Below are 40664 nucleotides of genomic sequence, written 5' to 3'. Positions count from 1 at the left end.
TACCGTCGCCTGGCCGCCACCCACCAAGCACTTCACGACCGTCCCCCGGTACAAGCCCGGCACAGTGTCCCGGAAGTGACGACATTCATGTGTCCCAGAAGTGACGCGTCATGACACGCAGTTCCCTCGTGCACTTCCGGGTGTCTCGCGGCGAGGAGCGCCACGGTGTGCCCGACGTCACCGCCCGGCAACCCCTGCGTGGTCGGAAGTTCTCGCGTGAGCCGTTAGACTGGGGGCATCCATTTTCGCGATCTTGCGTTCATCTGTGTGAATTTTCTTGTGGGCGCCGAGATCTGAGGCACCCGGATCACCCCATCCACAGCGTGGCGAATACGCCTGAAACGCAGTCACTTTCGGCCGACAATCGGCCCTTGTAGGGGTTCTCTTGCGGTGCCCGTAACCCGACAAGAGGTACTGCACGATGACGCCCAAGAAGAACGACGGAACCAAGAAGGCCCGCTGGAGCCGCAGCCAGAAGGTCGAGGCGAAGCGCGGCGAAGTTCGTCGCACGTCCGCCGAGCGCGGCAAGCCCGCCCGCCGCGAGGACCGTCCGGAGCGTTCCGGCGCTCGCCGGTTCGACCGCGACGACCGCCGGTCCTTCGACCGCCGCGACGACCGAAACAATGACCGGAGCAACGACCGTGGTGGTTACCAGGGTCGCTCCGAAAACCGTGAGGGTCGCTCGTACGACCGGCGCGACGACCGTCCGCAGGGTAACCGTGGCGACTATCAGGGCCGCGATGAGCGTCGTTCGTTCGAGCGGCGCGACGACCGTCCGCAGGGTAACCGCGGCGGCTATCAGGGCCGCGATGACCGTCGTTCGTTCGAGCGGCGTGACGACCGCCCTCAGGGTAACCGCGGCGGCTATCAGGGCCGCGATGACCGTCGTTCGTTCGAGCGGCGTGACGACCGCCCTCAGGCTGACCGCAGCAACGACCGTGGTGGCTACCAGGGCGGACGTTCCTTCGACCGTCGCGACGACCGCAGCAGTGACCGCACGGGTGACCGGGGTGGCTACCAGCGTCGTGACGACCGTTCGCAGGGCGACCGCGGTGGCTATCAGGGCCGCGATGACCGTCGTTCGTTCAACCGTCGTGACGACCGCCCTCAGGCTGACCGCAGCAACGACCGTGGTGGCTACCAGGGCGGACGTTCCTTCGACCGCCGTGACGACCGTCCCCGCGGTGGCTCCGACAACCGCTCCGAGAACCGCTCCGAAAACCGTGGTCAACGTCGCTGGGACCGCGATGGCGGACGCGACTTCGGCCGCCGCGACGACCGCGGCTTCCGTCGTGACGACCGTCCGCAGGGCAACCGTGGTGGCTACCAGGGCCGCGATGACCGTCGTTCGTTCGACCGCCGGGATGACCGTCCCCGTTTCGAAGAGGCCGAGAAGCCTGCAGGTCACCTCGAGGAACTCGAGCCGACCAACGAGGCGTTCGGCTGGTCCGAGCGCAACGAGGTCGACGAGGTCACCACGACCGAGCCGATCGAGTTGGAGGGCAATGGCTTTGCCGATCTCGGTCTTCCCGAGTTGCTGGTCGCGCGCTTGGCCCGTGACGGCATCACCCAGCCGTTCCCCATCCAGACCGCGTCCATCCCGGACGCCCTCGCCGGGCGCGACGTCCTCGGCCGTGGCCGTACCGGCTCCGGCAAGACGCTCGCGTTCGGTCTGCCGACGCTGACCCGTCTGGCCAAGGGCGGCAAGGCGCGCGCACACCAGCCGCGTTCGGTCATCCTCGTCCCGACCCGTGAGCTCGCCATGCAGGTGAGTGATGCGTTGCAGCCGCTGGTGCACGTCATCGGCCTGCGCCACAAGCTGGTTGCCGGCGGGATGCCCTACGAGCCGCAGCTGTCGGCTCTCGAGCGCGGCGTCGACGTCCTCATCGCCACCCCGGGTCGTCTGAAGGACCTCATCGAGCGCGGCGCCGCCGACCTGTCGCGCGTCGAGATCACGATCCTCGACGAGGCCGACCACATGGCGGAGATGGGCTTCCTCGAAGCGATCGAGGAGATCCTCGACCTGGTGCCGGCCGACGGCCAGCGCCTGATGTTCTCAGCGACCCTCGACCGCGGCATCGACGGTGTGGTCGAGAAGTACCTCACCGATCCGGCGGAGCACTCGACGGACGACGGCACCGCCACCGTCACCACGATGGCGCACCACGCGCTGCTGATCGAGCCCAAGGACAAGAAGATCGTCACTGCCGAGGTCGTCAACCGGCCCGGACGCACGGTCGTCTTCGCCCGCACCAAGCTCGGTGCCGACCGCATCGCCTCCGAACTGCGCGAGTGCGGCGTCGTCGCAGCTGCTCTGCACGGCGGCCTCAACCAGAGCCAGCGCAATCGCGCACTTTCGGCCTTCCGTGACGGACGCCTGCCGGTTCTCGTCGCCACCGACGTCGCAGCTCGCGGCATCCACGTCGACGACGTGGGCGTCGTCCTGCAGGTCGACCCGCCGGCCGACCACAAGGACTACCTGCACCGTTCCGGGCGTACCGCTCGCGCCGGTGAGCAGGGTGTCGTGGTGTCCTTGGTGCTGCCGCACCAGCGCCGTACCGTCGAGCGTCTGCTCGACCAGGCGGGAGTCGACACCGAACTGAAGAAGACCCGTCCGGGCGACGAGGTCATCGCGGCCACCGGGGGCAGCACCCCGCAGGGTGCACCGGTGAGCGACGACGACCTGCAGCAGGTGTTGCAGCCAGGTCGCGGCGGACGAGGCCAGGGTCGTGGACGCGGTTACGCCGGTGGTGGCCACCGGGGTGGTCCGCGCCGTGGCGGCGGGGGCGGTGGCGGCTACCGCGGTGACCGCGAGGGTCGTGGCGGCCGTGACGGTGGACGTCGTCCGCGTTACTGAGTCATAGCGGGACTGTGCAAACCGCGGTTTGAAACGTCCTGGTGGTGCAAACCGCGGCCGGTCGGCCGCGGTTTGCGCATCTGGGGGGTTCTGATCCGCGGTTTGAGCAGTTCTGGCTCGGCGACATCGCATCCGCGCCGGGGCAGTCGTCCACGGGAGGATCGGCTCGCGTCAGAATGGGACGGTGGACAACCTCACCGGACGACTGCTGGTCGCAGTCCCGCGCGAAGAACAGGACGTCGCCGACGACGACCTGTTCGACCGCTCGGTGGTGTTGCTGCTCAACCACAGCAGCGAGGGTGCCCACGGCATTGTGCTGAACCGCCCGCTCGAAGCCGTCGTGGATGCCGTCCTGCCGGGTTGGCAGGAGCACGTCACCGACCCGGACCACCTCTTTCAGGGCGGTCCGCTCGGACTCGATTCCGCGCTCGGGCTCGTCTCGATGCCCGGTGACGGGGAGTCGCTCGGTCTGAAGAGACTGTTCCGTGGAGTCGGGTTGGTCGACCTGGACGCCCCGCCCTCGGTCGTGCTTCCCGAGATCGCGGCACTGCGTATCTATGCGGGTCATTCCGGTTGGGGTCCAGGCCAATTGGAGACCGAGATCCGCGAAGGTCACTGGTTCGTGGTGGACGCCGAAGCTGCCGACGCCTTCTCCGAATCGCCCCTGCATCTGTGGGAGGACGTGCTGCGTCGAGTCGGGGGAGTCGCCGCCTGGTCGATCACCTTCCCGGACGACCCGACGATGAACTGACCCGGTTCACGGGGTCAAGCGGTACATCGACCTCGCTCAGCACCTTGACACCGAACGCCCCGACCGCGAGGGCTATCACGGCCCGGTACGTTGCGGGGGACGACTCATTGCCGGTCATTCTGTCAGCGCCGACCTATGCTGGACGCATGAGCACCGAACCGCTGGAGAACGAACGCCTCTCGTCGCCGAGCACCTCGACGGGTGTCCTCGAGCGTGAAGAGGTCCAACCGCAGTTGCAGGAACCGGGCGATCACGAACGGTTCAGCCACTACGTGAAGAAGGAGAAGATCCTCGAGAGCGCGCTGTCCGGAGACCCCGTCACGGCGTTGTGCGGCAAGGTCTGGGTGCCCGGTCGTGACCCGCAGAAGTTCCCGGTCTGCCCGGCCTGCAAAGAGGTGTACGAGAAGTTCGGCGCCGGCGGCGACGACTCCGGCGACTGACCTCACGAGATCAGACCAAGGCCCGGTGTAAGCACCACGACGGGCCTCCGTCGCTCTCGCCGGTAGCGCCGCGTTCAGCCTCGCCCCCGGCGCGAACGCGAGCCTTTCGCTCGCCCAGGCCAAGATCGACTCCGCGTCGGCTTGTGTTCCCGACAGCCATGACCACGACGGTGCCGCAGCGACCGCCCGGGTGAAGCACGGTTCCGGCAAGCGCGACCCGAACGAGCTGACCCCGGCACAGGTGGCGGCCGCAGAGAAGAAGTTCCAGGCGGACGCCGCTCGCAAGGGGTTGGCGAAGAACGCCGACGGCAAGCTGACCAAGACCGGCGCAAAGGCAGCAAAGCCGGGCACCGGCACGTTCAGTGCCGCGGTCATCGACGTGTACTTCCACGTGATCACCGACGGCACCAAGGGTGCGCTGACCGACTCCGAGGTGTCGAGCCAGATCTCCGTGCTCAACCAGGCCTACAGCGGTTCGGGCTTCTCCTTCCGCCTGGTCTCGACCGACCGCACCAACAACGCCACCTGGTACAACGGCTTGGTGCACGGCTCGACCGCCGAGTCGCAGATGAAGTCCACGTTGCGCAAGGGCAACATGGGCGACCTCAACGTCTACACCGCCGACCTCGGCCAGGACCTGCTCGGCTGGGCGACCTTCCCGACCAGCAGCCTGAGCTCTCGTGACGGCGTCGTACTGCTCGACGAGAGCCTGCCCGGCGGCAGTGCCGCGCCGTACAACCAAGGCGACACCGGCACCCACGAGGTCGGTCACTGGCTGGGTCTGTACCACACCTTCCAGGGCGGCTGTAAGGGTCAGGGCGACCAGGTGAGCGACACCCCCGCGGAGGCCTCACCGGCATCCGGTTGCCCGACCGGCCGCGACTCCTGTCCGTCGTCTGCCGGACTCGACCCGATCACCAATTTCATGGACTACACGACCGACGTGTGCATGAACAAGTTCACCCCGGGTCAGGTCACCCGCATGCAGAACCAGTGGACGACCTACCGCGCCTGACACACCGTCCTTCTTTGTGAGGCGCATCTGAACCAGCGCGTCGCGGCGGCCGAATCCTCGAAAGTGGGGTCGGCCGCCGCGGTGCGTCCTGGCGGCCTGGCGGGCTCGTTTCGCCTCACGGCGCTGACCTGCGCATTCGATCGTTGTCACCGTGGGCGGTTAGGGTTTCCCATCGTGAGTACCTCGGCCGCTTCCCATCTGTCGCCGGCCTTCCCCGAACGCGCAGCGTGGGGCACCGCCGGCAAATTGCGTGCCTGGCAGGCCGGGGCGATGCACACCTATTTCGAACATGAGCCCCGCGATTTCCTGGCAGTCGCGACCCCCGGTGCCGGCAAGACGACGTACGCATTGCGGCTGGCGACCGAGCTCATCGACCGCGGTGTCATCGACCAGGTCACGATCGTCGCGCCGACCGAACACCTCAAGGTGCAGTGGGCAGACGCCGCCTCACGGGTCGGGATCAACATCGACCCGCGCTTCACCAACGCCCAGGAGGAGCACGCCGCCGACTACGACGGCGTCGCGGTGACCTACGCGGGCGTCGCCAGCCGTCCGGCACTGCACCGCGCTCGCACCCTCGCCCGCCGCACGCTGGTGATCCTCGACGAGATCCACCACGGCGGCGACAACAAGTCGTGGGGTGACGCGATCCGCGAGGCCTTCGAGCCCGCGACCCGCCGGCTGGCGCTGACCGGTACGCCTTTCCGTTCCGACACCAGCCCGATCCCGTTCGTGCGGTACGAGGAGGGCGCCGACGGCATCCGTCGTTCGGCCAGCGACTACAGCTACGGGTACTCCGAGGCGTTGCGCGACGGCGTCGTCCGGCCGGTGCTGTTCATGGCGTACGGCGGGGCGATGCGGTGGCGTACCCGGGTGGGCGACGAGATCGCGGCCCGCCTCGGCGAACCCATGACCAAGGACGTCACGGCTGCCGCCTGGCGCACCGCACTCGACCCCAAGGGCGAGTGGATCCCTGCCGTGCTACGCGCCGCCGACAAGCGACTGTCCGAGGTGCGTCGGCACGTCCCGGACGCCGCAGGCCTGGTCATCGCCTCCAACCAGACGGCCGCGCGGTCGTATGCGCGCACGCTGGAGGAGTTGACCGGTGTCAAGCCGACCGTCGTGCTGTCCGACGACGCCGGGGCCTCGGCCCGCATCGAGCAGTTCGCCGAGTCCGACGACCGGTGGATGGTCGCGGTGCGCATGGTGTCCGAGGGCGTCGACGTCCCGCGTCTGTGCGTCGGCGTCTACGCCACCTCCACCTCGACGCCACTGTTCTTCGCCCAGGCGGTCGGGCGCTTCGTCCGTGCCCGGCGACGCGGTGAGACGGCGTCGGTGTTCCTGCCCACCGTCCCGCTGATCCTCGAACACGCCGCCCGGCTGGAGGAGCAGCGCGACCATGCGCTCGACCGTCCCAAGCCCGAGGGGGAGGAGCCGCTGTGGGCCGAGGAGGACGGCTTGCTCCAGGAGGCGAACCAGCAGGAGAAAGCGCTGGCCGACGAGCAGATGTCGTTCGAGGCGCTGGAGTCCGAGGCGGAGTTCGACCATGTGCTGTTCGACAAGCAGCAGTGGGGTCTGGGCAGCGAGACCGGTGGTGAGGACGAGCAGGAGTACCTCGGACTACCCGGTCTGCTCGAACCCGACCAGATGACTCATCTGCTGCGTGAACGGCAAGCCAAGCAGCAGAGCAAGAGCAGCAAGAAGAAGCAGGAACAGGACGCCCCGCTCGCCGCTCACCGGGCGCTCGCGGCCCGGCGCAAGGAACTCAACTCACTCGTCGCCGCCTACGCCAAGAAGACGGGGCAGCCGCACGCGGTCATCCACAACGATCTGCGTGGGCAGTGCGGCGGACCGACACTGGACCGCGCCTCCAACGACGAGGTCGGCGCTCGGATCGATCTCATCCGACGCTGGTTCGTCGGCAAGCGCTGAACTCAACGGTCGAGCAGGCCGCGCTCGCGCAGGGTCTCGCGTAGCCCGTACGCCACATGGCCCGCACGACCCTGTGTGGTCTCGGCGTGCCAGAGCGAGGAGACGATCGCCTCCGCAGACGCCTCGAGCGTCGCGCTGAAGAACGGATCGAGATCCTTCTCGCGAACGCAGCCCGAGCGGACGTCGTCCACGCCGCGTGTGCTGAACGCGATTGCGTAGTCACCCGACCCGTGGCTGTACGCGGCACCGACCGTGCCCATCGCGTACACCGCGCGACGGGCGATGCGGCCGAGCTGGCGTGCATCGAGCGGGGCATCGGTCGCGACGACAATCACGCACGAATTTCCTTCCGGATCAGCCGTGTTGGCCGGTTCGACGGGCCGTCCGTCGAGTCGGAGGTGGCCCGTGAAATTGGTCAGAGCCAGCACGCCGAGTCGCTGGTCTCCGACCGCACGGGACGCGGTGCCGATGCCGCCCTTGAACCCAAGGGCGCGCATTCCGGTGCCCGCTCCGACGGCACCGAGCGCGAAATCGTCGCTCGCGTCGTCCAGGGCTGCGCGGACGTCCGCAGCGGTGACCGCCCGTTGCCGGATGTCGGACAGCCACGAGTCGTTGCACTCTGCGACCAGCGGGTTGAGAGTGACCACGTCGGCACAGTCGGGACGGTCGAGCATCCATCCGACGAGCGCGTCCGCAGCACCGAAAGCGCTGAGGGTGTTGGTGAGAACGATCGGGGTCTCCAACGTGCCCATCTCGGCCACCTGGGTCGAACCGATGAGCTTGCCGTGTCCGTTGCCGACGAACAACCCGCATGGCAGCGGTCGTTCCGGTGTCGGCACAGGCGTGGGGACGATGGCGGTCACGCCGGTGCGGACGTCGTCGCGCACGATCGTGCGGTGCCCGACGCGGACCCCCGGCACATCCTTGATGCTGCCGGTATCGGTGCGGACTGCGAGTCGATCGGTCATGGCCGAATGACCCTATCCTCCGCGTGCCGGCAGGTACGGTGCATCGCATGGTGAATGAGAACGACCTGGGCGGTGAGACCTCGCAGACGATGGATCGTGGCCTCGCGGTCATCGCCTTGCTCGCCGACCCGGCGCACGCAGGTGGGCTCACGGTCACCGAGATGGCCCAGAAGCTGAGTGTCGGGCGTCCGGTGATCTACCGTCTGGTCGCCTCATTGGCACGTCGCGACATTGTGATTCGCCGCATCGACGGACGAATCTCGTTGGGAGTGGGGCTCATTCACCTCGCCAACGCGGTTTGGCCGGGCCTGCGCGATGTCGCTTCACCGATCCTGCGGGAGCTCGCTGAGCACACCGGACTCACCGCGCACCTCACCGTGGCCGACCGCTCCGAGGCGCTCGCGATCGCTGTCGTCGAGCCGCGCTGGACGGGTCTGCACGTCTCCTACCGCGAGGGCACTCGCCACCCGCTGGAGGTGGGCGCCGCCGGCCGGGCGATCCTCGGCGGGCGCGACGGGAACGACTCGTGGGTGACCAGCGACGGCGAACTCCAGCCGGGTGCACACGGATTGGCCGCCCCGGTCATGGGCGCGCACGGGCTGGACGCCTCCATCGGCCTGGTCGCGATGGCGCCGTTCGACGGCGACCGCGTCGGTGCCGCGGTCCAATCAGCGGCATCCGATCTCGCCATCGCGCTCAACCACTGACCTCCACCAGCGGCTGAGTGCGATAGGGGACGAGCTCGGCGAGCGCGATCACCGTCGAACTGCGCACGACCACGTCCGTCGCGAGCACCTCGTCGATCACGCGTTGTAGATCGCCGTTGTCCCGACCGACGATCCGGATCCACAGGTCGCCGTCACCGGTGATCGTGTGTACCTCCAACACCTCCGGGACACCGGCCAAATGTGCGATGGCCGGGTCGTGTCCGTGCCGCTGGGCGATCGACAGGGTGCAGAACGCGGTGACCGGGAAGCCCATGGCGGCAGGGGAGAGGGAAGGGCTCTCCGAGGCGATCACGCCGCGCGAGCGCAGTTTGTCCAGGCGGGCTTGCACCGTGCCGCGGGCGACGCCGAGTTCACGGGCGGCGCCGAGCACTCCGATCTGCGGCTGAGCGTCCAGGAGGTGCAGCAGGCGGCGGTCGAGATGGTCCAACATGGTCGAACTGTACAGAGTTAACGCGCCCGCAGGTGTCAGTTTGTACATGATGATCAAGCTTGCAAGGCCCGGTTGAACAGTGACTGTGGCTTGGGTCACAGTGTGTCCATGACTGACACCCTTGACCTCACTGCGCAGGAGCGCGAAGCCAACCTCGACTTCGACCAGTTGAAGCAGTTGGTCGGCCTCGTCGAGTACGACGCGAAGAACGACCCCTTCCCTGTCACCGGTTGGGACGCCATCGTCTTCGTGTCCGGCAACGCCACCCAGTCGGCGCAGTACTACCAGAGCGTCTGGGGCATGGACCTCCTTGCATACTGCGGCCCGGAAAACGGCAACCGCGACCACAAGTCGTTCGTGCTGAAGTCCGGCTCCATCAAATTCGTCATCAAGGGCGCGGTCGACCCCAACAGCGAACTGGTCGAGCACCACCGCAAGCACGGCGACGGCGTCGTCGACATCGCGCTCGAGGTGCCTGACGTCGACAAGTGCATCGATCGGGCCCGCTCGGTCGGCGCGAAGATCGTGCGTGAGCCGGAGGACATCACCGACGAGCACGGCACCGTCCGCATCGCCGCGATCGCCACGTACGGCGACACCGTCCACACGCTGGTCGACCGCTCCAAGTACGAGGGTCCGTACCTGCCCGGCTACTCCGAGGCGTCCTCGACGTTTGTCAAGCGCGAGGGTCAGCCCAAGCGTCTGTTCCAGGCCCTGGACCACATCGTGGGCAACGTCGAGCTCGGCAAGATGGACGATTGGGTCACCTTCTACAACAAGGTCATGGGCTTTGTGAACATGGCCGAGTTCATCGGTGACGACATCGCCACCGACTACTCCGCGCTGATGAGCAAGGTTGTCGCGAACGGCAACCACCGGGTGAAGTTCCCGCTCAACGAGCCGGCCGTCGCCAAGAAGAAGTCGCAGATCGATGAGTACCTCGAGTTCTACTGCGGCCCCGGCGCACAGCACCTCGCCGTGGCCACCAACGACATCCTCAACTCGGTGGATGTGTTGCGCGCCAACGGAGTCGAGTTCCTCGACACCCCTGACTCCTACTACGAGGACCCGGAGCTGCGGGCCCGCATCGGCAACGTTCGCGTGCCGGTCGAAGAACTGCAGAAGCGCGGCATTCTGGTCGACCGCGACGAAGACGGCTACCTGCTGCAGATCTTCACCAAGCCGCTGGGTGACCGCCCGACGGTGTTCTTCGAACTGATCGAGCGGCACGGCTCGCTCGGGTTCGGCAAGGGCAACTTCAAGGCCCTGTTCAAGGCGATCGAGCGCGAGCAGGACCGCCGCGGCAACCTCTGACGCCGCTGAGTGCCGAAACCTCCGGCACTCCAAGAGCCCCGACGACGGCCCGTCGTCGGGGCTCTTCGTTCTTCGAAACCTGGTTCCTCGAAACCTGGGTATGGGTCGGGCGTTCGCTGGTTAGGCTCGCCGACATGTCGCAGATCTCTCCCGCGCTCGCCGCACTGCAGGCCGCTGTCCGGCGGCGCACGGTCGCCGGGTCGGACAAGGACCCAGCTCAGTTTAAGGGGTTGCACAGCGACCTTCGGGCACACTTCCCGCGGCTGTTCGAGGCGTGCGAAAGCGTCGAACTTCCCGACCATGCACTGCTGCTGCGCTGGCGCGGATCCGGTGATGAACGACCGGTGGTTCTCATGGCCCACCAGGACGTCGTGCCTGTCAACAGCCGCGACGACTGGACGCACCCGGCGTACGAGGCAGTGGTCGCCGACGAATTCCTCTGGGGGAGAGGCACCCTCGATTGCAAGGGGTCGTTGATCGCAATCTGCGCCGCGGTCGAACAGCTCATCGTCGAGGGGGTCACTCCCAGCCGGGACGTCTGGTTGTCCTTCTCGTCGGACGAGGAGATCGCCGGGCACACCGCGCCCGCGGCCGTCACAAGGTTGAAGCAGCGCGGGGTCGACCCGTGGTTCGTGCTGGACGAGGGCGGCATGGCGGTCACGGGCGTCTTCCCGGGCGTCGATGCTCCGCTCGCCGTGATCGGTCTCGCCGAGAAGGGGCTGGTCGTCGCCCGTCTGACTGCGCGCGCGGAAGGCGGGCATGCCTCGATGCCGCCTCGCAGGAGTGCGCCGGCGATCCTCGCGAAGGCGATCCTGTCGTTGGAGAAACACCCCGCACCGTCGAACCTGACCGAGCCGAGTCTGCGCATGCTGGAGACCATCGCGCCTCATGCGAAAACGCCGGTCCGTCAGCTGCTGTCCCGCGCGGGTTCGATGCGGAAACCGCTGACCCAACTGCTCGCTCGCACGGGACCGGCGACCGCGGCCATGGTGCGGACCACCTACGCGGTCACCCAGCTGGAAGGGTCCCCGGCGCAGAACGTCCTGGCGACGGACGCGTCCGCCACGGTCAACGTCCGGGTGTCGGTCGACGAGAGCGCCGAAGAGGCTGTTGCCCGGATCCGACGCATCCTGGGTGACGACATCGAGGTGGCCGTGCTGACCTCGTACGACCCGAGCCCGGTCGCAGCGACGGGTGACGCGTACGAACTCATCGCATCGGTCACCGAACAGGTCATGCCGGACGTCGTCCCGACGCCGTACGTGGTGATGGCAGCCACCGATGCTCGCCACTTCCAGCGGGAGTGGCCCGACTGCTACCGGTTCAATCCTTTCCGGATGACCGCGAGCCAGCGCGAGAGCCTGCACAACGTCGACGAGCGCCTGGAAGTGTCGTCCTTCGAGGAGGGAATCCGTTGGTACACAACACTTCTGACGCAGATCTGAGCAAGACCGGGCTCAAGGGCATCGGCGCTGTCGTCGGGTTCCTGGTCTGCGTCGAGATCGCCAGCGGTTTCCTGCAGGGTTTCTACACGCCGTTGTTCACCGACATCGCTCGTGAACTGCGCATCCGGGACGCCGACGTCAACTGGTTCGAGGCGGCACAGTTGACGGTCTCTGCGCTGGTCGTACCCATTCTCGCTCGACTGGGAGACGTGATCGGGCATCGCAAGGTGCTGCTGCTGTCGACGGTCGTCACCGCGGTCGCGACGTGGGCGGTTGCGTTCGCGCCGACCTTCTGGACCTTCCTCATCGCCTGGGCGTTCGCCGGTTTCTACGTGGTGTGGCTGCCGTTGGAGGTGGCGATCATCCACCGCCGCACGGAGGGCGACCCGAAACGCACCCGCCTTGCGGCCGCACTGCTGGTCTTCGGACTCGAGGTATCGGTCATCGCGGCTGCGGTGTTCGCCGGGGCGTTCGCACAAACCTGGTCGATGACCGCGTTGTTGTCGATCCCCGCCGTCGTGGTCACCCTCGCGATCCCGGCGATCTGGTTCGGGGTTCCGGAAGTGCCGGTGCTGCGCAGAGCGTCGCTCGACCTCGGCGGGTTCGCGCTGATCACCATCGCGTTGTCGCTGATGATGGGCGGTCTGATCCTGGTACGTCTGCGCGGCCCGCTCAGCGTCTGGCCGTTGATCCTGCTCGTCGCCGCGGTCGCGGCGTTCGTCGTGTTCGGGCGGTACGAGTTGGGCCACCACGAACCCCTGGTCGATCTGCGCGTACTCGGTGCCGGCCGGCAGTGGCCGATCCAGCTGACCGCGTTCCTGTTGGGAGTCTCCGTGCTCGGCGCCCAGATCCCGCTGTCGACCTTCGCGCGCACCGACCCGGACGTGACCGGCTACGGACTGGGGGCGACCGCGGCGAGCGTCTCGACGATCATCGGGCTCTACGTGATCACGCTTGCGATCGGCGCCCTGGCTCTGCCTTGGCTGGCGCGGCTGCTGACACCGAACGGCGCGCTCGTCCTGGGAGCGACGCTGGTCGGGGTCGGGTATCTGATGTTCCTGCCGCTCCATGACGGGCTGGCGCAGTTGATGATCAACATGGCTGTGGCCGGCCTCGGTTCCGGACTGCTGGTGGCGGCGCTCCCGGCGGCTGCGGCCGCGGAGGCACCGGACACCCATACCGGCTTCGTGACCGGGATGACCAACATGACCAAGACCATCGGCGGCGCGGTCGCCAGCAGTGTGTTCGCGATCGCGCTGGCGACCACCGGCAGCATCGACGCTGACGCCGCGGCGAACCACGCCTCGCTGGGCGGTTACCTGACGGTGTGGGCGATCTGTGGCGCCACGGCACTGCTCGCTGCGGTGATCCTCGCATTACGTGGACCCCGCACGCAGGGCTCGGGGAGTTGACTCGGCTCGATCAGAGCGCAGCGGTCGGCTGCCTCACCGGACCTTCGAGGACAGCCGGCGCTGCACCGGTGTCGATGGCAGTGTCGGTGTCGATATCGGTGTCGCTGGTGGCGTCCGGGTTGTCACTCGAGTGCGCGGCGTCGAACCGGCGGGCCACCAGCCACCTGCTGAGGTCGCGGCCGAGGAAGACGCCCCACAACAGGATGGTGCTGAACGCCACGAGTACCAGCGCCAGGATGAATGCGGCCCCCACCAGTCCGTAGTCGGCGACCTGTTCGGTGATCTCGTTCGGCGCGAGCAACTGCACGGCGAGGATCAGAACGGTCGTGCCGAGACCGATCAGGACCGCACCCGGCAACAGTTGCCCCCAACGTGCCTTACCGCGCAACAGGATTCGTTGCGTCCACCAGTAGTAGCCGAACGCCGCGAAACCCGTGGTGAGTGCTTCGACCCAGCCCTCGACAGTGGCCGAGACGTTCCAGTTGCGGGTTGCGGTGTTGACCCACAGCGCCGAGGCGAACAGCACGGAGGTCATCAGAGCCCACACCAGATGCCGCCAGGCACTGAGCAGGTCGGCGTGCGGCAGACGCCAGATGCGTTCGAAGGTGCGCTGCATCGTCAACGAGACTCCGGTCGCGAACACGAACGAGATCAGGAAACCGGTGATGAAGGCTCCGGCGCCGTCGTGCGTACGAACCCGGAACAACTGCATGATCTCGTGTTGTGCGTCGCCCCGCAGTCCCATCGTGTCGGACAACAGCAACGCCACGTCGCCCATGTGCAGGGTGCGCGTGATCGCAGACATCGCAACGAGGAACGGCGCAGCGCACAGGACGTGTTGTGCGGCGAGCGCCAGGGAGTGCATGCCGAGTTCGAGTTCGTTCGACTCGCAATGAATCGGGCCGATCCGCGCGGCGGGCCAGCGATCGGAGAGGGCCTGTAGCCCGAGCGCGTTCACCGGCTCAGTGTGGCACCAGGCGCCGACGATGCGGGGTGTCTCAGCCGCACAACACAATGGATCCACAGGTCGCGGAAACCTGGACGCGGGTTCCGGCGTCCCAGGCGACGGCCCGCTTCGCGTACGGTGCTGTGGGCACAAAACCAGGGGAACCCCGGGGGAGGAGGAGCGATGGCGTACGACTACGACGAGCAACTCATCGAGGCGATGGGCGCTCGCCGGCAGCGACTCGCGCAAGCGTTGATGTATGGCCCCGACCGTTTGTTGCGTCGATGGACCAACCGGATCGGCACCCACCTGGCCTCTGCGTTCACCGCCGTCCTGGTCTGCGCGGTGTGTATCGCGGTGAGTTTCGTCAGCAATCTGTTGGCCAACGACCCGGCCCTCAAACGTAACCAGGCGCCCACCGGTTCGCAGACGACATCGCCCACGTTGAAGGACGTACCGCCGGGACGTGCGCTGTTGTCGACGGGTTTTTTCGCGCAGATCGCATTGCCGCGCATTGCCGCGCGTCGACGGTGAAGCCGACCGACTGACCGCTGCGGAGGGGCTCGCCGATCTCGTCGCTCGGGTGCGCTCGAGCGCGGTCGACACGGCTCCGCGCATCCGAGTGTTGCCGCCTGTGGTGCCGCACGATCAGTTGGCGGGATCACCGGCACCGGGGCTGGTTCCGCTCGGCCTGAACGAGATGACGTTGGCGACCGAGATGCTCGATCTGAACGGGGCGGACCGACACGTGGTTGCGATCGGTGAGTCACAGACCGGACGAACTTCGTTGCTGCGTCAGGTGATTCACTCGCTGGTCGACCAGTACACGCCGGAGCAGATCGTCTTCGCGGTGATGGATCCGCACCGCACCTTGAAGGACGAGGTGCCCGAGGAGTACCTCGGCGCGTACGCCGGTTCGGTGGGCCTGGCGCAGCGCCTCGTCGGCGCCGTCCTGCCGGAGCTGGCGAAGCGAGCGGAGAGTGCAGGAGACATCGATTCGACCGGCGGGAAACTGCCCGAACCGCGGATCGTCGTCATCGCGGACGACTACGAGATCCTCACTACCGGAGGAGGATCACCGCTGCACGCTCTGGTTCCGTACATCGCGATGGCGTCCGAGGTGAACCTCAACGTGTTGATCGCCCGCCGGACAGGCGGCGCGGCGGGTTTTCGGGACGCTGCTGACGAAGCTCTCGACGACCACGGATTCGCTCGCTGACTACGCGGTCCCCACCGTCGACCGCGGTGACCCTGATATCAGCGCGTTGAGCCCCCGTGTGATCCTGACCCGCGCTGACATGTGCGACTGCCATCGCCTCACTGGTGAAGCCTCGCACCCAGAACGCGTAACCGTCCCAATCGCCCTGCCGCGCCAGCCCTTCGGTCGACCTCATCTGCGAGACCAGTTCCGCTTGTTCGGCCTGGTCCTTCGGCCACGGCGTGCATTCGGTCCCCAGGGTCCACACCGAGATACCGGTACGTTCTCGCATTCCGTGCACGAACAGGTCGACCTGGTGCGCGATCTCCTCGGGAGTTTCCTGCGGCCGCGCCCAGACGACGCGGACGCTGACCTCTGCGACCGGCGCGGTGGTGGTCGTGTTCATCTGCTCAGACCTTCAGTGTTGAACGACACCGACTTCGGGACGACTTCGTCACCTACGCGTCATCGGGATGGTGAGGCTCTCGACCGGCAGGGGGTTCTGCCCCGCATCGAGGGAAGAGATCTCCTCGTCGGTGTAGGTCCGGCCTGAGTGCATGACTTCCGGCTCACGCCATGCGGTGTAGCTGAGTTGCTCGGGGGTCGAGGTTCCGTACACATCGCGCAACGCGACGACACAGCTGTGCGCGAGCTGGTCGAACCGTGCTGTGATCGCCGGAAGGTCGAGGCGAAACGTCCAGTTCGGCTGGGCATCGGAGTACAGCGTCCAACCTGATTCTGCGAGCAGCTGCTCACCGTTGTCGTCGGCAGGGTCAGTGAGTTGTTGATTGCTGTTACTGGTGCACTCCGCTGCGACTGCGTCGTGGTCGGCGGCGAACTGCACATAGGCGTGAGTCGCTCCGTCCTGGACGACGAGGAATCCTCGATCCGGAAGTTCACGAATGGCACGCGCCAGTTGTGTCGTGAACTCCTCCCAGCCCAGTCCCGCCTGCTGCACGCTCACGCGGGCCACTCCTTGTTCGCCTTCCGCAGGTCGACCTCGGGTTGAGTGAGGTACAGCGCTTCCACAACTTTCGAGCGGACGATCATGACACCGCCCCGTGGTTCCAGATCGAAGTAGGCGCGATCGACCTCGCCGCGACGCAATGCGCCTTTACCCCAACGCTTTTCGGCACCGGCGACGTAATCGGCGAAGCGGTCGGCGATGAATCGAGCAAAGTCGTCGGTGATGTTCTTCTCGTGATCGGTGAGGGTCAGCATGATCCTCTTCACGGGGTCATCTGCCGGTCCGATGCCCTCGACGTCGGGAAAGCTCAGTCCGAAGCGGTCGTTGGAAACCCATCCGTCCTCGTCCTGGGTCCAGCCGATATCGCTGGACAACTCCGCGGCCTCCCGCTCGGTCATCGGCCAGTTCGCGTCCACCCAGAACTGCAGCATGTCGAGTGCTTCATCGACCGGAATCGACTTCCAGATGGACCGCACCGTTAATGGTAGCTCGTCGAGCCCGTTCAGCTCGAGCGTTTTCTGAGTGGCATCGACAACCTGTTGGGCGGACCAGTCGTCGGGCAGGGTCAGCAGAGTGCCGGTCTCTACTCGCTCTGCCTGAACCCCGTCGGCGACGTGATCGATTCTGCCGACGGCGTCAGCGAGCCAGAGCCGATACCCGGGAGTGATCTTCCAGTTTCCGCGGCGCGCCAGACGCTGCATCTCGATCGTTCCGAGCCGAACCATCAGGGGATCCCACCCCTCGACCGCTGAACTGACGACAGCATCGGTGAAGGCCCGCGGGATATGTTCACCGTCGACCGCGGTGACCTCGATGTCAGCGCGTTGAGCCGGGATGCGTCCCCCCGTGTGATCCTGACCCGCGCTGACATGTGCGACTGCCATCGCCTCACTGGTGAAGCCTCGCACCCAGAACGCGTAACCGTCCCAATCGCCCTGCCGCGCCAGCCCTTCGGTCGACTTCATCTGCGAGACCAGTTCCGCTTGTTCTGCCTGGTCCTTGGGCCACGGCGTGCGTTCGGTGCCCAGGGTCCACACCGAGATACCGGTACGTTCTCGCATTCCGTGCATGAACAGATCGACCTGGTGCGCGATCTCCTCGGGGGTTTCCTGCGGCCGCGCCCATACAACGCGGGCGCTGACCTCTCCAACCGGCGCGGTGGTGGTCGTGTTCATCTGTTCAGACCTTCGGTGTATGAATGACGTCGATCTCGAAGATACCTCGGGAATCCAGCAGATCCTTGATGGCGGCAGCACCGGCAGGGTCGGACGCGTGCCACTCCAGACGCGCGCCGTCCGGCAACGCACGCACCTGACGTTCTGCCTCGCTGACCAGTCGATCACTGGTGCCGGTCGACCAGTCGCTTTGAGGCTGGTGAGCGAGCTGGGCGTAGCCGTGCTTTGCATCGAGGAAGGTTTCGACAGGTGGGTCCCCGCGGAACGTCCGTCCGTCGAAGGCAACCGGCCGGCCCGAGGTCGGGTCATGGCGCGCGTACTCTGACAGATCCCCGTTGGCGGTTCGCTGCGCGCCGATGATCTGCTCCTGGTATCCCATCCAAGGTTGATCAGGCCCTCGGTTGAAGTGTGACCAACCGTCCACTCTGTTCGCCAGACGCAGGAGGAGAAGCCGTCCGGGTGGCATGAACCACGCGACTGCGCCTGGATGTTCTCGCTCGACGCCGAGGTGCTGCACCCCTATGACCGGGTCACGCCCGGAACGCTGACGGAGCCGATGGACGCGAACGGTCTGTTAGCGGTCGGGCAGCGAGTGGCCGACACGGGCGTCCAGTTCGCGATGATCGGGTACCGCTGGGCGACCGAACGACATGTCATCACTCCCGCGTCGGTGAATCCCGCACTCCCGGCGGCGCTCGTGGCCGACCCCGCCCGCTTTCCGGGGCTGACCAGCCGGACGCTGCGGGCACACGTCGGCGACCACCTGCGCGAACACGGCCGTCACTGGGTGATGGCGTTCGAATCGCCGCACGACACCACTCGCGAGCAGTCGCGCCAACTGATGCAACGTTGGGGAAGCGCGCTGGAACTGCTGCGTACCCACGACGAGATCGCCCTGACCGTAGCGCGTCAGCAGGACAACTGAGCACGGCTGTTCGCCGCTTCCCAGGGGGAGGTACGCGGTCGGTGGTCGCCGCCGCCCGAGGCGGTTGACACAATGCGGACATGAGCGAACGTGCGTCCGGCTGGTATCCGGATCCGAACGACCCGGACACCCTGCGCTACTGGGACGGAATCCTGTGGACCGACCGGACGATGCCCCGCGTCAAGCCGGGCCTGGAGAAGTCCCACATCAGCGCGGCGCCGCAGGTGCCCCAGCACCACCAGCACCCGCACCTCCCGCATCCGGGCCAGCACCGGCCCGGTCAGCAGCAGAGCAGTCCGAACGGTCCGTATCGTGGTCAGTTCCAGCCGGCGTCCGCCACGGCACGCACACCGGACGGCGCCGAACTCGCACCGTTCTGGCGTCGAGCACTGGCATTCATTGTCGACAACATCCTGACCTCCGCGATCGCCGCGCCGCTGGCTTGGCCCTGGTTGTCGGACTGGGTGCACGTGGTCCGCACCTACTTCAACGAGAGTCTGGACGCTGCCCGCGAAGGCCGGGGTACACCCGACGCCCCGGACGCGCTCTACAACTTCCCCTGGCAGGTCGGACTCGTCGCCGTCGCGGTCTACTTCGTGTACGAGGTGGCCCTGACAGTATGGCGTGGGCAGACCGTCGGCAAGATGCTGCTGGGCGTCAAGGTGCGCCGGGAGGAGAACGACAAACCGCCCACCTTCGGTGCCGCCGTCTACCGGTTCGCGGTCAAGCAACTCACCTCGATCGTCGGCCCTGTTCCGTTGCTGAGCTTCCTGGTGACGATCTTCCAGATCGTCGACTACCTGCGCCCGCTGAGCGACCGCATGAACCAGGCCTTCCACGACTCGTGGCCCGGCACCTATGTGGTGCGCAAGCAGCGCGGTGGTGCGAGTAAGGAGCAGACACCACCCGGCGACCGCATGTACTGAAAATCACTGAACAGCAACAGAATCGGCGCACCCACTCCGGGTGCGCCGACTCTGTTCCTGCCGCCGATCAGGCGGACTTCGTCATACCGTGCGGGTCGATGACGTACTTCTTCGCGGCTCGTTGGTCGAAATCGGAGTAGCCCTGCGGGGCGTCGTCCAGGGAGATGACCGTCGCGTTGACGGCCTTCGCGACATCGGCCTTGCCCGCGAGGATCATCTTCATCAGACCGCGGTTGTACTTCGCACCGGGCACTGGCCGGTGTAGAAGGAGTGCGACTTCGCCCAACCCAGGTCGAGCCGGACGCCGAGCGTGCCTTCCTTGGCATTGTCGTCGACAGCACCGGGGTCGCCGGTCACGTAGAGTCCGGGGATCCCGATGCCGCCCCCGCCCGCGCGACCGTCATGCAGGGTTACCGGTTTGTCGGACACATGATCTCGGCTCTCGGCTCGCGGGCACGACGCCCGCCGGTCGGGAGGTCAGGTGCGCGCCGGGAGGATCCTGCCGGTGACCTCGCCCAGGCCGATACGTGCGCCGTCGGTGCCCGGGGCGGTCGCGCGCAAAGTGACGATGTCGCCGTCCTCGAGGAATGATCGGGTCGATCCGTCGGCGAGCGCGAACGGCTCCTTGCCGCTCCAGGAAAGTTCGAGGAAGCTGCCGCGCTCGTCCTTCTCACCGCCCGACACCGTGCCCGAGGCGAACAAGTCGCCGGTGCGCAGGCCGGCGCCGTTGACCGTCATGTGCGCGAGCATCTGGGTCGGTGACCAGTACATCGTGGAGTACGGAGGACGGCTCACGACCTGACCGTTGACCTCGACCTCGATCGCGATGTCGAGTCCGAAGAGGTCGTCGCCCCGCAGGTACGGCAGCGGTTGCGGATCCTGTTTCGGCAGAGCCGTTTTCGCCGCCCTGAGCGCCGCCATCGGGGTGATCCACGCAGCGAGCGAGGACGCGAACGACTTGCCGAGAAACGGGCCGAGCGGCACGTACTCCCAGGCCTGGATGTCGCGTGCCGACCAGTCGTTGAACAAGCCGACTCCGAACAGGTGGTCGCTCGCTTCGTCGATGGACACCGGGCTGCCGACCGCGGTGTCGCCGCCGACGACGAACCCGAGCTCGGCTTCGATGTCGAGCCTGATGCTCGGGCCGAACGTCGGCTCGGTGTCGGTGGGGGCTTTGAGCTGACCGCACGGCCGGACGATGTCGGTGCCGCTGACCACGACGGTTCCGGAGCGGCCGTGATATCCGATCGGCAGGTGCTTCCAGTTGGGCGTCAATGCGTCACCGTCGGGTCGGAAGATGCGTCCGACATTCGTGGCGTGGTTCTCGCTGGCGTAGAAGTCGACGTAGTCGGCGACCGCGATCGGCAACTGCATGGTCAGGTCGTCGAGGGGGTGGAGCCGAGCCAGCGCGGCATCACGCCGGCTCTGGTCACGCAACGTTTCCTGCAACCAGGTTCGTGCCGCCGCCCAGGAGGAAGGTCCTTGTGCAACATAGGCATTGAGGTTCGGCTGCGACCACGCATCTATCCAGGCGGCTCCATCGGCGTCGGCCGCAAGGCCTGCCAGGTCGACGGCGTGATCTCCCAGCCGGGCGACCACGTGGGGTGCGTGGCCCGCCTTGGTGGCGACACCGTAGGGGAGGTTGTCCAGGCCGAAGAGTTCGGTGGTGGGCAGGTCGGTCACAGGTTCTCCTCGATGAGTCCGAGCGTGCGCAGGTCACGGATGGGGTCGTCGACGTCGCAGCAGCCGTACGACTGGAACAGGTTGCGGACGTCATGGGCGCGGCCATCGTCGATCCGGCCAACGTGTTCGAGCACGCGGGCGGCCTCGCGTTCGTCGAGGATCGCTTCGAGGTCGACGGCGGTGACGCCGTCGAGCACGGCGTTCACGGCGGCGAGCACGTTGAGGAAACCGAACTCGCGTTCGTCGCCGGCGCCGTGGCTGATCGCGTGATGCAGCCCGCCAGTCAGCTTGAACGAGACCTCCCGCGCATGGCAGGCGACGATGAACGCCGCCAGTTGGGCGGAGGAGGGGACGTCGTTGTTCGGCGTCGCGCCGGTGCGCAGTTTGGCCAGTACTTGAAAGCGGTGCGGCACAAGCGAATCCAGGCCGCGCTCATAGTCGCCGGCGGGTAGTTCGACGGCGACCGGGACGCCCAGTCCGATGATCTTCTCCCAGCCGCCCTGTCGGGCCAGCTGCACGCCGGCGAGGGCGTGCGTCGAGTCCTCCGCGACGGCGTCCGCCGACCCAAGGACCTCATCGAGGTCGGCGCCCGGACGTCCGATGACCACGACGGTGACCGGGTGCACCTCCTGCAGGATGCGGTCGATCAGCGCCGGTGGTGCAAGCAACGAGCCGACGTATCGCGCGTCGACCGTCGCGGCGCGCTCGAACCGGCGCTGCAGAGCGACGTCGACGGGGTAGCTACCGGGCGGGAAGACGGCGGCGTCGTCGAAGAGGCCGGCGAACAACGCGAGGGGCGACGCAGACTGCGACCGGCGGGACGGCGTTGACATGAGTCACACCGTACTGAATGCTCGTAACGAAAAGTGGAACAGTTGCGTCCGATTATCGGTCGTACGGTCGGGCCTCGCTCCGGTGTTGTGGGCTCGCGAGAAGTGAAGGGGAGAAGCAACGTGGCTTTCTACCGGTCCCAGGGCTCGGTGCCCCCGAAGCGGCACACCCAGCACCGCAACGCCGACGGCGACCTCTACTACGAGGAGTTGATGGGTGAGGAGGGGTTCTCCTCCGATTCCTCGTTGCTGTATCACCGCTACATCCCGTCGGCGATCAGCGATGCCCGCGACTGGCCACTGACCGACGCGCTGCGCACCACACCGAACCATCCGCTGTTGCCGAGGCATCTCAAGCTGCACGACCTGTTCGGTCCCGACCAGGAGGGCGTCGACGTCGTCACCGGTCGCCGGCTCGTGCTCGGCAACGCCGACGTGCGCATCTCCTACGTCGTCGCCGATGCACCGAGCCCCTGGTACCGCAACGGCATCGGTGACGAATGCGTGTACATCGAGCGCGGTGGCGCCCGCGTCGAGACCGTGTTCGGTGCTTTCACGGTCGGCCAGGGCGACTACATGCTGATCCCGCGGGCGACCACACACCGCTGGATCCCGCTGGCCGAGGGCGACGAAGGTTTCGTCGAACCGCTGCGCGCCTACCCGATCGAAGCCAACTCCCACATCGCGCCGCCCAAGCGCTACCTGTCCAAGTTCGGTCAGCTGCTGGAGCACGCGCCGTTCTGTGAGCGGGACCTGCGTGGGCCGCAGGGGCCGCTGCTCGCCGAGGACATCGGCGCCGAACCGTCCGAGTCCACCGAGGTCTACATCAAGCACCGCGGCTCGACCGGCATCGTCGGCACCGTCTACACCTATCCCTTCCACCCGCTCGACGTCGTCGGCTGGGACGGCTGCCTCTACCCGTACGCGTTCAATGTCGACGACTTCGAACCGATCACCGGACGCGTCCACCAGCCGCCGCCCGTCCACCAGGTGTTCGAGGGCTACAACTTCGTCATCTGCAACTTCTTGCCGCGCAAGGTCGACTACCACCCTTTGGCGATCCCGGTGCCGTACTACCACTCGAACGTCGACAGCGACGAGGTCATGTTCTACGTCGACGGCGACTACGAAGCGCGCAAGGGATCGGGGATCGGCAGGGGTTCGATCTCGCTGCACCCGGGCGGTCACGCGCACGGCCCGCAGCCGGGTGCGACCGAGAAGTCGATCGGGGTCGAGGCGTTCGACGAACTCGCTGTCATGGTCGACACGTTCCGTCCGCTCGAACTCGGAGAAGCCGGCCAGGCGGTCGACGACGGCAAATATGCCTGGAGTTGGATCGGCGGACGGATCAATACGCCGGTCGAGTAGGTGCGAGCCCCCTGGGGCGCGTGCCGTGATCGAGACCCCGTGATCGAGACCCCGTGAGGTGCGACGGCCGACCGGTCAACTCTTGTCCGAACGGCAGGTAAACAGTTCGTCATGCTTTGCCGACCGGTCTTCTCCCGGCGGTGAGGCGCGGCTAGCGTCGATGGGTACCCCTGCCCGCACAGCTTGGAGCACCATGTCCGACAAGTTGCAGACCACCCGTCGTCAGATGCTCGGAATGGCGGTGGTCGGCGGTGCCGGCTTGTTCGCCGCGTCCGCGCCGTCCGCTCAGGCCAAGCCGAACGGCGCCCGCCTCACCGTGCTCGGCACCACCGACCTGCACGGCAACATCTTCAACTGGGACTACTTCAAGAACGCCGAGTACGACGACCGCACCCACAACGACATCGGCGCCGCCAAGTGCTCGACGTTGATCAAGGCGATGCGGCAGGAGCGGGGCGCCGACTCCTGCATCACGCTCGACGCGGGTGACACGATCCAGGGAACGCCGCTCGCGTATTACTACGCGAAGATCGACCCGATCACCAAGGGGTCGACCCACCCGATGGCGTTGGCGATGAACGAGATCGGGTACGACGCCGCGGCGATGGGTAACCACGAGTTCAACTACGGACTCGACACGTTGGACGAGTTCCGTCGCCAGGTAAACTTCCCGATGCTCTGCGCGAACGCCCTCGACTGGAACACCCGTCGTCCGGTGTACCCGAGTTACGTCATCAAGACGGTGAAGCTGAAGGGGCACAAGCCGATTCGTGTCGGCATCGTCGGTCTGGTGACGCCCGGTGTGTCTATCTGGGACAAGGCGATCGTCGACGGCAAACTGCGGTTCAACGGGATCGTCGAGCAGGCCGAAGTCGTCATTCCGCAGGTGAAGCGGGCGGGTGCGGATGTCGTCATCGTGTCGGCCCACTCCGGTGCCGACACCTCGTCCTCCTGGGGTGACGCGTTGCCGTACCTGGAGAACGCGTCCTCGGTGCTGGCCGAGGAAGTGCCGGACATCGACGCGATCCTCGTCGGGCACGCACACAAGGAGATCCCGCAGCGTTACGTCACCAACAAGGCGACCGGCAAGCAGGTCCTGCTCTCCGAGCCGCTGTACTGGGGCATGCGGGTGACGGTCATGGACCTTGACCTGGTGAAGGTGCGCGGCCAGTGGCAGGTGCAGTCGTCGTCGGCAACTCTGTTGAATGCCGACACTGTTCCCGAAGACCCAAAGGTCGCTGCCCTTGTCCACCCGGCCCACCAGAAGGTGCTCGCCTACGTCAACGGTGTGATCGGCACCAGCAAGGTCGCGATGTCCGCGGCAACCTCGCGCTACGAGGACACACCGGCGATCGACTTCATCAACTACGTGCAGGCGAAGGCGGTGCAGGACGCGCTCGTCGGTACGCCGTACATGAACCTGCCGGTGCTGTCGATCGCCGCCCCGTTCAACAAGGCTGCGGCCATTCCGGCCGGTGAGGTCACCGTCCGCGACGTCGCGGGCCTGTACATCTTCGACAACACCGTGATGGCGATCACGTTGACCGGCAGGCAGATTCGGGCCTACCTCGAGACGTCGGCTCAGTACTTCAAGCAGGTCTCGGGCACCGGTCCGTTCACCGCCGACCAGGTCACGAACGCGTCCACGCCGCAGGCTCCGAGCGGCACGCCCGACTACAACTACGACATCATGGCCGGCCTGGACGAGCGCCTCACCTACGACATCGACATCGCGTCCGCTCCCGGCAACCGCATCCGCAACCTCGAGTACGGCGCAGAACCGTTGGTCGACGAAGCGACCTTCGTCATCGCGATCAACAACTACCGCGCCTCCGGCGGCGGCAGCTTCCCGGGAGTCACCACGGCGCCGGTGATCTACAACCAGCAGGTCGAGATCCGACAGTTGCTCATCGACTGGGTCACCGCGAACAAGGTCATCGACCCGGCGCTGTTCGCCTCGGACGACTGGCGCCTGGTCTCGGGCTCGACTGCGATCACCGTCACCGAACAGCAGCGATTCTCGGTGAGCCGACGGGGACCCATCGGGCGCTAGTCCTCGGTTGTGTTCTCGTTCGAACGCGCGCTGGTTGAGCCGGACAACCGAGGGACGAGGTTGCCCGCGCCGAAACCACGGTGACGAACACGAGGACGGGATCACGTGGTGTCGGGTTGTCCGAACCAGCGGCCGGGGCGGGTTCAGCTTCGGACGACGGGGGTACCGGTCAGGCCGACTTCGTTGTCGCGCAACGCTCTCAAGGCGTCCGCAGTAGTGCTGGATGAAACGCCGGCGGTGAGGTCGAGCAGCACGGTGGTGTCGAAGCCGGCGGCCTTGGCATCCAGTGCGGTTGCCTTGACGCAGAAGTCGGTGGCAATGCCGCATACGTCCACGGATGAGACCTCGCGCGAACGCAGCCAGTCGACAAGTGCCCCGTCGTCCTCGCTCTTGCCCTCGAACCCGCTGTAGGCCGCTTCGTACTCGCCCTTGCGGAACGTGCGGTCGGTGCGCTCGATCGCGGGCAGCACCTCCGGCCTGAAGTCGGCTCCTGCCGTGCCCACCTCGCAGTGCACCGGCCAACTGTCGACGAAGTCGGGGGAGTCGGACCAGTGGGTGCCAGGGTCGATGTGCCAGTCGGCCGTCGCCACGATCGTCGTGTAGTCGTCGCCCTGCGCTCTGACGTACTCGGCGATCTCGGACGCGACCTGGGTGCCGCCCGCCACGGCGAGCGAACCACCCTCACAGAAGTCGTTCTGGACGTCGACGATGATCAGCGCGCGAGTCATGACAACGAGGGTATTGCGTCATCGCCGCGTGCGCGGGAACACCTCGGCGGACGCGAGCGCCGCGGCGCACCGAAGCTCGGTTGGTGCTGGGCGAACAACCGGCACTCCTGACTGGGATTCGCCTCTGCTGCCGAACGCATCTGACGTCGGTGCGGCCGATCTCAGGAGCGTGCGGACTCGTCCTGATAGATCGTCGGGATGACGGCCTCGCCGCGCGACATCTGCAGCGCTTTGGCGGGCAGCTCGGCCCGTGACTGCTCGTGCCGCTTGCGAGCCTCCTCGATCCCGGAGTGGTCGACGCGCCTACCGTCCTTGAACAACTCCACCATCAGGTGCCGGTCGTTGGAGTCGCCGTCGGGGATCTCACCGATGCCGATGATCTCGGCCTCCGCGATCCCGGACGTGTTCAGCCGGCGCATCGCGTACTTGCGACCCGCGACCGACTTCTTGTCCTTGCTGGCCTTGGCGACGCCGACCATCTGGCCGTTGTCGTCCTCACGCTGCACCAACTTGTAGACCATGCTCGCCGTCGGTGCGCCCGATCCGGTGACCAGCGAGGTGCCGACGCCGTACGCGTCCACGGGCCCCGCCTGCAACGCGGAGATCGCGTACTCGTCCAGGTCGGAGGTGACCACGATCTTGGTGTCGGTCGCGCCGAGGTCGTCGAGCTGCTTGCGTACCTCGCGGGCCTGCACGAGCAGGTCGCCGGAGTCGAGACGGACACCGCCGAGCTCGGTGCCGGCCACCTGCACGGCGATGTTCACCGCGTTGGTGACGTCGTAGGTGTCGACCAATAGCGTGGTGTCCTTGCCGAGGGAGTCGACCTGCGCCTGGAAGGCCTCACGTTCGTTGTCGTGTACGAGGGTGAACGCGTGTGCGGCGGTGCCCTTGGTGGGAACGCCGTAACTGCGTCCGGCCTCGAGGTTGGAGGTGGTGCCGAACCCTGCGATGTACGCCGCGCGGGCAGCAGCGACGGCAGACCATTCGTGGGTGCGGCGAGAGCCCATCTCGATGCAAGGGCGTCCGTCGGCCGCAGCGGTCATGCGGGAGGCTGCAGCGGCAATTGCACTGTCGTGATTCATGATCGACAACACGAGTGTCTCGAGGATGACGCCCTCGGCGAAGGTCGATTCCACGACGAAGACAGGAGAGCCGGGGAAGAAGGTCTCGCCCTCGGCATACCCCCAGATGTTGCCCTTGAACTGGTAGTTCGCCAACCACTCCAACGTCGGCTCGTCGACGACCTTCGTGCGGCGCAGGTGCTCGAGTTCGGCATCCCCGAACCGGAACTGCTCGATGACGTCCAGGACGCGACCGGTGCCGCCGACGACGCCGTAACGGCGACCGTCCGGCAGGCGTCGGGCGAACACCTCGAAGATGCTCCGACGGTGTGCGGCACCGCTCTTCAGGGTGGCCTGAAGCATCGTGAGCTCGTAGTGGTCGGTCAGCAGGGCCGTGCTCGCAGCAGCGGCGACATCCTTTTCCGTGGTCACGCGGTTCACCCTATGGTGGGAGGCGTGTCCGTGGCTCCTCCCGAGGTCGAAGAGGTCGTCGAGATCGACTTCGGCACAGAAATCGACAAACCCTGGGTGACCATCGTCTGGAACGACCCGGTCAACCTGATGTCCTACGTGACCTGGGTGTTCCAGACCTACTTCGGCTACTCCAAGGAGAAGTCCGAGCAACTGATGATGGCCGTGCACCACGAGGGCCGCGCCGTCGTCTCGCACGGCACGCGTGAGCGGATGGAGACCGATACCGCTGCGATGCACGGGTATTCGCTGTGGGCGACCTTCCAGAAGGACGAGTGATGGCACAGGCGTTCGTCCGCAAGGGGAAGAAGTTCGTCGGCGTCCTGGACCGCATCGAGCGCAGCGTCGTCATCGACCTGCTCGACCAGACCCGCGAACTGGTCGCCCCCGAGGAGACAGAGAAGACGGGCGACCCGTTCACCGACCTGGTGGCCGGTCTCGGTGACGAGTACGACCCTCGAGAGGTGGCCGGACGGGACCCCGTCGTCCGCCGCATCCTGCCCGACGGGCACCGGGACGACCCCGAGGCCAGCGCCGAGTTCCGTGCCGCGACCGAACGCAACCTGCGCGAGCAGAAGACCCGAAAGCTGACCGCCGCCATCGACCTGCTCTCCGGTGTCTGCGAGCGCGAGTCACGCATCGAACTCACCGAGGGCGACGCGGTCACGTTGATGATGGCGCTCGCGGACGTCCGCCTTGCGCTGGGGGAGCGGCTCGGTCTGCGCACCGACGAGGACAGCCTCAAACTGCACGCCGACCTCAATTCCGAGCAGGCGTTGGAAGAACCGAGGCTGACCCTTATGTACTACTACGAGTTCCTCACCTGGTTGCAGGAGACCATCTCGCTCGCGCTCGTCGACTGACCCAAGGAGCACCATGTCCGAGCGGACCGACACCGATGGGGGTCGAGCTCGAACTGCGTGGCACTCCGACGCAGGTGAAGGAGCGCAAGGTGGTCGTCGACATCACCCTCGCCGCGGACGGCGCAATGTGCACGACCGGCACCGTCATCGCCGTGCTCGCGCCCGACTCGATGTTCGAAGCAGCGCGCACCGGCGGCTGAGGTCGAAGGGGCGGGTAGCCGCCTAGAATGGCGCTCACCATGACGAAGCATTCCGAAACCGGTCCTGTCCGCCTGCGTGTGGCCCCGTCGCCCACAGGTGACCCGCACGTCGGCACCGCCTACATGGCGATGTTCGACCTCGCGTTCGCGCGCCAGCAGGGTGGCCAGTTCATCCTGCGGATCGAGGACACCGACCGCGCCCGCTTCCGTGAGGACAGCGAGCAGCAGTTGTACGACACGCTGCACTGGCTCGACCTCGCCTGGGACGAAGGCCCCGACAAGGGCGGCCCCTACGGCCCCTACCGCCAGTCCGAGCGCCTGGATACCTACAAGCCGTACGTCGAGCAGCTGCTCGACGACGGCAAGGCGTACTACTGCTGGTGCTCCTCCGAGCGGCTCGCCGAGATGCGCGAGCGTCAGCAGAAGCTGAAGCAGCCCACCGGCTACGACCGCCTCTGCTACGGCAAGACCGAGGAAGAGCGCGCCGAACTGCCGGGCTTCAACTCGACGCCGGTCGTCCGGATGTTCGTGCCCGATGATGTCGAGCTCACCTTCGATGACCTCATCCTGGGCCGCACCAGTGCGCCCAAGCCCGACGACCAGGTGATCCTCAAGGCCGACGGATTCCCCACGTACCACTTGGCCGTCGTCGTCGACGACCACCTGATGAAGATCACGCACGTGGTGCGCGGCCAGGAATGGATCTCCAGCACCCCCAAGCACCTGCTGCTGTTCAAGTGGCTGGGATGGGAGGCACCGAAGTTTGCGCACATGCCGCTGCTGCGGGACGAGAAGAAGGCCAAGATCTCCAAGCGGAAGAACCCGTGGGCTCGCCTCACCTGGTTCAAGGAGCAGGGTTACCTGCCCGACGCGCTCGTCAATTTCCTTGCGTTGCAGGGTCACCCGCCGGTCATCGAGGCAGACGGCACGGAGCGCGAGATCTTCACCTTCGAGGAATTCGTCGAGCGCTTCGACTGGAGCAAGATCAACCCGGCCGGCGCGATCTTCAACCTGGAGAAGTTGAACTGGTTGAACGGTCACTACATCCGCGAACTCGAGGTGGGCGACTTCGCGTCGCGTCTGCTGCCGTTCCTGCACGCCGACGGGGTGCTCGACGCGCACCCGTCGCTGCCCGAACTCGGACGCCTGCAGCGGGTCGCCGAACTCGTCCAGACCCGCATCGTCCTGCTCTCGGAGGCGACGCCTCTGGTGAAGCCGTTCTACGTGCCGGACGACGACCTTGAGATCTCCGAGGACGCGCGCAAGGAACTCAAGGACAACGCCAAGGAGGTGCTGTCCGCCGCGATCGATGCACTGGAGCCGATCAGTGGTTCGCTCGGCGACGCGCTCGGCGACGGCGTCGAGTGGACCGCTGAGCGCATCGAGAAGGAACTGCGTGAGGCAATCGTCGAGGGGCTCGGCGTGAAGCCGCGCCTGGCCTTCGGGCCGCTGCGTACCGCTGTCTCGGGCCAGAAGATCTCGCCGCCGCTGTTCGAGTCGATGGAGATCCTCGGCAAGGCCTCGACGATGAACCGGTTGAAGCTGCTGCGCGACGAGCTCTGAGTCACTTTCCCTGCGTGCGTTGGAGTGGACACCCTGCCCAGTCCCACGTCCGAGCGAATGTGTGGGGGTGACGACGGCGGTCGCTCAGTGTGGTGCCACGTCCCTACCCCGGACGCCGCACCGGTCACCAGGGCCACCTTGCCGGCCGGGGGGCGCGAGGACACGTCGGTTTCCATGCTCAAACGCCAGGAATGGCGGTGTCGGCGAGCCCTGTGCAGATTGCTACGAACAGCCGGTGGTTATGTGGTCGTGCGACACCGTCGGGCGCGCTTCGCACGAGCTGATGGTCGCGGTGCGGCCGGCGGGAAGTGGTGTGGCGATCCGAAGGCACGCGGGACGTCCCGGATTTGGGCAAGGCGCGCTGCTCCGGTACTGTTGCTCCTCGGTTCGCCCCACTCGAAGGTTCGTGCTGAATACCCGGACGCGCGAGTAGGTCGATACCCCCTTGGGGTATGGTGTAATTGGCAGCACGACTGATTCTGGTTCAGTTAGTCTAGGTTCGAGTCCTGGTACCCCAGCTTTCGAGAAGCAGTTCTCGATTCGGAGAAACGGCGCCGTTCCGGTACAGTTCCTCCACGTGCCAAGTGGCGCGAAGTGCGGCCCCGTTGTGTAGCGGCCTAGCACGCCGCCCTCTCAAGGCGGTAGCGCGGGTTCGAATCCCGTCGGGGCTACAAGTAGCCGAAACCCCCTGCATCGCAGGGGGTTTCGCCATTTCAGCGGACATGTCTCGGTAACCTCGTCGGTCGTGAACGATGAACTCGTCTGGTACGCGGCGTACGGTTCCAACCTGTCCGCCGAGCGTTTCTCGCACTATCTCGAAGGCGGGCGGCCACGTGGTGCGCAGCGCGTACACGAAGGCTCCCGCGATTCCGCGCCGCCGCACGATGTCCGTCCGATCGAGCTACCGGGATCGGTGTTCTTCGCCTGGGAGTCGCCGACCTGGGGCGGGGGAGTGGCGTTCTACGACCCGGAGGTCGTCGGACGTGCTCTGGCCACCGCCTATCTGATCACGCACGCCCAGTTCTCCGACCTCGTGGCACAGGAGATGCACCGGACCGTCGGCGACGATCTCGATCTCGAACCGCTGTGGCAGCACCGGGTGCACGAACTCGGTATGGATCGCTACGAGCGGCTCCTGGTCGTCGACGAACTCGACGATCTCCCGGTCGTCACCTTCACCTGCCCGGTCGACCACCGGCCGCCGCTGAACCCGCCGAGCCAGGGTTACCTCGACACCATCGCCCGTGGTCTGCGCGAGACGCATCACCTGGACGACGCTGCGATCGCTGCGTACCTGGCGTGTCTTGCGCCGAAGAACCCGCAGCGCGCACCCGGCGAGGACTGATCGCCGGGCGATGCGAATCAGCCCACGTCGGACGACGGACGCGGACGCTGCTGTGCGGCGTGTGCCCGGGCGAGGATCTCGGTCAGCTTGTTCGCGCCGGCCACGACGGTCGCCGCGTGCAGGCGTCCTGGCTGGCGGGACACGCGCTCGATCGGGCCCGAGATGGACACGGCCGCGATGACGCGTCCGGACGGGCTGCGCACCGGGGCCGACACGGACGCGACCCCCGGCTCGCGTTCGCCGACGCTCTGGGCCCAGCCGCGCCGGCGGACCCCGGAGAGCATCGTCGCCGAGAACTTCGCGCCCTGCAGGCCTCGGTGCAACCTGTCCGGCTCCTCCCAGGCGAGCAGTACCTGGGCGGCCGATCCGGCGGACATCGACAAGGTGGCTCCGACCGGGATCGAGTCGCGCAGACCCATCGGGCGGTCGGCGGCCGCGACGCAGATGCGCTGGTCGCCCTGGCGGCGAAACAGCTGCGCGCTCTCGTGGGTGTGGTCGCGCAGGGCGCCGAGCACGGGTCCGGCTGCGGCGAGCAGGCGGTCCTCACCTGCGGCAGAGGCAAGTTCACCCAGGCGCGGTCCGAGGATGAAGCGTCCCTGCAGGTCGCGGGCGACGAGACGGTGATGCTCGAGCGCGACGGCGAGTCGATGCGCCGTCGGGCGGGCGAGTCCGGTGTGCGCAACAAGTTGCGCGAGGGTCGAGGGGCCTGCCTCGAGAGCCGCAAGAACGACGGCGGCCTTGTCAAGGACACCGACACCGCTAGAGTTGTCCATGTAATGATATTGCCGTCTCATTGAGCGAGACGCAAGTCCATTTGCAAAATCGGTCGGCGATTCTGCTGATCACAACTGGTACGAGTCTGACGCGAAGTCGGTAGGAAGGGTGGGTCATGGGGCGCACACTCGCTGAGAAGGTGTGGGAGCAGCACGTCGTACGACGTGCGGAAGGAGAGCCGGATCTGCTCTTCATCGACCTGCACCTCCTGCACGAGGTCACCAGCCCGCAGGCCTTCGACGGACTTCGCCTCGCCGGCCGTCCGGTGCGCCGGCCTGACCTCTCGCTGGCGACCGAGGACCACAACGTCCCGACGACCCCCGGCCCGATCACCGACCTCGTCAGCCGCACCCAGGTCGAGACCCTGCGCACGAACTGCGAGGAGTTCGGCGTCAAGCTCTACCCGATGGGTTCGGCCGAGCAGGGCATCGTCCACATCATCGGCCCGCAACTGGGCCTGACTCAGCCGGGTATGACGATCGTCTGCGGTGACAGCCACACCTCGACACACGGCGCGTTCGGCGCTCTCGCGTTCGGCATCGGCACCAGTGAGGTCGAGCACGTGCTGGCCACGCAGACCCTCCCGCTGAAACCGTTCAAGACGATGGCCATCAACGTCGAGGGTGAACTCGCCGAAGGCGTCACCGCCAAGGACGTCATCCTCGCCGTCATCGCAAAGATCGGCACCGGCGGCGGGCAGGGATATGTGCTGGAGTACCGCGGCTCGGCAATCCGCTCGTTGTCGATGGAAGCGCGAATGACCATGTGCAACATGTCGATCGAGGCCGGTGCACGCGCCGGCATGATCGCGCCGGACGAGATCACGTTCGACTACCTCAAGGGTCGGGACAAGGCACCGTCGGGTGACGACTGGGACGCCGCGGTCGAGGCCTGGCGTGAACTGCGCACCGACGACGACGCCGAGTTCGACGCGGTCGTGGATCTGGACGCCGCCGACCTGGCCCCGTTCGTCACCTGGGGCACGAACCCGGGTCAGGGGTTGCCGTTGTCGGCGAGCGTTCCGGAACCGGATCGCATCGGCGACGACAACCAGCGCTTCGCGGCGGAGAAGGCGATCGAGTACATGGGGCTGACCCCGGGCATGCCATTGAAGCAGATCGCGGTGGACACGGTATTCCTCGGTTCCTGCACGAACGGGCGCATCGAGGATCTGCGTGCGGCCGCCGACGTCATCAAGGGTCGCAAGGTCGCCGACGGTGTCCGGATGCTCGTGGTGCCCGGCTCGGCCAGGGTCCGCCTGCAGGCAGAGTCCGAGGGACTGGACGCGGTCTTCCAGGACGCCGGTGCCGAGTGGCGCCTCGCGGGTTGCTCGATGTGTCTGGGCATGAACCCCGACCAGCTCAGCCCTGGGGAGCGCAGCGCTTCCACCTCGAACCGCAACTTCGAAGGGCGCCAGGGCAAGGGCGGTCGGACGCACCTGGTGAGTCCGTTGGTCGCCGCCGCGACCGCTGTCCGCGGCACCCTGTCGAGCCCGGCCGACCTGAACTGAAGGAGTGACGATGGAGAAGTTCACGACTCACACCGGGGTCGGAGTTCCGTTGCGCCGCAGCAATGTCGACACCGACCAGATCATTCCGGCTGTCTACCTCAAGCGCGTGACGCGTACTGGTTTCGAGGACGGCTTGTTCGCCGCGTGGCGGAACGATGAGAGCTTCGTGCTGAACAATCCGTCCTTCGCGCAAGGATCGGTGCTGGTGGCCGGATCCGACTTCGGCACCGGATCGTCGCGTGAACATGCGGTCTGGGCGTTGATGGACTACGGCTTCAAGGTCGTGCTCAGCTCACGGTTCGCCGACATCTTCCGCGGCAACTCCGGCAAGGCCGGACTGCTCACCGCACAGCTGACGCAGGACGACATCGAACTGCTGTGGAAGCTGCTGGAGAACGAGCCGGGCACGCAGGTCACGGTGGATCTCGTCGAGCGCACAGTGACCGCCGGCGAGTACACGTTCGCGTTCGAGGTGGACGACTACACCCGTTGGCGTTTGCTCGAGGGACTCGACGACATCAGCCTCACGCTGCGACACGCGCACGTCATCGAGGAATTCGAATCATCCCGTCCGGGTTGGAAGCCCACTGTCGAAGTGCCCTGACAGCAACGACGATTCACGCCTCGATCCGTCTGGATCGGGGCGTGTTTCGTTGTCGTGCAGAAGAATTCGCCAGTTCGCGGGATCGTCCAGGTATTCGGACCGTGCTGCTCGTGCAGCGGGGTCGACGTCCGAATGTCCTTGTGGCGCAACGTATTGCGTGCTCCGAATGGTTGCCTGCGAGTCTCGCGGGTCCTAACGTCTGTAGTGAGCCGTGCGAGAACGGACGGCGCATCGGACAGGAACGCCCACCGGTTCGCCGGAGCGCCCGAAACCCGAAGGGGTGTCAGTAGTGAACAAGGCAGATCTCATCACCGCCATCGAGACCCGACTCGGCGGAAAGAAGGCGGCCACCGACGCTGTCGACGCCGTCCTCGACGCGATCATCCGTGAGGTGGCACGTGGCAACAAGGTCACGATCACCGGCTTCGGCACCTTCGAGAAGGTCACCCGGGCAGCGCGCACCGGCCGTAACCCGCGCACCGGCGACACCGTGCCGATCAAGAAGACCGCCGTCCCGAAGTTCAAGCCGGGCACCGGCTTCAAGGCCGTCGTCGCCAAGCCGAGCTCGCTGCCGAAGACCGGTAACGCGGCCGGCCGCGCGTCGGCAGGCACCGCCGGCACCACGGCCACCACCAAGGCGGCGGCCAAGAAGGCTCCGGCGAAGAAGACCACCACGAAGGTCGCCGCCAATAAGACGACCGCCGCGAAGACCACGGCGACCAAGGCTGCCGCCAAGAAGGCTCCGGCGAAGAGGACCGCGACCAAGGCGACCACGCGCAAGACCGCCAAGAAGTAGTCGCATCGAACGACAGACCGGCCCCGCTCGAAGCGAGCGGGGCCGGTCCGTCGTCTGCGGTCGATCAGCGGATGCGTTGACCGGGTCCGATGCCCTCGATCCACATCCTGCTGATACCGGAGGCGCCGACCTCGATGTTGACCCGTTGCCCCGGACGCAGATGCAACAGTGCGGTGTTGGCGAATGCGGCTGCGCCGAAGTCGATCTCGCGACCGTTGTCGGTCAGAACGCTGCCCGAAGCGGTGTCGGGGTCGAAGCGGTGCACGGTGGCCTGCATGGTTCTCCTCAGCCTGCCTCGGGGGCGGTGTCGAGCAACCCCCGGGTCCGCGGCCCCAGGCCGAGACGACGGGCGCGTCCGAGTGCCTCGGTGTCGTCGACGTCGGTGCGTAGCTGCGGTAGGTCGGGACGCAGGACGCTGGCGGTGCGGCTGTGCCGGGCTGCCGAACCGGTGCCGAAGCGGGGGACGAGACGTGAGGCGTCGTGGTGCGTGAGCAGCACTGTCCCGTCGCCGGATTCGTCGGGGACGATGCTGGATTCTGTTGCGGCACAGGCACGTAGCGCTTCGTAGAGCGCGTCTGGGGTCAGCGCGGGAAGGTCGGCGAGCAGGACTGCTCCCGGTGCACCCGGGGCCATCTCGCCCACCTTGGCGAGGCCGAGTTCGATGGCCGGGTTGAGTCCTCGTCCCGGGTCGTCGACGACGTTGATCGCCATCGATTCGGCGTTTGTGCGCACGATCGGGTCGTCGGTCACCAGCACGATCTGAGCGGCCGGAACGACCTGCAGCACCACGTCGATGGTGTCCAGTGCCATCGCCAGTGCGAGGTCGCGGCGGGCCACGCCGCCCGGCGGGGTGAGCCGACTCTTGCCCCGTTCGGTGTTCTTCACCGGCAGGACCAGAAACCAGGTGGATGTCAAAGTGGGGCTCACGCCTCCCATCGTCCCAGATGGTGCCGTTGGTTACGTCGACCCCTGATGCATGCCCCCAACCGGTCGACATCGACGTCCACGCGCACGAAGATGTGGTCGCACACGCAAGCAGGCACGCAGACGAGGAGGTCCGGTGGCGCATCCCACGATCAGTGAGGACATCCCGCCGATGTACGAGAACATCGTCAAGGGGCTATGGCCGGTGCTCCTGCGCACCTGGCGTCACGACTGGCAGGGCGGCGAGCACATTCCGAAGAGCGGTGGTTTCGTCGCCGCTGCGAACCACATCTCCTACCTGGACGGCTTCACCCTGGCGCAGTTCCTGATCAGCCAGGGTCGGGCGCCCCGTTACCTCGCGAAGTCGGCGCTGTTCGGTATGCCCGGGGTCAAGCGGGTGATGACGGGCACCGGACAGATTCCGGTCGTGCGCGGGTCCGCGCAGGCGGTGCACGCCTACGAGGCGGCACTGGACGCGATCGAGCGCGGCGACTGCATCTGCGTAATGCCGGAGGGCACCCTGACCCGGCACAAGGATCTGTGGCCGATGCCCGGTAAGACCGGGGCGGCGCGAATCGCCTTGTCAACCGGCTGCCCGCTGATCCCGATCGGGATGTGGGGCACCCAGGACGTCCTGTTCCCCTACCGCGGCGTCACGCCGAAACTGCTGCCTCGCAAGACGATCAAGGTCTATGCAGGGGCGGCCGTCGACCTCGACGATCTGCGCGGCGTTCCGATGACCGGCGGGGTGCTTCGCGAAGCGACTGCCCGCCTGATGGACGCGATCACCGTGCAACTCGAGCGTGCACGTGGTGAGGTTGCACCTGATCGGTCGAACGACATGAACGGAGAACACTCATGACCCGCGTCGCAGTTCTGGGCAGTGGAAGCTGGGGGACCGCTTTCTCTCTCGTGATGGCGGAAGCCGGGCAGGACGTGATGCTGTGGGCTCGTCGACCCGAGCTCGCCGAGGCCATCAACGCCGACCGCATGAACGTCGACTACCTGCCGGATCTCGTTCTGCCCCAGAACATCCGGGCTACCAGCGATGTCGCCGAGGCGACGGACGGTGCGCAAATCGTCGTGCTCGCGGTGCCGTCACAAAGTCTGCGCGAGAACCTCGGCCGGTGGGGCGACCACATCGGTGAGGACGCGGCCGTCGTGTCCTTGATGAAGGGCATCGAGCTCGACACCGGCAAGCGGATGAGTGAGGTGATCACCGACGCGGCCGGCATCGACCCGGCACGCGTCGTCGTCGTGTCCGGGCCCAACCTCGCCAAGGAGGTCGCGCAGCGGCAGCCCGCAGCGTCCGTGGTCGCGTCCACCAGTCCGCGGATGCGTGCTCGCGTCGCCGAAGCCTGCGCCACGCCGTACTTCCGGCCCTACCTCGGCGGCGACGTGATCGGCACCGAGATCGCCGGAGCGACGAAGAACGTCATCGCGTTGGCGTGCGGCATGGCGTCCGGAATGGGCATGGGGGACAACACTCTTGCCAGCCTCATCACGCGCGGTCTCGCCGAGACGGCCCGTCTGGGCACGGCGTTGGGCGCCGATCCCCAGACCTTCCTGGGTCTCGCCGGAGTGGGTGACCTGATGGCGACCTGTGCCTCGCCGTTGTCCCGCAACCGAACCTTCGGTTACGCACTCGGGCAGGGCAAGACGCTGCAGGAGACGATCGCCGCCACCAAACAGGTCGCGGAGGGCGTGAAGTCGTGTAAGTCGATCCTCGACCTCGCCCGATCGCTCGACGTCGAGGTGCCGATCGTGGAGAACGTCGAAGCCGTCGTCTACGAGGGACGCAGCACCCGCGAGGTCGTGGCGGCGCTGATGTCGCGCGCTAGGAAGCTCGAGACGAGCTGAGTGCCTGATCCAGGTCCTCCCAGAGGTCCTCGACGTCCTCGATGCCGACCGAAAGGCGGAGCAACTGCGGAGGGACAGTGATCGGCTCGGACGCGTGCCGGCGGCGCCGTTCGACCATCGACTCGACGCCGCCGAGGCTGGTCGCCGGCAGCCAGACCTCGACCTGTTGCTCGACCTTCTCCGCTGCCGCCGCACCACCGCGTACCTCGATGGCGATCATCGCCCCGAAGCCGGGGTAGCGAACCCGTTCGACGACGGGGTGCTCGGCGAGGCGGGTCGCGAGTCGCGCCGCGTTGTCGCACGCGCGCTCGAAGCGCACGTGCAGGGTGCGCAAGCCGCGTAACGCGAGCCAGGCCTCCATCGGGCCGGCGATGGCGCCCCCGAGCGTCCGGGAAGTCAGGAGTCGTTGCTGCAGTTCGGGATTCGTGGTGACCGTCACGCCGAGCAGCAGATCGGAGTGGCCGGACAGATACTTCGTGGCGGAGTGGACGACGAGGTCCGCGCCCAGCTCGAGCGGCTTCTGCAGCAGGGGGGTGGCGAACGTGTTGTCGCACACCGTGATCACACCCGACTCGCGGGCTGCCTTGATCAAGGTGGGCAGATCGGCAACCTCCAGCATCGGGTTGGTCGGCGACTCCAACCACACCATCGAGACGTGGTCCATCGCGTCGATGTATGCCGAGGTGTCGGCGATGTCGGCTCGTCGCACGCTGAGCCGTCCGGCGTCCTCCAGCTGCTGGAGCAGCGAGGTCGTGCCGTTGTAGCAGTGTTGCGGCACCAGGACGCTTCCACCCTGAGCAACCAGATCGACGGCGGCACGCACGGCCGCCATCCCACTGGCGAACGCGAGGGCCGAACCACCCTCGAGTGTGCCGATGGCCTCCTCGAAGGCGCTCCACGTCGGGTTGCCGAACCGGGCGTACGCGTTGTCGCCTCCCCGCACGAAGGTGGAGGTGAACTCGACGGGCGGACCGACCGAAGCGCCCGGCGTGCGCTCGGGGCGACCGAGACCGACGACCAGAGTGGCGGGGGAGTGCGGCTGGCTCATGGGCGAAAGCGTCCCAGACGGCGCCTTCCGTGCGAGCGGCGGTCCGCGGGCTAGGCTGCTGCGCGATGAGTACCCAGCCTGCGCCCGAAGCCCAGCCGACCGACGCGCCCACCGATCGCAAGCCGGTCGTCGCCCTCGTGTTCGGTGGCCGTTCCGCCGAGCACGTCGTGTCGTGCGCGACAGCTGCCAGCGTGCTGCGGTCCATCGACCGCGCAAAGTTCGACGTGCTGCCCATCGGCATCACCGCCGAAGGCCGTTGGGTGCTGATGGCGGACGACCCTGAACCGTTGCAGCTCACCGCAACTCACACGCCGTCCGTGCAAGGCACGAGTGAGGTGTTGATCAGCACCGATCCGGCGAGTCGCGGGCTGACTGTGCGCGAACCCGGTGACGTGCCGCGCGAACTGGGGGACGTCGACGTCGTCTTCCCGCTGCTGCACGGCCCGTTCGGTGAGGACGGAACCATCCAGGGCCTCATGGAACTGTCCGACATGCGTTATGTCGGATCAGGGGTGTCGGCGTCCGCAGTGATGATGGACAAGCACCTGATGAAGGTCGTCTTCCGTGCCGCCGGGCTGCCGGTCGGCCCGTACGTGCTGATCACCGACAAGGAGTGGCAACGCGACAAGGCGGCGTGCATGGAGCCGGTCGCTGCGCTCGGCCGGCCGGTGTTCGTCAAGCCGGCCCGCGCGGGTAGCAGTGTCGGCGTCAGCCGCGTCGACTCCCAGGAACAGCTCGAAGCCGCCATCGAGGAGGCCCGCCGGTTCGACCCGAAGGTGCTCGTCGAGGCCGCGATCGACGGCCGCGAGGTCGAGTGCGGCATCCTCGAAGGTCGCGGAAGCGACCTGCCCCGTGCCTCACGGATCGGCGAGATCACCGTGACGGAGGGCACGCACGCTTTCTACGACTTCGAGTCCAAGTACCTCGACGACTCCGCTCGTCTCACCTGCCCGGCAGACCTGCCTGACGCCGTCGCGCAGGAAATCCGCGAGCAGTCGATCCGCGCCTTCGACGCCGCCGGTTGCGAGGGGCTCGCCCGCGTCGACTGGTTCTACTCGCCCGACGGCACGTTGACCCTCAACGAGATCAACACGATGCCCGGCTTCACGCCGTCGTCGATGTACCCGCGGGTGTGGGACGCCGAGGGTGTCGACTACCAGAGCCTGATCACCGAGCTGATCGAACTCGCGCTGCACCGTCGCGTCGGACTGCGCTGATCCGCCGATGACCGGTCCGCGCGTCCTGCTGGTGATGGCGGAGGCGAGCGGCGGCATCGCCGGCCACGTGGCGAGCCTCGCTTGCGAACTCTCCGCCGCGGGTTCGCCGGTGACGATCGCGACCACTTTTGGCAGTGCCGGCAGGCTCGACGGTTCGTTGCCGGATTCCGTTGTCCTGCGGCCGGTCCTGCGGAGCGGACGTTCACTGCCGGCCGGGTTGCCTGCTCTGCGTCGGTTGTGTGCGGGCACCGACATCGTGCACGCCCACGGTCACCAGGCCGGACTGCAGGCCGCATTGGCCCTGCAGGGGCTTCGACGTCGGCCACCGTTGGTGATC

General features: G+C 66.8%; 43 protein-coding genes, 2 tRNA genes and 1 pseudogene (1 of these 46 only partly in view). 29 read left to right on the top strand and 17 right to left on the bottom strand.

Annotated elements, in window-relative coordinates:
* Positions 1 to 307 precede the first annotated feature (307 nt).
* Positions 308 to 1408, bottom strand: coding sequence for a hypothetical protein (locus ACYU8W_RS01040; protein ID WP_499465911.1), 1101 nt, complete (start codon positions 1406 to 1408; stop codon positions 308 to 310).
* An 87-nt stretch (positions 1409 to 1495) separates the two neighbouring features.
* Between ACYU8W_RS01040 and ACYU8W_RS01035 the strand changes: the two genes are divergently transcribed.
* From ACYU8W_RS01035 to ACYU8W_RS01015, 5 genes are all read left to right on the top strand, one after another.
* Complete coding sequence (locus ACYU8W_RS01035) at positions 1496 to 2857, top strand: DEAD/DEAH box helicase (protein ID WP_499465909.1); 1362 nt, start codon at positions 1496 to 1498, stop codon at positions 2855 to 2857.
* 184 nt (positions 2858 to 3041) lie between these two features.
* On the top strand, positions 3042 to 3608 hold the full coding sequence (locus ACYU8W_RS01030; protein ID WP_499465907.1) for a YqgE/AlgH family protein: 567 nt from the start codon (positions 3042 to 3044) through the stop codon (positions 3606 to 3608).
* A 146-nt stretch (positions 3609 to 3754) separates the two neighbouring features.
* Complete coding sequence (locus ACYU8W_RS01025; protein ID WP_129625741.1) at positions 3755 to 4048, top strand: DUF3039 domain-containing protein; 294 nt, start codon at positions 3755 to 3757, stop codon at positions 4046 to 4048.
* A 190-nt stretch (positions 4049 to 4238) separates the two neighbouring features.
* A complete protein-coding gene (locus ACYU8W_RS01020; protein WP_499465905.1) occupies positions 4239 to 5063 on the top strand; it encodes a zinc metalloprotease in 825 nt (274 codons plus the stop codon).
* Between the two features lie 174 nt (positions 5064 to 5237).
* On the top strand, positions 5238 to 6995 hold the full coding sequence (locus ACYU8W_RS01015) for a DEAD/DEAH box helicase (RefSeq protein ID WP_499465903.1): 1758 nt from the start codon (positions 5238 to 5240) through the stop codon (positions 6993 to 6995).
* Between the two features lie 2 nt (positions 6996 to 6997).
* Here the strand turns inward: ACYU8W_RS01015 and ACYU8W_RS01010 are convergent, their stop codons facing one another.
* Positions 6998 to 7963: a P1 family peptidase gene (locus ACYU8W_RS01010; protein WP_499465901.1), complete on the bottom strand. Its 966-nt coding sequence runs from the start codon at positions 7961 to 7963 to the stop codon at positions 6998 to 7000.
* 47 nt (positions 7964 to 8010) lie between these two features.
* Between ACYU8W_RS01010 and ACYU8W_RS01005 the strand changes: the two genes are divergently transcribed.
* Positions 8011 to 8670 carry an IclR family transcriptional regulator gene (locus tag ACYU8W_RS01005; protein WP_499465900.1) on the top strand — a complete coding sequence of 220 codons (660 nt, stop codon included), beginning with the start codon at positions 8011 to 8013 and terminating at the stop codon, positions 8668 to 8670.
* On the opposite strand, the gene ACYU8W_RS01000 is transcribed toward ACYU8W_RS01005, so the two are convergent.
* Entirely contained in the window at positions 8660 to 9121 is a 462-nt protein-coding gene (locus tag ACYU8W_RS01000) for an Lrp/AsnC family transcriptional regulator (RefSeq protein ID WP_499465898.1), read from the bottom strand. The genes ACYU8W_RS01005 and ACYU8W_RS01000 overlap by 11 nt on opposite strands.
* Before the next feature lie 108 nt (positions 9122 to 9229).
* On the opposite strand from ACYU8W_RS01000, the gene hppD reads away from it, so the two are divergent.
* The 3 genes from hppD to ACYU8W_RS00985 all read left to right on the top strand — a co-directional run bounded on the left by hppD (position 9230) and on the right by ACYU8W_RS00985 (position 13292).
* On the top strand, positions 9230 to 10435 hold the full coding sequence (gene hppD / locus ACYU8W_RS00995) for a 4-hydroxyphenylpyruvate dioxygenase (RefSeq protein WP_499465897.1): 1206 nt from the start codon (positions 9230 to 9232) through the stop codon (positions 10433 to 10435).
* Positions 10436 to 10569: 134 nt separating this feature from the next.
* Positions 10570 to 11880 carry a M20/M25/M40 family metallo-hydrolase gene (locus ACYU8W_RS00990; protein ID WP_499465895.1) on the top strand — a complete coding sequence of 437 codons (1311 nt, stop codon included), beginning with the start codon at positions 10570 to 10572 and terminating at the stop codon, positions 11878 to 11880.
* Complete coding sequence (locus ACYU8W_RS00985) at positions 11850 to 13292, top strand: MFS transporter (RefSeq protein WP_499465893.1); 1443 nt, start codon at positions 11850 to 11852, stop codon at positions 13290 to 13292. Before ACYU8W_RS00990 ends, ACYU8W_RS00985 begins: the two co-directional genes overlap by 31 nt.
* A 10-nt stretch (positions 13293 to 13302) precedes the next feature.
* Here the strand turns inward: ACYU8W_RS00985 and ACYU8W_RS00980 are convergent, their stop codons facing one another.
* Entirely contained in the window at positions 13303 to 14250 is a 948-nt protein-coding gene (locus ACYU8W_RS00980) for a hypothetical protein (protein WP_499465891.1), read from the bottom strand.
* 171 nt (positions 14251 to 14421) lie between these two features.
* Here ACYU8W_RS00980 and ACYU8W_RS00975 point away from each other — a divergent pair, with 171 nt between their 5' ends.
* The gene (locus tag ACYU8W_RS00975) at positions 14422 to 14772 is read left to right on the top strand and encodes a hypothetical protein (protein WP_499465889.1); all 351 of its coding nucleotides are present in this window, start codon (positions 14422 to 14424) and stop codon (positions 14770 to 14772) included.
* Entirely contained in the window at positions 14753 to 15457 is a 705-nt protein-coding gene (locus tag ACYU8W_RS00970) for an FtsK/SpoIIIE domain-containing protein (protein ID WP_499465887.1), read from the top strand. The genes ACYU8W_RS00975 and ACYU8W_RS00970 overlap by 20 nt, the downstream gene beginning before the upstream one ends.
* Here ACYU8W_RS00970 and ACYU8W_RS00965 read toward each other — a convergent pair.
* The 4 genes from ACYU8W_RS00965 to ACYU8W_RS00950 are packed head-to-tail and all read right to left on the bottom strand — an operon-like array spanning position 15366 to position 17957.
* Positions 15366 to 15842: a hypothetical protein gene (locus ACYU8W_RS00965; protein WP_499465885.1), complete on the bottom strand. Its 477-nt coding sequence runs from the start codon at positions 15840 to 15842 to the stop codon at positions 15366 to 15368. The two genes, ACYU8W_RS00970 and ACYU8W_RS00965, sit on opposite strands and share 92 nt — an antisense overlap.
* 48 nt (positions 15843 to 15890) lie before the next feature.
* Positions 15891 to 16400 (bottom strand): TY-Chap domain-containing protein, encoded by a 510-nt coding sequence (locus ACYU8W_RS00960; RefSeq protein ID WP_499465883.1) that lies wholly within the window; start codon positions 16398 to 16400, stop codon positions 15891 to 15893.
* A complete protein-coding gene (locus ACYU8W_RS00955; protein ID WP_499465881.1) occupies positions 16397 to 17578 on the bottom strand; it encodes a DUF6301 family protein in 1182 nt (393 codons plus the stop codon). The genes ACYU8W_RS00960 and ACYU8W_RS00955 overlap by 4 nt, the downstream gene beginning before the upstream one ends.
* 4 nt (positions 17579 to 17582) lie before the next feature.
* A complete protein-coding gene (locus ACYU8W_RS00950; protein ID WP_499465879.1) occupies positions 17583 to 17957 on the bottom strand; it encodes a Tox-REase-5 domain-containing protein in 375 nt (124 codons plus the stop codon).
* A gap of 108 nt (positions 17958 to 18065) precedes the next feature.
* Here ACYU8W_RS00950 and ACYU8W_RS00945 point away from each other — a divergent pair, with 108 nt between their 5' ends.
* Both ACYU8W_RS00945 and ACYU8W_RS00940 read left to right on the top strand, forming a co-directional pair.
* A complete protein-coding gene (locus tag ACYU8W_RS00945; protein WP_499465877.1) occupies positions 18066 to 18503 on the top strand; it encodes a hypothetical protein in 438 nt (145 codons plus the stop codon).
* A gap of 80 nt (positions 18504 to 18583) precedes the next feature.
* On the top strand, positions 18584 to 19429 hold the full coding sequence (locus tag ACYU8W_RS00940; protein WP_499465875.1) for an RDD family protein: 846 nt from the start codon (positions 18584 to 18586) through the stop codon (positions 19427 to 19429).
* 67 nt (positions 19430 to 19496) lie between these two features.
* Here the strand turns inward: ACYU8W_RS00940 and ACYU8W_RS00935 are convergent.
* The 3 genes and pseudogenes from ACYU8W_RS00935 to ACYU8W_RS00925 form a co-directional block, all read right to left on the bottom strand.
* Positions 19497 to 19873, bottom strand: a pseudogene (locus ACYU8W_RS00935) (formaldehyde dehydrogenase, glutathione-independent); the annotation flags it as partial.
* 33 nt (positions 19874 to 19906) lie between these two features.
* Positions 19907 to 21112 (bottom strand): fumarylacetoacetase, encoded by a 1206-nt coding sequence (gene fahA, locus ACYU8W_RS00930; protein WP_499465873.1) that lies wholly within the window; start codon positions 21110 to 21112, stop codon positions 19907 to 19909.
* Entirely contained in the window at positions 21109 to 21945 is an 837-nt protein-coding gene (locus tag ACYU8W_RS00925; protein ID WP_499465871.1) for a hypothetical protein, read from the bottom strand. The genes fahA and ACYU8W_RS00925 overlap by 4 nt, the downstream gene beginning before the upstream one ends.
* Positions 21946 to 22065: 120 nt before the next feature.
* Here ACYU8W_RS00925 and ACYU8W_RS00920 point away from each other — a divergent pair, with 120 nt between their 5' ends.
* A complete protein-coding gene (locus ACYU8W_RS00920; protein ID WP_499465869.1) occupies positions 22066 to 23310 on the top strand; it encodes a homogentisate 1,2-dioxygenase in 1245 nt (414 codons plus the stop codon).
* A gap of 193 nt (positions 23311 to 23503) precedes the next feature.
* Positions 23504 to 25363, top strand: a complete 1860-nt coding sequence (locus ACYU8W_RS00915; RefSeq protein WP_499465867.1) for a bifunctional metallophosphatase/5'-nucleotidase — start codon at positions 23504 to 23506, stop codon at positions 25361 to 25363.
* 143 nt (positions 25364 to 25506) lie between these two features.
* Here the strand turns inward: ACYU8W_RS00915 and ACYU8W_RS00910 are convergent, their stop codons facing one another.
* Positions 25507 to 26091: an isochorismatase family protein gene (locus ACYU8W_RS00910; RefSeq protein WP_239701411.1), complete on the bottom strand. Its 585-nt coding sequence runs from the start codon at positions 26089 to 26091 to the stop codon at positions 25507 to 25509.
* Positions 26092 to 26252: 161 nt separating this feature from the next.
* Positions 26253 to 27584: a nicotinate phosphoribosyltransferase gene (locus ACYU8W_RS00905; RefSeq protein WP_499465864.1), complete on the bottom strand. Its 1332-nt coding sequence runs from the start codon at positions 27582 to 27584 to the stop codon at positions 26253 to 26255.
* A gap of 24 nt (positions 27585 to 27608) precedes the next feature.
* On the opposite strand from ACYU8W_RS00905, the gene clpS reads away from it, so the two are divergent.
* From clpS to ACYU8W_RS00870, 7 genes are all read left to right on the top strand, one after another.
* Entirely contained in the window at positions 27609 to 27902 is a 294-nt protein-coding gene (gene clpS, locus ACYU8W_RS00900; RefSeq protein WP_239701412.1) for an ATP-dependent Clp protease adapter ClpS, read from the top strand.
* Complete coding sequence (locus tag ACYU8W_RS00895; RefSeq protein ID WP_239701413.1) at positions 27902 to 28486, top strand: DUF2017 family protein; 585 nt, start codon at positions 27902 to 27904, stop codon at positions 28484 to 28486. Before clpS ends, ACYU8W_RS00895 begins: the two co-directional genes overlap by 1 nt.
* Before the next feature lie 35 nt (positions 28487 to 28521).
* Entirely contained in the window at positions 28522 to 28686 is a 165-nt protein-coding gene (locus tag ACYU8W_RS00890; protein ID WP_499465861.1) for a hypothetical protein, read from the top strand.
* Positions 28687 to 28725: 39 nt separating this feature from the next.
* Positions 28726 to 30249 (top strand): glutamate--tRNA ligase, encoded by a 1524-nt coding sequence (gene gltX / locus ACYU8W_RS00885; protein ID WP_499465859.1) that lies wholly within the window; start codon positions 28726 to 28728, stop codon positions 30247 to 30249.
* Positions 30250 to 30695: 446 nt separating this feature from the next.
* A tRNA-Gln gene (locus ACYU8W_RS00880) sits at positions 30696 to 30767 on the top strand.
* A gap of 80 nt (positions 30768 to 30847) precedes the next feature.
* A tRNA-Glu gene (locus tag ACYU8W_RS00875) sits at positions 30848 to 30920 on the top strand.
* A 74-nt stretch (positions 30921 to 30994) separates the two neighbouring features.
* Positions 30995 to 31594 (top strand): histone deacetylase, encoded by a 600-nt coding sequence (locus ACYU8W_RS00870; RefSeq protein ID WP_499465857.1) that lies wholly within the window; start codon positions 30995 to 30997, stop codon positions 31592 to 31594.
* A 17-nt stretch (positions 31595 to 31611) separates the two neighbouring features.
* Here ACYU8W_RS00870 and ACYU8W_RS00865 read toward each other — a convergent pair whose 3' ends face one another.
* The gene (locus ACYU8W_RS00865; RefSeq protein ID WP_499465855.1) at positions 31612 to 32367 is read right to left on the bottom strand and encodes an IclR family transcriptional regulator; all 756 of its coding nucleotides are present in this window, start codon (positions 32365 to 32367) and stop codon (positions 31612 to 31614) included.
* A 116-nt stretch (positions 32368 to 32483) separates the two neighbouring features.
* On the opposite strand from ACYU8W_RS00865, the gene leuC reads away from it, so the two are divergent.
* From leuC to ACYU8W_RS00850, 3 genes are all read left to right on the top strand, one after another.
* Positions 32484 to 33878, top strand: coding sequence for a 3-isopropylmalate dehydratase large subunit (gene leuC / locus ACYU8W_RS00860; RefSeq protein ID WP_499465854.1), 1395 nt, complete (start codon positions 32484 to 32486; stop codon positions 33876 to 33878).
* A 10-nt stretch (positions 33879 to 33888) separates the two neighbouring features.
* Entirely contained in the window at positions 33889 to 34482 is a 594-nt protein-coding gene (leuD, locus tag ACYU8W_RS00855; RefSeq protein ID WP_499465852.1) for a 3-isopropylmalate dehydratase small subunit, read from the top strand.
* Between the two features lie 289 nt (positions 34483 to 34771).
* Positions 34772 to 35278 (top strand): HU family DNA-binding protein, encoded by a 507-nt coding sequence (locus tag ACYU8W_RS00850; protein ID WP_499465850.1) that lies wholly within the window; start codon positions 34772 to 34774, stop codon positions 35276 to 35278.
* Positions 35279 to 35342: 64 nt separating this feature from the next.
* On the opposite strand, the gene ACYU8W_RS00845 is transcribed toward ACYU8W_RS00850, so the two are convergent.
* Positions 35343 to 35555 carry a hypothetical protein gene (locus tag ACYU8W_RS00845; protein ID WP_499465848.1) on the bottom strand — a complete coding sequence of 71 codons (213 nt, stop codon included), beginning with the start codon at positions 35553 to 35555 and terminating at the stop codon, positions 35343 to 35345.
* Positions 35556 to 35563: 8 nt separating this feature from the next.
* A complete protein-coding gene (gene cofC, locus ACYU8W_RS00840) occupies positions 35564 to 36205 on the bottom strand; it encodes a 2-phospho-L-lactate guanylyltransferase (RefSeq protein WP_168990231.1) in 642 nt (213 codons plus the stop codon).
* Positions 36206 to 36338: 133 nt separating this feature from the next.
* Here cofC and ACYU8W_RS00835 point away from each other — a divergent pair, with 133 nt between their 5' ends.
* Both ACYU8W_RS00835 and ACYU8W_RS00830 read left to right on the top strand, forming a co-directional pair.
* Positions 36339 to 37064 (top strand): lysophospholipid acyltransferase family protein, encoded by a 726-nt coding sequence (locus ACYU8W_RS00835; RefSeq protein ID WP_499465846.1) that lies wholly within the window; start codon positions 36339 to 36341, stop codon positions 37062 to 37064.
* Positions 37061 to 38062: an NAD(P)H-dependent glycerol-3-phosphate dehydrogenase gene (locus ACYU8W_RS00830; RefSeq protein ID WP_499465844.1), complete on the top strand. Its 1002-nt coding sequence runs from the start codon at positions 37061 to 37063 to the stop codon at positions 38060 to 38062. Before ACYU8W_RS00835 ends, ACYU8W_RS00830 begins: the two co-directional genes overlap by 4 nt.
* Here the strand turns inward: ACYU8W_RS00830 and ACYU8W_RS00825 are convergent.
* The gene (locus tag ACYU8W_RS00825) at positions 38040 to 39110 is read right to left on the bottom strand and encodes a trans-sulfuration enzyme family protein (RefSeq protein WP_499465843.1); all 1071 of its coding nucleotides are present in this window, start codon (positions 39108 to 39110) and stop codon (positions 38040 to 38042) included. The two genes, ACYU8W_RS00830 and ACYU8W_RS00825, sit on opposite strands and share 23 nt — an antisense overlap.
* 65 nt (positions 39111 to 39175) lie before the next feature.
* Between ACYU8W_RS00825 and ACYU8W_RS00820 the strand changes: the two genes are divergently transcribed.
* Positions 39176 to 40327 (top strand): D-alanine--D-alanine ligase family protein, encoded by a 1152-nt coding sequence (locus tag ACYU8W_RS00820; RefSeq protein WP_129625705.1) that lies wholly within the window; start codon positions 39176 to 39178, stop codon positions 40325 to 40327.
* A gap of 7 nt (positions 40328 to 40334) precedes the next feature.
* Positions 40335 to 40664, top strand: the beginning of a protein-coding gene (locus ACYU8W_RS00815) for a glycosyltransferase family 4 protein (protein WP_499465841.1). 768 nt of this gene lie beyond the right edge of the window; 330 of the gene's 1098 nt are visible here — the first part of the coding sequence; it begins with the start codon at positions 40335 to 40337; the stop codon falls past the right edge of the window.

It is taken from the genome of Yimella radicis, assembly GCF_054778255.1.
Note: the sequence above shows the minus strand (reverse complement) of the source record. Positions and strands in the feature narration are given on the sequence as shown.

What these genes read in the sequence shown, in the direction of transcription:
- ACYU8W_RS00895 (WP_239701413.1), top strand. Translation starts at nt 27,902, where the DNA reads ATGGCACAGGCGTTCGTCCGCAAGGGGAAGAAGTTCGTCGGCGTCCTG.
- ACYU8W_RS00865 (WP_499465855.1), bottom strand. Translation starts at nt 32,367, where the DNA reads ATGGACAACTCTAGCGGTGTCGGTGTCCTTGACAAGGCCGCCGTCGTT.
- ACYU8W_RS00925 (WP_499465871.1), bottom strand. Translation starts at nt 21,945, where the DNA reads ATGTCAACGCCGTCCCGCCGGTCGCAGTCTGCGTCGCCCCTCGCGTTG.
- ACYU8W_RS01010 (WP_499465901.1), bottom strand. Translation starts at nt 7,963, where the DNA reads ATGACCGATCGACTCGCAGTCCGCACCGATACCGGCAGCATCAAGGAT.
- ACYU8W_RS00910 (WP_239701411.1), bottom strand. Translation starts at nt 26,091, where the DNA reads ATGACTCGCGCGCTGATCATCGTCGACGTCCAGAACGACTTCTGTGAG.
- leuD (WP_499465852.1), top strand. Translation starts at nt 33,889, where the DNA reads ATGGAGAAGTTCACGACTCACACCGGGGTCGGAGTTCCGTTGCGCCGC.
- ACYU8W_RS00940 (WP_499465875.1), top strand. Translation starts at nt 18,584, where the DNA reads ATGAGCGAACGTGCGTCCGGCTGGTATCCGGATCCGAACGACCCGGAC.
- gltX (WP_499465859.1), top strand. Translation starts at nt 28,726, where the DNA reads ATGACGAAGCATTCCGAAACCGGTCCTGTCCGCCTGCGTGTGGCCCCG.
- ACYU8W_RS00830 (WP_499465844.1), top strand. Translation starts at nt 37,061, where the DNA reads ATGACCCGCGTCGCAGTTCTGGGCAGTGGAAGCTGGGGGACCGCTTTC.
- leuC (WP_499465854.1), top strand. Translation starts at nt 32,484, where the DNA reads ATGGGGCGCACACTCGCTGAGAAGGTGTGGGAGCAGCACGTCGTACGA.
- ACYU8W_RS00990 (WP_499465895.1), top strand. Translation starts at nt 10,570, where the DNA reads ATGTCGCAGATCTCTCCCGCGCTCGCCGCACTGCAGGCCGCTGTCCGG.
- ACYU8W_RS01000 (WP_499465898.1), bottom strand. Translation starts at nt 9,121, where the DNA reads ATGTTGGACCATCTCGACCGCCGCCTGCTGCACCTCCTGGACGCTCAG.
- ACYU8W_RS01025 (WP_129625741.1), top strand. Translation starts at nt 3,755, where the DNA reads ATGAGCACCGAACCGCTGGAGAACGAACGCCTCTCGTCGCCGAGCACC.
- hppD (WP_499465897.1), top strand. Translation starts at nt 9,230, where the DNA reads ATGACTGACACCCTTGACCTCACTGCGCAGGAGCGCGAAGCCAACCTC.
- ACYU8W_RS00955 (WP_499465881.1), bottom strand. Translation starts at nt 17,578, where the DNA reads ATGAACACGACCACCACCGCGCCGGTTGGAGAGGTCAGCGCCCGCGTT.
- ACYU8W_RS01005 (WP_499465900.1), top strand. Translation starts at nt 8,011, where the DNA reads ATGGTGAATGAGAACGACCTGGGCGGTGAGACCTCGCAGACGATGGAT.
- ACYU8W_RS00845 (WP_499465848.1), bottom strand. Translation starts at nt 35,555, where the DNA reads ATGCAGGCCACCGTGCACCGCTTCGACCCCGACACCGCTTCGGGCAGC.
- ACYU8W_RS00825 (WP_499465843.1), bottom strand. Translation starts at nt 39,110, where the DNA reads ATGAGCCAGCCGCACTCCCCCGCCACTCTGGTCGTCGGTCTCGGTCGC.
- ACYU8W_RS00915 (WP_499465867.1), top strand. Translation starts at nt 23,504, where the DNA reads ATGTCCGACAAGTTGCAGACCACCCGTCGTCAGATGCTCGGAATGGCG.
- ACYU8W_RS00945 (WP_499465877.1), top strand. Translation starts at nt 18,066, where the DNA reads ATGTTCTCGCTCGACGCCGAGGTGCTGCACCCCTATGACCGGGTCACG.
- ACYU8W_RS00890 (WP_499465861.1), top strand. Translation starts at nt 28,522, where the DNA reads ATGGGGGTCGAGCTCGAACTGCGTGGCACTCCGACGCAGGTGAAGGAG.
- ACYU8W_RS00820 (WP_129625705.1), top strand. Translation starts at nt 39,176, where the DNA reads ATGAGTACCCAGCCTGCGCCCGAAGCCCAGCCGACCGACGCGCCCACC.
- ACYU8W_RS00950 (WP_499465879.1), bottom strand. Translation starts at nt 17,957, where the DNA reads ATGGGATACCAGGAGCAGATCATCGGCGCGCAGCGAACCGCCAACGGG.
- ACYU8W_RS00975 (WP_499465889.1), top strand. Translation starts at nt 14,422, where the DNA reads ATGGCGTACGACTACGACGAGCAACTCATCGAGGCGATGGGCGCTCGC.
- ACYU8W_RS00965 (WP_499465885.1), bottom strand. Translation starts at nt 15,842, where the DNA reads ATGAACACGACCACCACCGCGCCGGTCGCAGAGGTCAGCGTCCGCGTC.